The organism is Yoonia sp., from assembly GCF_042093035.1.
In the GTDB taxonomy this organism is placed as follows: Bacteria; Pseudomonadota; Alphaproteobacteria; order Rhodobacterales; family Rhodobacteraceae; genus Yoonia.
Genome location: NZ_JBELFI010000002.1, coordinates 1 through 57,201, shown reverse-complemented (window position 1 = coordinate 57,201; position 57,201 = coordinate 1). Strand labels below are relative to the sequence as shown.

The 57,201-nt window shown below is 57.0% G+C and carries 56 protein-coding genes (1 of these 56 only partly in view); 25 read left to right on the top strand and 31 right to left on the bottom strand.

The genetic code is table 11. The annotated features are described in order from the left end of the window. On the bottom strand, positions 1-644 hold the 5' portion of the coding sequence (locus ACFDSS_RS00795; RefSeq protein WP_375253844.1) for an alpha/beta fold hydrolase. 547 nt of this gene lie to the left of the window's left edge; only the first 644 of its 1,191 coding nucleotides appear in the window; it begins with the start codon at positions 642-644; its stop codon lies beyond the left edge, outside the window. Between the two features lie 155 nt (positions 645-799). Here ACFDSS_RS00795 and ACFDSS_RS00790 point away from each other — a divergent pair, with 155 nt between their 5' ends. Continuing rightward, positions 800-982 carry a hypothetical protein gene (locus ACFDSS_RS00790; protein WP_375253843.1) on the top strand — a complete coding sequence of 61 codons (183 nt, stop codon included), beginning with the start codon at positions 800-802 and terminating at the stop codon, positions 980-982. A gap of 240 nt (positions 983-1,222) precedes the next feature. Here the strand turns inward: ACFDSS_RS00790 and ACFDSS_RS00785 are convergent, their stop codons facing one another. The 6 genes from ACFDSS_RS00785 to ACFDSS_RS00760 form a co-directional block, all read right to left on the bottom strand. Then, a complete protein-coding gene (locus ACFDSS_RS00785) occupies positions 1,223-1,513 on the bottom strand; it encodes an HU family DNA-binding protein (protein WP_296430932.1) in 291 nt (96 codons plus the stop codon). A gap of 132 nt (positions 1,514-1,645) precedes the next feature. Beyond that, a complete protein-coding gene (locus ACFDSS_RS00780; RefSeq protein ID WP_375253842.1) occupies positions 1,646-3,127 on the bottom strand; it encodes an AMP nucleosidase in 1,482 nt (493 codons plus the stop codon). After that, positions 3,124-4,923, bottom strand: coding sequence for an adenine deaminase (gene ade, locus ACFDSS_RS00775; RefSeq protein WP_375253841.1), 1,800 nt, complete (start codon positions 4,921-4,923; stop codon positions 3,124-3,126). Before ade ends, ACFDSS_RS00780 begins: the two co-directional genes overlap by 4 nt. A gap of 30 nt (positions 4,924-4,953) precedes the next feature. Then, entirely contained in the window at positions 4,954-5,442 is a 489-nt protein-coding gene (locus ACFDSS_RS00770; RefSeq protein WP_375253840.1) for a TspO/MBR family protein, read from the bottom strand. A gap of 30 nt (positions 5,443-5,472) precedes the next feature. Then, positions 5,473-6,495, bottom strand: a complete 1,023-nt coding sequence (gene crtB, locus ACFDSS_RS00765) for a 15-cis-phytoene synthase (protein ID WP_375253839.1) — start codon at positions 6,493-6,495, stop codon at positions 5,473-5,475. Then, a complete protein-coding gene (locus ACFDSS_RS00760) occupies positions 6,492-8,024 on the bottom strand; it encodes a phytoene desaturase (protein ID WP_375253861.1) in 1,533 nt (510 codons plus the stop codon). The genes crtB and ACFDSS_RS00760 overlap by 4 nt, the downstream gene beginning before the upstream one ends. Positions 8,025-8,139: 115 nt before the next feature. Here ACFDSS_RS00760 and crtA point away from each other — a divergent pair, with 115 nt between their 5' ends. Genes crtA through bchO form a run of 4 tightly spaced genes read left to right on the top strand, consistent with a single transcriptional unit; the run spans position 8,140 to position 12,311 of the window. Beyond that, complete coding sequence (gene crtA, locus ACFDSS_RS00755; protein WP_375253838.1) at positions 8,140-8,844, top strand: spheroidene monooxygenase; 705 nt, start codon at positions 8,140-8,142, stop codon at positions 8,842-8,844. Next, the gene (gene bchI / locus ACFDSS_RS00750; protein ID WP_375253837.1) at positions 8,841-9,842 is read left to right on the top strand and encodes a magnesium chelatase ATPase subunit I; all 1,002 of its coding nucleotides are present in this window, start codon (positions 8,841-8,843) and stop codon (positions 9,840-9,842) included. Before crtA ends, bchI begins: the two co-directional genes overlap by 4 nt. Next, positions 9,787-11,466: a magnesium chelatase subunit D gene (locus ACFDSS_RS00745; RefSeq protein ID WP_375253836.1), complete on the top strand. Its 1,680-nt coding sequence runs from the start codon at positions 9,787-9,789 to the stop codon at positions 11,464-11,466. The genes bchI and ACFDSS_RS00745 overlap by 56 nt, the downstream gene beginning before the upstream one ends. After that, positions 11,466-12,311, top strand: a complete 846-nt coding sequence (gene bchO / locus ACFDSS_RS00740) for an alpha/beta fold hydrolase BchO (protein ID WP_375253835.1) — start codon at positions 11,466-11,468, stop codon at positions 12,309-12,311. The genes ACFDSS_RS00745 and bchO overlap by 1 nt, the downstream gene beginning before the upstream one ends. A 57-nt stretch (positions 12,312-12,368) precedes the next feature. On the opposite strand, the gene ACFDSS_RS00735 is transcribed toward bchO, so the two are convergent. The 15 genes from ACFDSS_RS00735 to bchF all read right to left on the bottom strand — a co-directional run bounded on the left by ACFDSS_RS00735 (position 12,369) and on the right by bchF (position 28,506). Further along, positions 12,369-12,839, bottom strand: coding sequence for a c-type cytochrome (locus tag ACFDSS_RS00735; protein WP_375253834.1), 471 nt, complete (start codon positions 12,837-12,839; stop codon positions 12,369-12,371). A gap of 113 nt (positions 12,840-12,952) precedes the next feature. Next, positions 12,953-14,167: a 5-aminolevulinate synthase gene (hemA, locus tag ACFDSS_RS00730; protein WP_375253833.1), complete on the bottom strand. Its 1,215-nt coding sequence runs from the start codon at positions 14,165-14,167 to the stop codon at positions 12,953-12,955. 22 nt (positions 14,168-14,189) lie between these two features. After that, on the bottom strand, positions 14,190-14,957 hold the full coding sequence (gene puhE / locus ACFDSS_RS00725; protein ID WP_375253832.1) for a putative photosynthetic complex assembly protein PuhE: 768 nt from the start codon (positions 14,955-14,957) through the stop codon (positions 14,190-14,192). An 82-nt stretch (positions 14,958-15,039) separates the two neighbouring features. Continuing rightward, positions 15,040-16,158: a magnesium-protoporphyrin IX monomethyl ester (oxidative) cyclase gene (acsF, locus tag ACFDSS_RS00720; RefSeq protein WP_375253831.1), complete on the bottom strand. Its 1,119-nt coding sequence runs from the start codon at positions 16,156-16,158 to the stop codon at positions 15,040-15,042. Then, positions 16,155-16,451, bottom strand: coding sequence for a hypothetical protein (locus tag ACFDSS_RS00715; protein ID WP_375253830.1), 297 nt, complete (start codon positions 16,449-16,451; stop codon positions 16,155-16,157). The genes acsF and ACFDSS_RS00715 overlap by 4 nt, the downstream gene beginning before the upstream one ends. 49 nt (positions 16,452-16,500) lie before the next feature. Continuing rightward, complete coding sequence (gene puhC / locus ACFDSS_RS00710) at positions 16,501-16,959, bottom strand: photosynthetic complex assembly protein PuhC (RefSeq protein WP_375253829.1); 459 nt, start codon at positions 16,957-16,959, stop codon at positions 16,501-16,503. A gap of 5 nt (positions 16,960-16,964) precedes the next feature. Next, entirely contained in the window at positions 16,965-17,603 is a 639-nt protein-coding gene (gene puhB, locus ACFDSS_RS00705) for a photosynthetic complex putative assembly protein PuhB (protein WP_375253828.1), read from the bottom strand. Between the two features lie 75 nt (positions 17,604-17,678). Continuing rightward, complete coding sequence (puhA, locus tag ACFDSS_RS00700; protein ID WP_375253827.1) at positions 17,679-18,437, bottom strand: photosynthetic reaction center subunit H; 759 nt, start codon at positions 18,435-18,437, stop codon at positions 17,679-17,681. Positions 18,438-18,456: 19 nt separating this feature from the next. Continuing rightward, positions 18,457-19,887 (bottom strand): PucC family protein, encoded by a 1,431-nt coding sequence (locus tag ACFDSS_RS00695; RefSeq protein ID WP_375253826.1) that lies wholly within the window; start codon positions 19,885-19,887, stop codon positions 18,457-18,459. Continuing rightward, positions 19,884-20,567, bottom strand: coding sequence for a magnesium protoporphyrin IX methyltransferase (bchM, locus tag ACFDSS_RS00690; RefSeq protein WP_375253825.1), 684 nt, complete (start codon positions 20,565-20,567; stop codon positions 19,884-19,886). The genes ACFDSS_RS00695 and bchM overlap by 4 nt, the downstream gene beginning before the upstream one ends. Next, positions 20,567-21,463: a ferredoxin:protochlorophyllide reductase (ATP-dependent) iron-sulfur ATP-binding protein gene (bchL, locus tag ACFDSS_RS00685; protein ID WP_375253824.1), complete on the bottom strand. Its 897-nt coding sequence runs from the start codon at positions 21,461-21,463 to the stop codon at positions 20,567-20,569. The genes bchM and bchL overlap by 1 nt, the downstream gene beginning before the upstream one ends. 109 nt (positions 21,464-21,572) lie before the next feature. Further along, a complete protein-coding gene (locus tag ACFDSS_RS00680; protein ID WP_375253860.1) occupies positions 21,573-25,118 on the bottom strand; it encodes a magnesium chelatase subunit H in 3,546 nt (1,181 codons plus the stop codon). Beyond that, positions 25,108-26,649, bottom strand: coding sequence for a ferredoxin:protochlorophyllide reductase (ATP-dependent) subunit B (gene bchB / locus ACFDSS_RS00675; protein WP_375253823.1), 1,542 nt, complete (start codon positions 26,647-26,649; stop codon positions 25,108-25,110). Before bchB ends, ACFDSS_RS00680 begins: the two co-directional genes overlap by 11 nt. A gap of 76 nt (positions 26,650-26,725) precedes the next feature. Next, the gene (locus ACFDSS_RS00670) at positions 26,726-28,009 is read right to left on the bottom strand and encodes a ferredoxin:protochlorophyllide reductase (ATP-dependent) subunit N (RefSeq protein ID WP_375253822.1); all 1,284 of its coding nucleotides are present in this window, start codon (positions 28,007-28,009) and stop codon (positions 26,726-26,728) included. Beyond that, positions 28,006-28,506 (bottom strand): 2-vinyl bacteriochlorophyllide hydratase, encoded by a 501-nt coding sequence (gene bchF / locus ACFDSS_RS00665; RefSeq protein ID WP_375253821.1) that lies wholly within the window; start codon positions 28,504-28,506, stop codon positions 28,006-28,008. Before bchF ends, ACFDSS_RS00670 begins: the two co-directional genes overlap by 4 nt. Before the next feature lie 273 nt (positions 28,507-28,779). On the opposite strand from bchF, the gene ACFDSS_RS00660 reads away from it, so the two are divergent. Further along, positions 28,780-29,568: a B12-binding domain-containing protein gene (locus ACFDSS_RS00660; protein WP_375253820.1), complete on the top strand. Its 789-nt coding sequence runs from the start codon at positions 28,780-28,782 to the stop codon at positions 29,566-29,568. 34 nt (positions 29,569-29,602) lie between these two features. Then, on the top strand, positions 29,603-31,024 hold the full coding sequence (gene ppsR / locus ACFDSS_RS00655; RefSeq protein WP_375253819.1) for a transcriptional regulator PpsR: 1,422 nt from the start codon (positions 29,603-29,605) through the stop codon (positions 31,022-31,024). Positions 31,025-31,026: 2 nt separating this feature from the next. On the opposite strand, the gene ACFDSS_RS00650 is transcribed toward ppsR, so the two are convergent. Continuing rightward, entirely contained in the window at positions 31,027-31,191 is a 165-nt protein-coding gene (locus tag ACFDSS_RS00650; protein WP_375253818.1) for a hypothetical protein, read from the bottom strand. A gap of 96 nt (positions 31,192-31,287) precedes the next feature. On the opposite strand from ACFDSS_RS00650, the gene ACFDSS_RS00645 reads away from it, so the two are divergent. Continuing rightward, positions 31,288-32,160: a LysR family transcriptional regulator gene (locus ACFDSS_RS00645; protein ID WP_375253817.1), complete on the top strand. Its 873-nt coding sequence runs from the start codon at positions 31,288-31,290 to the stop codon at positions 32,158-32,160. Here the strand turns inward: ACFDSS_RS00645 and ACFDSS_RS00640 are convergent. Further along, positions 32,157-32,708 (bottom strand): ActR/PrrA/RegA family redox response regulator transcription factor, encoded by a 552-nt coding sequence (locus ACFDSS_RS00640; protein WP_375253816.1) that lies wholly within the window; start codon positions 32,706-32,708, stop codon positions 32,157-32,159. The two genes, ACFDSS_RS00645 and ACFDSS_RS00640, sit on opposite strands and share 4 nt — an antisense overlap. 155 nt (positions 32,709-32,863) lie before the next feature. On the opposite strand from ACFDSS_RS00640, the gene regB reads away from it, so the two are divergent. The 13 genes from regB to ACFDSS_RS00575 all read left to right on the top strand — a co-directional run bounded on the left by regB (position 32,864) and on the right by ACFDSS_RS00575 (position 49,366). After that, positions 32,864-34,261 carry a sensor histidine kinase RegB gene (gene regB / locus ACFDSS_RS00635; protein ID WP_375253815.1) on the top strand — a complete coding sequence of 466 codons (1,398 nt, stop codon included), beginning with the start codon at positions 32,864-32,866 and terminating at the stop codon, positions 34,259-34,261. Between the two features lie 79 nt (positions 34,262-34,340). Beyond that, positions 34,341-35,723, top strand: a complete 1,383-nt coding sequence (locus tag ACFDSS_RS00630; RefSeq protein ID WP_375253814.1) for a PAS-domain containing protein — start codon at positions 34,341-34,343, stop codon at positions 35,721-35,723. A gap of 41 nt (positions 35,724-35,764) precedes the next feature. Beyond that, positions 35,765-36,229: a tRNA (adenosine(37)-N6)-threonylcarbamoyltransferase complex ATPase subunit type 1 TsaE gene (gene tsaE / locus ACFDSS_RS00625; protein ID WP_375253813.1), complete on the top strand. Its 465-nt coding sequence runs from the start codon at positions 35,765-35,767 to the stop codon at positions 36,227-36,229. Further along, complete coding sequence (locus ACFDSS_RS00620; protein ID WP_375253812.1) at positions 36,222-37,193, top strand: aminoglycoside phosphotransferase family protein; 972 nt, start codon at positions 36,222-36,224, stop codon at positions 37,191-37,193. The genes tsaE and ACFDSS_RS00620 overlap by 8 nt, the downstream gene beginning before the upstream one ends. Next, entirely contained in the window at positions 37,190-37,861 is a 672-nt protein-coding gene (locus ACFDSS_RS00615; RefSeq protein ID WP_375253811.1) for a nucleotidyltransferase family protein, read from the top strand. Before ACFDSS_RS00620 ends, ACFDSS_RS00615 begins: the two co-directional genes overlap by 4 nt. After that, complete coding sequence (addB, locus tag ACFDSS_RS00610) at positions 37,854-40,781, top strand: double-strand break repair protein AddB (RefSeq protein ID WP_375253810.1); 2,928 nt, start codon at positions 37,854-37,856, stop codon at positions 40,779-40,781. The genes ACFDSS_RS00615 and addB overlap by 8 nt, the downstream gene beginning before the upstream one ends. Beyond that, positions 40,778-44,122 carry a double-strand break repair helicase AddA gene (addA, locus tag ACFDSS_RS00605; RefSeq protein ID WP_375253809.1) on the top strand — a complete coding sequence of 1,115 codons (3,345 nt, stop codon included), beginning with the start codon at positions 40,778-40,780 and terminating at the stop codon, positions 44,120-44,122. The genes addB and addA overlap by 4 nt, the downstream gene beginning before the upstream one ends. Positions 44,123-44,182: 60 nt before the next feature. Continuing rightward, entirely contained in the window at positions 44,183-44,503 is a 321-nt protein-coding gene (trxA, locus tag ACFDSS_RS00600; RefSeq protein ID WP_375253808.1) for a thioredoxin, read from the top strand. 353 nt (positions 44,504-44,856) lie between these two features. Then, positions 44,857-45,417 (top strand): ATP-dependent protease subunit HslV, encoded by a 561-nt coding sequence (gene hslV / locus ACFDSS_RS00595; protein ID WP_375253807.1) that lies wholly within the window; start codon positions 44,857-44,859, stop codon positions 45,415-45,417. Between the two features lie 4 nt (positions 45,418-45,421). Then, positions 45,422-46,489, top strand: coding sequence for a hypothetical protein (locus ACFDSS_RS00590; RefSeq protein WP_375253806.1), 1,068 nt, complete (start codon positions 45,422-45,424; stop codon positions 46,487-46,489). Positions 46,490-46,497: 8 nt separating this feature from the next. Continuing rightward, positions 46,498-47,808, top strand: a complete 1,311-nt coding sequence (gene hslU / locus ACFDSS_RS00585; RefSeq protein ID WP_375253805.1) for an ATP-dependent protease ATPase subunit HslU — start codon at positions 46,498-46,500, stop codon at positions 47,806-47,808. Positions 47,809-47,811: 3 nt separating this feature from the next. Next, positions 47,812-48,087, top strand: a complete 276-nt coding sequence (locus ACFDSS_RS00580; RefSeq protein WP_375253804.1) for a hypothetical protein — start codon at positions 47,812-47,814, stop codon at positions 48,085-48,087. Between the two features lie 43 nt (positions 48,088-48,130). Beyond that, entirely contained in the window at positions 48,131-49,366 is a 1,236-nt protein-coding gene (locus ACFDSS_RS00575; protein WP_375253803.1) for an MFS transporter, read from the top strand. Here the strand turns inward: ACFDSS_RS00575 and ACFDSS_RS00570 are convergent. The 3 genes from ACFDSS_RS00570 to ACFDSS_RS00560 are packed head-to-tail and all read right to left on the bottom strand — an operon-like array spanning position 49,349 to position 51,555. Continuing rightward, positions 49,349-49,933 carry a Smr/MutS family protein gene (locus tag ACFDSS_RS00570; protein WP_375253802.1) on the bottom strand — a complete coding sequence of 195 codons (585 nt, stop codon included), beginning with the start codon at positions 49,931-49,933 and terminating at the stop codon, positions 49,349-49,351. The genes ACFDSS_RS00575 and ACFDSS_RS00570 overlap by 18 nt on opposite strands. Continuing rightward, complete coding sequence (locus ACFDSS_RS00565; protein WP_375253801.1) at positions 49,933-50,874, bottom strand: murein transglycosylase A; 942 nt, start codon at positions 50,872-50,874, stop codon at positions 49,933-49,935. The genes ACFDSS_RS00570 and ACFDSS_RS00565 overlap by 1 nt, the downstream gene beginning before the upstream one ends. An 18-nt stretch (positions 50,875-50,892) precedes the next feature. Further along, positions 50,893-51,555, bottom strand: a complete 663-nt coding sequence (locus tag ACFDSS_RS00560) for a Tim44/TimA family putative adaptor protein (protein WP_375253800.1) — start codon at positions 51,553-51,555, stop codon at positions 50,893-50,895. Between the two features lie 111 nt (positions 51,556-51,666). Between ACFDSS_RS00560 and ACFDSS_RS00555 the strand changes: the two genes are divergently transcribed. Next, positions 51,667-52,155 (top strand): FxsA family protein, encoded by a 489-nt coding sequence (locus tag ACFDSS_RS00555; RefSeq protein ID WP_375253799.1) that lies wholly within the window; start codon positions 51,667-51,669, stop codon positions 52,153-52,155. Between the two features lie 58 nt (positions 52,156-52,213). Beyond that, the gene (gene secB / locus ACFDSS_RS00550) at positions 52,214-52,732 is read left to right on the top strand and encodes a protein-export chaperone SecB (RefSeq protein WP_375253798.1); all 519 of its coding nucleotides are present in this window, start codon (positions 52,214-52,216) and stop codon (positions 52,730-52,732) included. Here the strand turns inward: secB and dnaQ are convergent. Genes dnaQ through ACFDSS_RS00530 form a run of 4 tightly spaced genes read right to left on the bottom strand, consistent with a single transcriptional unit; the run spans position 52,729 to position 55,463 of the window. Then, on the bottom strand, positions 52,729-53,460 hold the full coding sequence (gene dnaQ, locus ACFDSS_RS00545; protein ID WP_375253797.1) for a DNA polymerase III subunit epsilon: 732 nt from the start codon (positions 53,458-53,460) through the stop codon (positions 52,729-52,731). The genes secB and dnaQ overlap by 4 nt on opposite strands. Further along, positions 53,453-54,043, bottom strand: coding sequence for a dephospho-CoA kinase (gene coaE, locus ACFDSS_RS00540; RefSeq protein WP_375253796.1), 591 nt, complete (start codon positions 54,041-54,043; stop codon positions 53,453-53,455). Before coaE ends, dnaQ begins: the two co-directional genes overlap by 8 nt. Next, the gene (locus ACFDSS_RS00535; protein WP_375253795.1) at positions 54,040-54,867 is read right to left on the bottom strand and encodes a shikimate dehydrogenase; all 828 of its coding nucleotides are present in this window, start codon (positions 54,865-54,867) and stop codon (positions 54,040-54,042) included. Before ACFDSS_RS00535 ends, coaE begins: the two co-directional genes overlap by 4 nt. After that, positions 54,864-55,463 (bottom strand): Maf family protein, encoded by a 600-nt coding sequence (locus tag ACFDSS_RS00530; RefSeq protein ID WP_375253794.1) that lies wholly within the window; start codon positions 55,461-55,463, stop codon positions 54,864-54,866. Before ACFDSS_RS00530 ends, ACFDSS_RS00535 begins: the two co-directional genes overlap by 4 nt. A gap of 405 nt (positions 55,464-55,868) precedes the next feature. Between ACFDSS_RS00530 and hemJ the strand changes: the two genes are divergently transcribed. After that, complete coding sequence (hemJ, locus tag ACFDSS_RS00525; protein WP_375253793.1) at positions 55,869-56,318, top strand: protoporphyrinogen oxidase HemJ; 450 nt, start codon at positions 55,869-55,871, stop codon at positions 56,316-56,318. A 119-nt stretch (positions 56,319-56,437) separates the two neighbouring features. Continuing rightward, positions 56,438-57,201: transcription termination factor Rho (gene rho / locus ACFDSS_RS00520; RefSeq protein WP_375253792.1), on the top strand; the 764-nt coding region annotated here is incomplete at its 3' end.

Sequence of the window (57,201 nt, the reverse complement as noted above, 5' to 3'; positions counted from 1 at the left end):
ATGGGGAAACGATCCAAATTGTTCGCGTCGGCAACGGCCCCTAGATCATCGGCAAAAGCGTCCAGATCCGCGCCATCAAGCTCGCGAGAAGACAGACCAGTGCCCCTCTGGTCGTAGCGGTAAAGCGTGTTTCTGCTATCGAGGGTTTCGATCAATGGCCGCCATACGGGACTGTGCCAATCGAGTTCCAAGTGCGAAAGCCAATGGGCGACCCTAACCAGTGGCGGGCCGTCACCACTCTTAGAGAACGCGATCCTTGCGCCGTGGGAGGATCGGGTGAATTGGATGTTTTGCGTATCAGAACGCAAAGAGTCTGGTATTTTCACGGCCGCTTCGGTTTTCGTCACTTCAACATTCAGTTGAAAACCCCTGCCATGAACTGTCTTGATAATTGCCTGCGCCCGACCAGTGTCGCCAACTGCTTTTCGAGCGGCGTTGATCCGTGCGCTGATCGTCGTATCAGACACGCTCAACCCGTGCCAAACGATTTCGACAAGGTCGTCTTTGGTCGCTAAACGGCCCCTCTTTTCGACTAGGGCCAATATCAAGTCAAACACCTGCGGTTCGAGGTGAATTGACAACTCATCACGCAGAAACAGGTGCTTGTCAGGGTCGATCAAGCAGTTTGCAAATCTATATGCCATGGCACATTGAACGGCTATTGGGCGGCTATACTCAAGGACTTTAGGCCCAAGCAGGGTAGAAATACTGAAATGAGAAGGAATTCTAAAGAGCGTCTTCAAGTTATAGCGCGGTCATTCTGGTCCATTGGTTGTAGAAACAAAGAGGAGTTCTCACCGTGCAACCGTATGAAACACCAGAGATCAAGCGCCGCCCAGATGGGTCAATCGATACTGCGCACTACATGAAAATCGGACGTCAAGAACGTGCGGATCAGGCCCGCACATTGGCCAAGATGGCAGCGCCAAAGCGCAGGAAATTCTCATTGCAGTCTTGGTTCATCAGGGCATTGGAAACCTGAATTGACCTTTCTCAAAGGACGTTGATCTAAGAATCTGACCAGTGCTCCATTTTCAAATCGACCATAGCCCCGGAGAATTTGACTGAAACTCATCGTCAAGAGAATGATACCCGACCTTCGCGGCGTTGCAGCATCATGGTAAGTTGGGCTCAAACCCGCCATCCGCAGCAAAGCAAGACCCCCAAAACGCAAAAGGGCCGCCCCTTGGGACGACCCTTTCAAATCTCGTCGAATGACGCCTTAGCCGTTTACGCTGTCTTTCAGCGCTTTGGCGATTGTCATTTTGACAACCTTGTCGGCGTCCTTCTTGATCTGCTCACCCGTGGCAGGGTTGCGGACCATACGCTCCGGGCGCTCGCGGCAGTAGATTTTGCCAACACCGGGAAGCGTCACAGCGCCGCCGCCGGAAACCTCTTTGGTGATGATGCCTGTGACCGCATCCAATGCTGCGCCCGCGGCTTTCTTGTCCATGCCTGTTTCTTCGGCCAATGCAGTTACAAGCTGCGCTTTTGTTAGTGGTTTTGTTGCCATTTGACTGGTCTCCCTCAATTGCCCCAGCAGTAGGGCCTGTTACCCGCACATTTAACGGCATCTTGTGTGTTACCACAACGATTAGTGTAGCTTTTATGAAGAAAATAGGTGATTTTCGGCCATTTTGTTGCCTCAAAGGAAGGCTGTTTCCTCGAAACTCCGCAATTTTCGACTGTGAATGCGCTCCAGCGGCATTTCACGCAGGCGTTCCATCGCCCGAATTCCGATCATCAAATGCGCCGCAACCTGCGTTTTATAGAAATCTGAGGCCATACCGGGCAGCTTGAGTTCGCCATGAAGCGGCTTGTCGCTGACGCACAAAAGCGTGCCATAGGGCACCCGAAACCGGAAGCCGTTGGCCGCGATCGTGGCACTTTCCATGTCCAATGCAATCGCGCGTGACTGAGACAATCGCTGCACCGGTCCGGCTTGCTCACGCAATTCCCAGTTGCGGTTGTCAATCGTCGCAACCGTACCTGTCCGCATAATCCGCTTCAGCTCGTAGCCTTCAAGTTCCGTCACATCTGCAACGGCGGTTTCCAGTGCAATCTGGATTTCAGCCAAAGCCGGGATCGGCACCCAGACGGGCAAATCATCGTCCAGCACGTGATCTTCACGCAGATACGCATGCGCCAGCACGAAATCACCCAATCGCTGCGAGTTGCGCAGGCCAGCACAGTGCCCAACCATCAGCCAAGCGTGCGGGCGCAGCACCGCGATATGATCCGTCGCGGTTTTGGCGTTGGACGGGCCAACCCCGATATTCACCAAAGTAATCCCGCTGCCATTTGCGCGTTTAAGGTGATAAGTCGGCATCTGCGGCAATTTCGCAGGGGTCGCTATCGGGGCGACGGCCCGTGTAATTTCGACGTTGCCGGTGCTGACAAAACTGGTGTAGCCGCTGTCAGGATCGGCCAGCATATGGCGGGCGTAGGCCTCGAATTCTTCGACATAGAATTGGTAGTTCGTGAACAGCACGTGGTTCTGAAAATGATCGGCTGCGGTCGCCGTATAATGCGCCAGACGTGCCAGCGAATAATCGATGCGCTGGGCGGTAAACGGTGCCAAGGGGCGGGCGCCATCGGCATAGGTGAAAGCCTTGCCGTTGACGATATTATCATGCGTCGTACTCAGATCCGGCACATCAAAATTATCACGCAGATTAAACTCCATTGAGCCGTCCTGCGGCACCGTCAGGGTCGGGTCGTTCGCGGCTGCAAAATGCACCGGCATCGCGGTGGCAGAAGGCCCGATCACGACAGCAACACCGTGGCTTTCGATCAACAAACCAATCTGCTGCTCAAGATATGAGGCAAAAAGATCGGGCCGCGTGATCGTCGTCGCGTAGTCACCCGGTTCAGCGACATGGCCAAAGGATAGCCGCGTGTCCGTCTTGGCATAGGTCGTGGTGGTCAGGCGGATTTCCGGATAAAAGGCCCGTAGCCGTGTTTCGGGCTGCCCATCCAACAGGGCCTTTCCAAAGCCTTCGGATAAAAACGTAACGGCGCTGTGATACAGGTCTTGCAAACGCGCAACGGCAAGTGCGGGGTCGGTGAAGGCTTCGTGTTTTGGGACATCAGGCGTCCGGACTGTCGCTTCTTGCGCAACGTTCATGCGTTTTCCTCAAATAATTCGGTAATTTCAAACTTATCGACATCAACCAGCCCCAGATCAGAGATCCGTAACGATGGAATGACAACAAGGGCCAGCAGCGAATGCTGCATATAGGCATTGTTCAGGGTGCAGCCGCAGGCGGCCATCGCAGCGACCATGCCATCGGCCCTGGCCGCAACATCTGCCGCAGGGTTATCAGACATCAATCCGGCAATGGGCAGTTCAACAAGCGCCAGTTCGGCATCGTCCTTCCAAACGGTGACGCCACCGCCAACCTCACCCAGCCGGTTTGCGGCAGCCGCCATCATCGCGCGATCCGTGCCAACCACAATCATATGGTGACTGTCATGCGCCACGGTAGAGGCCATCGCCATCCGCCCCTGATACCCGAAGCCAGAAACAAACCCGTTCACGACCTTGCCGGTGCCCTTGTGACGTTCCACAAGCGCGATTTGATACACATCATCCTGCCCTTCAACCAAGCCATCAACCACCGGCAATTCGGCGGTCAGGGCTTCGGTCGGAGCTTGATTTTCGACCACACCGATCACCTTTGCACGGACGCTGTTTTTGCCTTCTGGTGCGGGGATGGCAAAGTCGGTGTCCGACAGCGCCTGCCCCATATGCACCGTATCGCGCGCATCCGCTGGCCAATCGTAGTGCGGGCATTCCACTGTGATCTTGCCGTCCTTCGCAACGGTCTGGCCGCGCGCGATAACCTCTTCGATTGGCAGCGTTCTTAGGTCAGAAGTCAAAATCACATCCGCCCGCCGCCCCGGCGCAATCGACCCGATCTCACGCTCCAGTCCAAAATGTGTGGCCGTATTGATCGTCGCCATTTGCAGCGCAATCAAAGGGTCGCATCCGCAGTCAATCGCATGGCGCACGACGCGGTTCATATGGCCGTCATTCACCAAGGTACCAGAGTGACTGTCATCGGTGCAAAGGATGAAGTTGCGCGGATCAAGGCCCTTTTCGGTTACGGCCGTAATCTGGCTTTCCACATCATACCAAGCCGACCCAAGGCGCATCATCGACCGCATCCCGTTGCGCACGCGGGCCAGTGCATCTGCCTCTGCCGTGCCTTCGTGATCGTCTGCGGCACCGCCTGCGACATAGGCTGAAAATGCGATACCCTTGTCGGGTGACGCATAATGCCCGCCCACGGTCTTGCCTGCATTCATCGTCGCGGCCATTTCCGCCAGCATTTGCGGGTCACCGTGAATGACACCGGGGAAATTCATCATTTCGCCCAAACCGATGATGCCGGGCCAACCCATCGCCTCTGCCACGTCTTCAGCGGTAATTTCAAATCCTGTCGTCTCCAGCCCCGGCGCAGACGGCGCGCAGGACGGCATTTGGGTGTAAATGTTGACTGGCTGCATCAGGGCTTCGTCATGCATCATCCGCACACCACGCAGCCCAAGCACATTCGCGATCTCATGCGGGTCGGTGAACATGGTTGTCGTGCCATGCGGAATAACCGCGGCGGCAAATTCCGCCGGGGTCAGCATGCCGCTTTCAATATGCATATGCCCGTCGCAAAGACCGGGGATCAGGTATCGACCGGCGGCGTCAATCACGCGGGTTGCGTCACCGACACAGTGAGAGGCATCAGGCCCGACATAGGCAAACCGCCCGTCAGCGACAGCGACTTGCCAACCATCCAGAATTTCGCGGGTTTGGACATTCACCAGCTTGCCGCCACGAATGACCAGATCAGCCTTGTCGCGCCCCGCAGCCACAGCGACCAAACGGGGGGCAACCTCCGCCCATGTTTTGATGTGATGTTCCATCCCCAATGGTTTCACCGATTTCGGGGACGTTCAAGAGGGATCGAGATCGCGGAGCTGCAAAGCCTTCTGATCGGGGTTCAAGCGCAGCATCGCGAGGTTCAATGCGGCGGCTACAGTGACCCAAACAAGGTAGGGCACAAAAGCGAGGCCCGCCAAAGTATCAACCTGAAAATGCGTGATCGTCGCCCCCAAAACCGCCAGCCAAAGCCCGGCCATGATCGGCAAGGAGGCTTTCATATTGCGCAAGCCAAAAAAGACCGGCGTCCAGAGTGTGTTGAAAGCGATCTGAAGCCCCCAGAATGCCATCGCATAAGCGTTCCCATCCAAGACAGCGACGCGCGCGCCTGCAAAAGCGATCAACAGGTAGATTGACGTCCAAGCCACCGGAAACAGCCAATTGGGTGGTGTCCATGACGGCTTGTTGAGGCTCTTGTACCATTCCCCTGTCGGAAACAGCCCGCCGGTCGCACCAGCGGCAAAAGTGGCGGCGAGAAACAGTAGAAACAGCCAGATATCCATCAGAGTACCCTTTCAAAGTTTCCCCGACCCTTACGCTATCGGGCGTCCACGTCCAATGCTTGCTTCACGCGCTTTTAGTTCGGCAAGGATCTCCAGAACCGAGGATGATCGCCCTTGCTTCGGGCGCTGGCGGCTCGCTGCGTCCACAAGGAATGCGACTTCTGGCAACGGTTTGGCATAGATCACCGCTGATTTGGGCATCACCAGCGACGCCGCCGTGCGTGCGCCTGCCTGCATCACCCACCCCAGCTTTTGCCTGCCGGAGGTGCGCGCCCGCATCGAAATGCTGTCACAACCTTGCCTGCGCAACTGCCTGCCAATACCCGCATATATCAAACGCGCCGCCCAAATGCCGGTGCGCGCCTGCAAGGGTAACACATCAATCCCGGCCTCTGATCGGCGATAAAGGCGATCAGCCTCTGCCAATAGACGTTTGACCATCTTGCGAACATCGTTTGTTGGCAGCGGTTCGCGCACAAAGTTCACCGGATCAATCCCAGCTTCGGCCAACCAATCGAGCGGTAAATAGATCCGGCCCATCCGCGCATCTTCACCCACATCGCGCGCGATATTCGTCAGCTGCATCGCGACACCAAGATCACAGGCACGCGCCAATGCATCCGGGTCACGCACGCGCATCAGCACACACATCATTGCCCCAACTGAACTTGCAACGCGGGCGGAATAGTCTCTCACACCGCTCAAAGTGTCATAGCGATACTCTGCCGCATCCCAAGCGAGACCTTCAAGCAGCGCTTCCGGCAAGGCGCGGGGCATGTCGAAATCTTCGATAATCGCTGCAAAGGCGCGGTCTTCGGGGGCGTTAAACGGCTTGCCTGCATAGGCGGCATCCAAGCGTTCTTGCAGGCGCAAAACGGCACCCGCCTGATAATCGCCTTCATCAACTTCATCATCTGCCAATCGGCAAAACGCATAGAGCGCCAAGGCCGGATCGCGCACCTTCGCAGGCAACAGCTTTGAAGCAGCATGAAACGACAAAGACCCATGCCGGATCGCCTCACGGCAATGCTCAAGATCATCAGGGCGGATCATTCGGCAGCGACCTTCATTTCAGGTATGGCAGGCGCGTCCGGCACCATTTTGGCCAGCACCTCTGCGCTGGAAATCACACCGGGCACACCGGCACCCGGATGCGTGCCGGCACCAACAAGATAAAGACCCTTGGCCTCTTCGCTGACATTATGCGGGCGGAACCATGCAGATTGCAAAATGCGCGGCTCAATCGAAAAACCGGAGCCGTTGGGTGACAGATAACGATCACGGAAATCGGCAGGGGTCAGTGTCATTTCTGTCGTGATGTGCGCAGCGAAACCGGGGATCGTCTTTTCGACCTCTGCAATGACCTTTGCCTTATACGCGGCGGCCTCTTTTTCCCAATCCACAGGATCGTCAAACCCCAGATGCGGCACGGGCGACAGCACGTAGAATGTATCATCACCGACAGGCGCAACGCTGGGGTCCGTTTTGGAAGGGCGGTGGATATAAAGGCTCATATCATCGGCCAGCTTGCCTTTGATGAAGATGTCTTTGAGCAGCCCCTCATAGCGGGGCGCATTTGTTATCGTGTGGTGACCGACATCCGGCCACATCTTCGCGGTGCCTTTGGTCCCGAAGTACCAAACATAAAGCCCCATCGACCAGCGGCGGGATTTCAGCTTTTTATCCGTCCAACGCTTGCGCGGTTGATTGCGCAAAAGGCGCGTGTAAGTATGCCCGGCATCGGCGTTACTAATGACGAGTTCGGCTGGAATAGTCTCTGAATTCGTCAAACGAACGCCCTTAGCGGTGCCGTCTTCAATGAGGATTTCATCAACCTCAACGCCCTGACGGATCTGGCCACCTTGCGAGCGAATAACGGAAGCCATAGCCTGCGCAATCGCCTGCACACCGCCCATCGCGTAATGTACACCGAATTCCTTTTCGAGGTGCGCAACAAGCGCATACATCGACGTCACATGGCGCGGATCACCACCGATAAACAGCGGGTGAAACGACAGGGCCATTTGTAACCGCGGGTCTTTGACGCGGGCTTTTGCCAGACCCAGAATAGACCGATCCGCGCGCAGCAACGCAAAGAGCGGCAGCACTTTGATAGTTTCCCAAAGGCGGTGCATCGGCTTGGCAACCATGCCTTCGAAACCGACCACATAGCGGGCCTCACTGTCCTTCAAAAAGCGCTTGTAGCCCTTCACATCACCGGGGCTGAGGCGGGCGACCTCTGCCAGCATCGCGTCCGTGTCCTGACGGGCGGTGAAGGTAGACCCATCCTGCCAGCGGACCTCATAAAACGGGTCCATCGGGCGCAGATCGATATCTTTGTGGAAATCGCGACCACAAGCGGCCCATAATTCTTCATAGACCTGCGGGACGGTAATAATCGTCGGCCCAAGGTCGAATCGGTGTCCATTTTGCGTGACAGACGACCCACGACCCCCCGGCAAATCGAGCTTATCAAGGACCGTCACAGCATATCCCTTCGCCCCAAGCCGCATAGCCGCCGCAAGGCCGCCAAGCCCTGCGCCTATTACGATTGCGGCGTTCGAGTCGCTCTGAAATCCCATCGTCATGGGCTTACAGTAGTAGTGTAAACACAAGTTGACAATTCATATCGTCAATACCTTCCCATATCAGGCAAATTGTGTCAGTCTTGGTTGACACTATTCAGAGGGTCGCGTTGTGACGCAAACCGTCAGCCTATCATTCTTCCGCTTTGCCGGGCCGTTGGCCCGCGCCTGGGCGTTGGTGATGATGGGCGGTGCGCGCCTGCCCTTGTCGCGGACACCGGACATCAAGTTTTGGAAACTCTGCGGTTCGGGCACTGGCGAAGGCTTCACGCCCGTACCCAACACAGCCGTCTATGCGATCCTTGCCACATGGCCGGATGCCGAAACTGCGCGGGAACAAACACAGTCAGGCATCTTCGCGACATATCAAAAGCGCGCCGCCGAAAACTGGACGGTTTTCCTGCACACGCAAACCGCACGCGGCGCATGGTCTGGGACTGCCCCGTTTGAACCATCACCGATCGAAACCAACGGTCCATTGGCGGCGCTGACACGCGCAACGATCAAACCATCCATCGTCGCAAGGTTCTGGCGACGGGTCCCGAATATATCCGAGGTGATCGGCAAAGACCCCAATGTCGCCTTCAAGATCGGTATCGGCGAAGTGCCGATGCTGCATCAGGTCACCTTTTCCATTTGGCCATCCGCAAAAGCCATGGATGGTTTCGCCCGCACCGGCCCCCACGCAGAAGCGATCCGCGCAGTGCGTGAAGAAGGCTGGTTTCGCGAAGAACTCTACGCCCGTTTCGCGGTCCATTCCGATCGCGGCACGTGGAACGGCACCTCACCCCTAGCCAAACTTGAGGCCAGCACATGACCCCATTCCCATTTTCTGCCATCGTCGGCCAGGACGAAATGAAACAAGCGATGATCCTGACAGCGATTGACCCCAGCATTGGCGGTGTTCTGGTTTTCGGGGATCGCGGGACCGGAAAATCAACAGCCGTCCGCGCATTGGCCGCCTTGCTGCCGCCAATCAAGGCGATCAAGGGCTGCCCCATCAACGCTGAAAAAGCCAAAGATGTGCCCGATTGGGCTGGATTAGGGTCGAAACGCAGCCATCAGATGCCTACACCCGTCGTTGACCTGCCACTTGGCGCGACAGAGGACCGGGTAACAGGTGCGCTCGATATCGAAAAGGCGCTGACAAAGGGTGAAAAGGCATTTCAGCCCGGATTGCTGGCGAAGGCGAACCGCGGTTACCTTTATATTGATGAGGTGAACCTGCTTGAGGATCATATCGTTGATCTGCTGCTGGACGTTGCCCAATCCGGCGAAAACGTGGTCGAGCGCGAAGGGCTTTCCATCCGCCACCCCGCCCGTTTTGTGTTGGTCGGCTCTGGCAACCCCGAAGAAGGGGAATTGCGCCCACAGCTTCTGGACCGTTTTGGCCTTTCCGTCGAAGTGGCCTCCCCGAAAGAGATCGAAACCCGTGTTGAAGTCATCAGACGCCGCGACGCTTTTGAAAATGATAACTCCGCTTTCATGCTGCGGTGGCAGGCCGAAGATGCGGCGATCAGAGAACGCATTTTAAGGGCAAGAAAGGCTCTAACAAAGCTCAAAACGCCTGAAAAGACACTCACAGACGTCGCAGAGCTTTGCCTCGCACTTGGCTCTGACGGCCTGCGCGGAGAGTTGACTTTGCTCAAATCCGCCCGCGCCTATGCCGCCTGGCGCAACGACACCGCATTGACCCGCGCGCATGTTCGCGACGTGGCACCGATGGCCTTGCGCCACCGCTTGCGCCGCGATCCATTGGATGAAGCAGGCAGCGGAACACGGGTCGCGCGGACCGTGGAAGACGTCCTTGGCTAATCAAGCATGGCATCACGCGACGCTTGCGTTGCAACTGCTGCGGATTGATCCGGGGCTGGGCGGAATGTGCATTCGCGCACGGTCCGGGCCGGCGCGCGACAGGCTGACGGCCATGATCGATCCCGATGCGCGGCGGCTGCACCCGGCGATTTCGGACAAAGCACTTTTTGGCGGGCTGGACCTGTCAGCAACGCTCGCGTCCGGGCAATTGGTACAGGAAAGCGGTGTTCTTTCGGCGCCCGGGACGTTGGTTTTGGCTATGGCAGAGCGGGCCACAACCGGCCTCGCCGCGCGACTGGCTGTTGCCTTGGACAAAAAAGCGGGCCATGCGTTGATCGCCTTGGACGAAGGGGCAGAGGTTGATGAAACGCTCAATCCCAAATTGGCGGAGCGATTGGCGTTCCATGTAGACCTTTCGGATTGCACGATAAGGGAGAGCGGCACGGCAGTGCCCGGCGCTGTGGAAGTTCCGCTAGGGGACGTCGCCATGCCCCCAAACACATTGGAGCAGATCACACGCTTCGCCGATGATCTGGGGATCGACAGTATGCGCGCGCCGCTCTTTACGCTCCGGTCGGCAAGGGCACATGCGGCTCTGTTTGGGCGCAATAGTGTCACATCTGAAGACATTGAAGTGGCCTGCGCGTTGACTTTGGCGCATCGGGCAACGCGGATGCCTGCGCCAGAAATGGAGGAGGATACGCAGCCTCCACCACCTCCTGACCAGACTGATAAGAGTGAAGGTGAAGACACGCTCAATCTGCCAGACGAGCTGCTTTTGGACGCCGTGCGTGCGCTGCTGCCCGATAACCTGCTGGATCAGCTGACGGCACAAAAAGCCCGCGCCGGCCGTGGCAACGGCACAGGTGCCGCCCGCAAGGGAAATCGCCGTGGCAGACCGCTGCCCTCACGTGCCGGGCGGATCAGCGACGGGGCGCGGATTGACATCATCGGCACATTGCGCGCTGCGGCCCCTTGGCAGACAATCCGGAAGCAGGCGTCTGGCCGGGATGGGCTGCAGATCAGACCTGCCGATATTCGGATCAAACGGTTTGAGGAAAAATCCGATCGCTTGCTGATCTTTACAGTCGATGCGTCAGGATCATCTGCGCTGACCCGGTTGGCCGAAGCGAAAGGCGCGGTCGAATTGCTCTTGGCGCAAGCCTACGCACGGCGCGATCATGTCGCGCTCGTGGCGTTTCGCGGGACGGAGGCAGAGTTGCTTTTGCCGCCAACGCGGTCGCTGGTGCAAACAAAGCGGCGGCTGGCAGGCTTGCCGGGCGGCGGCGGCACACCACTTGCGGCGGGAATGATGACAGCCTTTGACCAGGCAACCCAAGCCACGCGACGCGGTTTGACCCCAACGATAGCGATCCTGACCGACGGGCGCGCAAACATCGCGCTGGATGGCAGCGCCAACCGCAAACAGGCGGCGACGGATGCGCAACAAATCGCGCGCGTCCTGCGGACCCACGGTATCGACACCATCGTCATCGACACGGGCAACAGGCCGGAACCGGGCCTGCGCAACCTCGCGCAGACGATGGATGCGGCCTATCTTCCGCTGCCGCGCGCCGATGCCGCGCGTTTGTCCAAATCGGTCGCAACTGTGTTGGGGGACTGATGCGCTGGCCGGATGATGCCAAAAACTGGCCAATGGTCGCATATTCACGCCAAATCCTGCATCGGCCGCATCGTTGGCATGTGCAAGAGGCGGGCGACGGGCCGCTGATCTTGCTGATCCACGGGGCAGGCGGGGCCACACAAAGCTTTCGTGGGATTTTTCCAATTCTTGCGGCGACGCACCGGGTTGTTGCCGTGGATTTGCCGGGGCAAGGCTTCACCCAACTTGGCGCCCGACAGCGCTGCGGGCTTGACCAAATGGCAGAGGACCTCTTGTCGCTTTGCCGCAATCAGGGCTGGGCCCCTGATCTGATCGTGGGGCATTCCGCCGGTGTCGCAATCGCCTTGCGGATGTGGGAACTTGGGCTGCAAAGCAAACGCGGGATTGTCGGGATCAACGCCGCCGTGGGCAATTTCAAAGGCGTCGCAGGTTGGCTTTTCCCGATCATGGCAAAGGCCTTGGCCGTCACACCGTTCAGCGCCAGCATCTTTGCATCCACTACCACGCGCGCAGCAGTGCGCAACTTGGTGAAAGGCACCGGCTCGCGGCTGGAACAGGACGAGCTAGAGCATTATTATCAGCTGGCCACCGACAAGGCGCATGTCGACGCAACGCTCTGCATGATGGCGCAATGGTCGCTGGACGGCTTGCTGGCGCGGCTTGATCGCATTGACTGCCCGGTACATCTGATTACCGGTGAAAATGATAAAGCCGTCCCACCTCAGGTCAGTGCGCAAGCGGCAGCCAGGCTTCCGCAAGCCCGGCTCACGGCGCTACCGAAGCTGGGTCATCTCGCCCATGAAGAAGACCCGGCCTTGATTGCAGAACTCATCCTGAAGACATGAAAAAGGGCCGCCAAGGTTTCCCCCGACGGCCCACAAATCATCTGGCAAGTCAGCGCTTTAGCTGTCGCCTTCTTCTTCCTCTGCTTCCTCAGCGCCAAATGTCGCGAGGAAGGCATAGATATCATACGCCTGATCTTCCTGCCGGACCTGATAGGCCATCTTGCCACGCGCGCGACGGTTCTCGAGCGTCTCACGCAACCAACCTGTTGGATCCTGTACAAATCCGACGAATGCTTCCTCGGTCCAGACCGCGTCAGCCTCCCCCATCTCAACCAACGCGTCGCTGTAGCGGAAACCTTCGATAGAGCCCATCGTGCGTCCAGCAAGGCCATAAAGGTTGGGGCCGGTTTTCGCATTGCGGCCTGCCAGCACTTCACCGGATGCATCAGCAACAACGTGGCACGCCACGCACTGGCGGTTAAACTGCTCTTCACCGGCGACTGCGTCGCCAATCGTTACGGCGTGTGCGTCAGCAAAAGCAGGTGCGGAAAGCACAGCAAAGGCTGCTGCGAGTGTAAACTTGTTCATGATCGTATTCCTCTTCGATCTGGTTTCGATGACCGTTCGCCCCAGTCAGGCTTTATTGTAATGCAACGCAACGGGTGGTCCACCCCTAACGTCAAAAGTTTGCGTGATGGGCGTCAGGCAACCGCATGTGCCAAGGCACATTGCTTCCACAATACCCTTAACGCATTGATAAGATGATCGATATCGGTATCATTGTGAAGCGGTGACGGCGTAAATCGCAGCCGTTCTGTGCCTTTGGGAACGGTCGGGTAATTGATCGGTTGCACATAAATGTCCCATTCGCGCATCAAGTAGTCAGCCAACATCCGGGTTTTCACCGGATCACCGATCATGACAGGAACGATGTGGCTGTCGTTCTCCATATGCGGAATGCCTTCGCGATCCAGTGCCGCGCGAAGGCGGGCAACCTGGCGGCGTTGCTGGGCGCGCTCAATCTGGGATTCTTTAAGGTAAGCGATGGACGTCCGCGCAGCAGCGGCAACCGCTGGCGGCAATGCGGTCGTAAAGATAAAGCCCGACGCAAAGCTGCGAATGAAATCACAAAGTGCTGCGGAGCCGGTGATATAGCCACCAACCACGCCGTAAGCCTTGCCCAACGTGCCTTCGATCAAAGTAATCCGGTCGGCCAGACCTTCACGCTCACTGACACCGCCGCCGCGCGGGCCGTACATGCCAACGGCGTGAACCTCATCAAGGTAGGTCATTGCGCCGTATCTCTCTGCGACTTCGACAATTTCCTTGATCGGGGCAATGTCGCCATCCATCGAATAGACGCTTTCAAAGGCGACAATCTTCGGCACATCCGAGGGCAGAGCGCGGAGCTTCATTTCCAGATCATGCACATCGTTATGCTTCCAGATCACCTTATTGGCGCGGGAGTGGCGAATCCCTTCGATCATGGAGGCATGGTTACCCGCATCCGACAGGATCACACAATTTTCCAACCGGCTGCCCAAAGTGCTTAGCGCGGCCCAGTTCGATACATAACCTGACGTAAACAACAACGCAGCTTCCTTGCCGTGAAGATCGGCCAACTCATGCTCAAGCAGCAGATGGTCGTGGTTGGTGCCGGAAATATTGCGGGTGCCGCCAGCGCCGGTTCCGGTCCGCTCAACGGCTTCACACATCGCCGCGATGACTTTCGGATGTTGGCCCATGCCAAGGTAATCGTTCGAACACCAGACCGTCACATCCCGCACGCCTTCTTCGGCATGGTTCGCGGCCCTCGGGAACTTCCCGCACTTGCGCTCAAGCTCGGCGAAATACCGATAGTTACCTTCGTCTTTCAGCTGTGTCAGCTGCGCATTGAACAGGGCGTCAAAATCCATCGAACTTATCTCTCTTTTTCCGTCATCGTTTTGGCGCGGGCAACATCCAACGCCAGAGTTTCGCATCGGGCAATGGCACAACCATCAACCAGTGTTCCAAAAGGGCCAAAGCGGCCATCGCCGTCAAGAGGGCGTAACCCACAACCATCACATCAGCACCTGCAGTCCAGAGCCGCTCTGCGCAGACGGCCAGAAGCGCGGTCAATACCGTGATAGCAAAAGGAAATGCGAGCGTCACGGGGCCGTGCCGGAAATATGACTTCAAATGCAAAAGGCGATCAGGCACGAATTCCAGATTGATGCGGGGGACACCAAAAAACAGGTTCAGCTTCGCCAGAATGCGGGCAACAAACAGGACCAGATAAGTCGCAAGTGCAACGCGATTGTCCGCACCATTTGAGGCAACAACCAACCCCCAAAGACCCAAGGTCAAAGCAAGCTCATGATAGGCAACAGCCTGAAAGGCGCGAAAGAAACGATCGCGCAGCACGAGCCCGGGCGGGCATTCATCGCGCTGTGGTCCGGTAATCACGCCCGCCAGAAATGCCAGCTCGATCCAGCCCCAAATCGCCAGAGCCCCGGCAAAGCCAATGTAGGCGCCGACGACACTGGCATCCGTCAGTGATGCGCCGACGGCCCACATGCCGACCACCAAGAGCGGCAGTCCCATGAACACTGTCATGCCATGAGAACCCAACCGATCCGCCCGCCGGACCGCCACCAAAATCGCTCCGGTGGAAAACCACCAGACAAAAATAGCAATCAGCGATGCGATCCAGGGCGAACTCATGCAACTTCTTCCGAGTAAAAATATCCCGGAGGTGTGGAGGCAGCGCCTCCACTGATTTTCGTTATGAAAATCAACGCCCCCATCAATAGGCTGGCTCCAAACGCGGGCTGTCAGGCACAGCATTCTTATGAACAGGAATGGTCAACAGCGAAACAAAAGCAAAGCCCGCCTTCGCAGATCCGACCATGCGCTTGGCCCAACCGCCAAGGCCACCTTGCTTGCGGCCCTCGGCAATCTGCACATTGGCGTCCTGCATCCGGTTCAATGTCGGCTCCCAGCGCGGATGGTCGATATCCAGCGTCATCGGGAACACCTGCTTGGTAATCTCCGATGTCTTGCGAAAGACTTCCTGGCCGTACCATTTGGGGTCAACGCCCAGCGCCTTGTGGAATTCGGGACGCTGGTGATCGCGCACCCACATGGTCGAAAACACCGCCGTCAGGAAAAACTTGATCCACATCTTGTTGGCCCGGGTTTCGGTCAACTTCGGATCGGTCTTCAGCAGCAGGGCGAATGCCTCACCATGTGAAAACTCATCATTGCACCATTCACAGAACCACTTGAAGATCGGATGGAACCGCTTGTCGGGGTTCGCCTCCAGATGGCGATAGATCGTGATGTAACGCGCATAGCCGATCTTTTCGGACAGGTAGGTCGCGTAATAGATGAACTTGGGGCGGAAATAGGTGTACTTTTTCGCCTGCGTCAAAAAGCCGAGGTTCACCGCGATACCCGCTTCACGCAGCGCATCATTGATGAAGCCAGCATGGCGGGCTTCATCACGGGCCATCAGTTGAAACAGCTCCGTGATGTCTTTGTTGGACCCACGACGCTTCATTTCTTTATACAAAACGCAGCCGGAAAACTCTGCCGTGCAGCTGGAAATCAAAAAGTCGATGAACTCTGCCTTCAGCGCAGGCTCCATCCCGTCCCAGTCAACTTCGTCCCAGTCTTCATTCTTTTTGAAGTGGCCCTTGTTGGGGTCTGCTTTCATCTGACCGATCAGCACATCCCAATCTTCGCGCACCGGCGTGACATCAATCGCGTCCATCTCATCGAAATCAGTGGTATAGAAACGCGGGGTCAGCAGCGTGTTCGACATCGCCACCTGTGTGGCTTCTTCATTGGTCAGCGGCGGTAAGGCCTCTTGTGCGGCAATTGCCTCTTCTGCGGTGGCGGCGTTGGATGAATGCATGTTCATGACATCACCTCTTCGCTGAAGGAGAACTCACAAAGCTCCATGAATTCCAGATCACCGGTTGCACGGGTCCAAAGTTGTTCCAGCTTGGAGGCGCGGGTGATGACCGCCGTGCGCTTTTCCTCGATCATCTCACCGAAGGCGGCCATAATCTCAGGCCCTTGAACCTGCACCGTATCGCCGGGGTGAATGACGGCACCATTGTCCAGCCGCACATGCGCGGACAATTCTTCAAACCGGTGCGAGATCGTCACCGTGCAAGGTGCGGTCTCTTTCTCTCTCAATAGTAGTCCCATGTGAGTTCCCTTTCACATTGCAGCGCAGGGGGCGAGCCTGCGCGCGGTTTCAGTCCAGCAGCTTGGCAAAAGCGGCGACGTTGTCTTTTCCATAGCCGATCAGTTCAATCCGCAAATCGGTGGTCTCATCAATGATTGCCACATTGCCGTTTTCGCGGCGAAGAACTGTGATCGGTGCGTTTTCTTTCAGGTCATGAACCGCCCTTTCACGCTCTATCGCAAGGCCAATTACCCCGATAAACCCACTCAATTCATCGGCAGAGGACGCGATCAGCGTGCCGTCTGTTGTCTTGACATCGAAAACGCCGCTGCGGCTCCCCTCCAGCACGATGTCGCGCGATTGCACGACCGGCGCCTCAACCAGAACACCGCGGTTGGGCACGTTGAACCATTGCGCATAAGCAACCAGGGCGAGGCTGGCCACCATCAGTCCAAACATCGCCTGCACCAGAAAGCGCGGGACCATTTCCTTATCGCGGTGACGCATTTGTTGTTCAAGTTGGGACATGATGCTTACTCCGCTGCGACGGCGTTGCCGTCTTGTTGGCTAATACGTTCAACGCGTGGTTCGGAAATGCGGGTCTCGGCGGCTTCGGCAAAGATACGCGCGACGTTTTCGGCATCCGGAATACAGCGCAGTGCGGGCTGGGTCCGCGCAATGCGCCAGGGCCGGACATGGGGCCAGGACATCAGGTAGGACACGCGCGTGTTGCCGATCAGCTCAAACGCCAAAGTCCCGTGGCCGGACGGTTTGAGGTCCAGTTTCGCGGTGCCGATCCACGTATAGGGCAGGTTCAACGTCATGGTCAGCGCCGCCCCGATCCGCATGGCAACACGCTTGTTGGTCAGCGTGTAAACGGTTGAACGGGCCTGCACATAAGCAATCCCATAAAGTACCGCGCAAGCAAAAATGCCAGATAAGACAAAGGGCACGCTATGCATGATGGCGATACTGAAGGGCACATCGGCAGAAGAGACGCCAACACGCCAGAAAGTCAGCAGCACAAAATATCCCATCACCCAACGGAGGCTCAACGCTTCACGCGCCAATCGTCTGTGGTCAGGGGCACCCTGCCACAGGATATACTCATCATCTGGCAACTGCTCTGGCAGCCCCCTGATCGGCTCAAAATTGAAATCGTCATGGCTCATGGCATGTTCCCTCTGCGTCTCATGGTGGCCCCGTTGGCGAACCGGGATCACTGTTTCGTTTCATCTTGTTCAAGATCAGGACGCGTACATCGTTCCGCCGGCGTAATACGCCATGATCTTGTCTTCCTCGAGCAAGGTCACCTGCTCCATGCTTTTGGTGGCTGGCACGCCGTCCCAATTGCTGGCCATCAGCGACCGGACGACAACGCGGTCGGTTCCGATCTTCGCCATGTTCATCGGGATCAGGCGTGTTTTTCCGGTACCTTCGGGGTTCAGATCAACCGTCAGGAAGCGGACCATCTGCTCTGGCACATCGACCCACATATCGGTGATGCGGCCAACCACTTCACCGTCCCGGCCAACAACCGGCAGACCACGCGGGTCGCGACCCGCAGAAACCTTGAAGTCTGCCAGACCCGCCATCGGCTTGATCTTGACATGGCCGTGGGCGTCAAGCTCCGGCGCATCACGGCGCGGCGCCCAAGCCGCAGGACCGACCCCGTCAACCATCGGATCACCTGTCGGTATCCAAGGCGACCCTGTGGACACCGAAGATTGCGCCAGGGCCAGATCGGTGCGCATCTTGCTGTCCTCGTATTCACGCGAAGGCACTGTCAGCTCACCGCGCCCATCGCGCAGCTTGAATGTCTTTTCCTTTGGCAACGGAAACAGGCTTTCGTTGGCCGGTACGCCATCATTGTCGTCACGCAAAGGATAGCCTTCGCGCATGTTTTCAGTCTGGAGGTAGTAAACCAGCCCTGCAAAGAAGATCCAGAAGAGCCATATTGCTGCGCTCGCCAGATCGAAGTTTCCAAAAAATTCTACACCAACCATTGTGTTGTCCTTTCGGTGGTTAGGTCGGGAAATCTGCCAATCCCAGCTTGGCAGACCCCCGCGGGTTTATCGGCCGCAACCGCACAAGCGGCCCCAGCACAATCAGAGTGAGGAAAAGAAGGCCAATTTCGGTGTGATAAACGACCGAATAGCCAGTGGCAGGCGTGGCGAGCGCCTCTCCCAGGGTGCCGTTCCCAGCGGCATGGTTCACGAGGTCACGCATGGTACCCCCGATAAAGATGGACAGCCCGGCACCGGTGGCTTGTGCAGCCCCCCATGCGCCAAGGGCCAAACCACGACCGGCATTGCCAAGCGTGGGCATTGTCATGGCGGCCGTCAGGGTTGAAACCCCGAACAAACCACCCCCGAAGCCGATCAAGGCGGCCCCGAGATAAAAAAGTGCAGGCGACCCGATGGGCGCCGAGAATATGACTGCGGTGAAAGCAAGAATACCCGCCAATATCCCGCGCGCGCACATGCGGTAAGGGTCCATGCCGCTTGCCAGCCAGCGCGCGGCGAATGCAAATGCAATCAGCGCGCCACCGGCCCACATCGCAGTTAGCAGGGTTGTGGCCGAAACAGACAGACCGAGGATTTCACCGCCATAAGGCTCCAACAGGACATCCTGCATGTTGAACGCCATGGTCCCAAGAAACACCACCGCCAACAAACGGCCCGCATCACCACCAGCGGCAAGGTCAGTCCAAGCGTCGCGGAATGTCGGCGATGCCTCTTCCCGCTGGGCTTTGGTCATCGGTTTGACCTTTTCCTGCTTCCACAGGGCAATCAGGTTCAAAAGCAAAGTCACAACAGCTGTGCCCTGCACAACCTGCACCAAGCGCAGTGCAGAATAGTCACGCAACAAAGCACCGATAATGATCGCGGCAAAGGCCATGCCAACAAGGTTCATGACATAAAGAAGGGCCACAACTTTGGGCCGGGTATCTTCCGTCGCACGATCTGCTGCTAGCGCAAGCCCCGCCGTCTGCGTCATATGCATCCCGAAACCGGTCATCAAAAACGCAAGGGCGGCACCCACGTAGCCCGCAATGGGCAGGTCCAGCGTGCGATCACCGGACAGCACCAAAAGGGCCATCGGCATGATGGCAAGACCGCCAAACTGCCACATGGTGCCAAGCCACAGATACGGAATACGCTTCCAGCCAATCGCCGATTTGTAATTGTCGGATTTATACCCAACCAGCGCGCGCAAAGGGGCCACCAGTACCGGCAAGGCAATCATCGCCGCCACCAGCATCGCACTGATGTTCAGCTCAACAATCATCACGCGGTTCAGCGTGCCGAGCAGCATCACAGCGGCCATACCAACCGAGACTTGAAACAACGACAGGCGCAGCAATTGGCCAAGCGGCAGATCATCGCTGACCGCATCGCCAAATGGCAGCAAGTTCACTGAGATCTGTTTCAGGGATGCAGCTTTAAAGATCACACGGCCCCTCCTTCGAATGCCACCGCATTCGAGATGTAGAAACCGGATTTGATCCGCGCTATGTCGGTCAACGCGCCTGCACCCTTCAGCGCCTCATCAATCGCAGCAACTGTCTGCGGGATCATGACAGGGCTGCGATCTGCGCGCGGGAACATCTTGCCCACACGCCACATCGCCATCAGCGCAGGCGTGCGCGGCGCAATCGTGAAGACGAACTTGCCGTTCAAACGCGGTGCGGCCTTCTGCAACAACGCCGCAATGTCATCGGCGCTGTAGTAAATCATCGAATCCATCGCAAGGATATGATCGAACCGGCCCGTCGTCTCATCCAGCATATCGCCCGCGATCCAACTAATCGTACCGGGCAAATTGGCAGGCATCCGCTTTTGCGCAATCGCCACCAATGCAGGTGAGATATCAACGGCAACAACATCCGCGCCGCGCTGGGCAAGCTCCACCGCCATGGCACCGGTACCACAGCCCGCATCCAAAATCCGCGCGCCGCGCAGGTCTTCGGGTAGTTGCGCAAGCATCAGCGCGCGCATCTTGTCACGCCCCGCACGCACGGTCGCGCGCACACCGGAAACGGGCGCATCTGATGTCAGACGCTCCCAAACCTTGGTGGCGCTTTGGTCGAAATAATGTTCGACCCGATCGCGTGTGGCGGCGTAGTCAGCCATCAATCAAACCCAAGCAATTCAAAGATTTCACGATCCGGCAAAGGCGCGGGCGCCAACGGCTCTGTGCCGTTCCAAAGCGTCTCTGCCAGACGGATGTATTCCTTGCGGACCTGCACGATTTCTTCGTCGTCAGGCATTTCAAACAAGGTCTTCTTCTTGAGACGGCTCCGGCGGATCGCATCCAGATCAGGCATATGGGCAATGCGGTTGAAACCAACAGTGTTGCAATAACGATCAACCTCATCGGTGTCCTTGCTGCGGTTGGCAACACAGCCTGCAAGACGGACTTTGTAATTCGCAGACTTGGCTTGAACGGCTGCAATGATCCGGTTCATCGCATAGATGCTGTCAAAGTCATTGGCGGTCACGATCAAGGCACGGTCAGCATGCTGAAGCGGGGCGGCAAAACCACCGCAAACCACGTCACCAAGCACGTCAAAGATCACGACATCGGTATCTTCAAGCAGATGATGCTGTTTCAGCAGTTTCACCGTCTGACCGACAACATAACCGCCACAGCCGGTCCCCGCAGGGGGGCCACCGGCCTCAACACATTTCACGCCGTTGAACCCATCAAAGATGAAGTCTTCGGGGCGCAATTCTTCAGAATGAAAATCAACCTCCTTGAGGATGTCAATCACCGTCGGAACAAGCGTGCCTGTCAGGGTAAAAGTACTGTCATGCTTGGGATCACAGCCAATCTGCAGGACACGTTTGCCCAACATCGAAAAGGCCGCCGACAGGTTCGACGATGTCGTCGATTTGCCGATGCCGCCCTTGCCATAAACGGAAAACACCTTCGCGCCTTCAATCTTGGCATCCTCTGGCTGATGGACTTGTACAGACCCTTCACCATCCTGACCACGCAGGTTCGGAATTTCATCTCTGGGGCTCATGAGAGCCTCCTTTCCATCAACTTCTTTTGTTCAAAAATACCTCGGGGGTCGTGGGGGCTGGCCCCCCGCTTACAAGACCTGACCCAGGCGCTATTTCGTGTCGCAAACATCATTCCGCTGCCACCCCTTCCATCCGGTCTTCAAGCGCGTCGGCGGCATCTTGAAGAGCTGCAAGGGTTGCGTCATCAGGAGCCCAATAAGCGCGGTCAGAGGCTTCCAGCAGACGGTTCGCCATCCGCATGGAGGCCTGCGGGTTCAGCGCGGCAAGGCGCTCGCGCATCGCATCATCCAAAACAAAGGTTTCGGACAGACGCTGATAGACCCAAGGCTCTACTTCACCAGTGGTCGCCGACCAACCCATGGTGTTGGTGACATGGGCTTCAATCTGGCGGACACCCTCATGCCCATGATGAAGCAGCGCTTCATAGAACTTCGGGTTCAGACTGCGGCTGCGGGTCTCGAGTGCGACCTGATCCTGCAATGTGCGCACCTTGGCCGCGCCACGGGTCTGATCGCCAATATAAACCGGCGCGCTCACGCCGCCTTTTGCACGTTTCACAGCCCGCGAAATACCGCCAAGCGTATCGAAGTAGTGGTCAACGGTCGTGACGCCCAACTCAACAGATTCGAGGTTCTGATATGCGAGATCGACATCTTTCAACGCCTTCTGCAACAACTCAGGGTTCTGCGAAGCCTTGCCATTCACGCCATAAGCAAACGACTTGCGCGCTTCATACGCGTCAGCCAGTTCATCTTCACCACCAAAGGCAGAGCTATCAACCAACTGGTTCACATTGGCGCCGTAAGCACCCTCGGCATTGCTAAAGACACGCAAGGCAGCTGTTTCAAGATCGCAGCCCATTTCATTAGCGTAGGCCAAAGCGTGGGCACGAACGAAATTCTGGTCCAGCGGCTCATCTGCCGTGGCACATTTCAACGCGGCTTCCGCCAGCATACGGGTCTGCAACGGCAGCAAATCACGGAAAATCCCCGACAGGGTCATGACAACATCAACGCGCGGACGGCCAAGCTTTTCAAGCGGGATCAGATCCGCGCCCGCCAGACGGCCAAAATTATCGAAACGTGGCTTTGCGCCCATCAAGGACAACGCCTGCCCAATCGGGCCGCCATCGGACTTGATATTGTCAGACCCCCAAAGCACCAAAGCAACCGTGCGGGGAAGGCTGGCATGGGTCTCAAGCAGTAAATCCGCCTGCTTTGCGCCTTCGGACATGGCAAAGGCCGTCGGCATACGGAATGGATCAAAAGCATGGATATTCCGGCCCGTTGGCACAATCTGCGGTGAGCGGATCAGATCACCACCCGGAACAGGCGCGATATAATGCCCCGAAAGTGCGCGCATGAGCGCGGGCAATTCATGGTCAACTTTCAACAGCTCTGCCGCATGGTCAGCCGCTTCGCCTTGGGGCATCAAACGGATCATATCCGCACGGGCGGCATTCGACAAAGGCTTGCCAACAACATGCAGACCTTCGGTTATCAAAGAGCCTTCGGTCTCCAACAGCTTCAACCACAGCTTGTCGATATCGCGCGCATTCAGATCGACAGCATTCGCCTGATCGCGGATCAACTGTTCAAGATCTGCGCGCTGGTCATCCTGCGCGGGCATTTCACGCCAGCGGGTCAAGCTATCCTTCAACTCCGCCAATCCCTTATAAAGGCCAGCGGTCGTCAGCGGCGGCGTCAAATGCGTGATCGTGACAGCGTTTGAGCGGCGCTTGGCCAAGGTCGCCTCGGAGGGGTTATTGGCGGCATAAAGATAAACATTCGGCATCTCGCCGATCAAACGATCCGGCCAGTCGCGCGCGCCCAAACCAGCCTGCTTGCCGGGCATGAATTCGAGCGCGCCATGCATCCCGAAATGCAAGACGACGTCAGCAGAAAACGTATTGCGCAGCCACAAGTAGAACGTTGCAAAAGCATGCGTTGGCGCAAAGCCCTTTTCAAAGAGCAATCGCATCGGATCGCCCTCATAGCCAAAGGCAGGCTGAACGCCGACAAAGACATTGCCAAAATGCTTGCCAAGCACATAAACACCACGGCCATCTGATTGTATTTTACCGGGGGCCGGGCCCCAGACAGCCTCAATCTCAGCAAGCGGAGGCGTGGTGCGCACAATCGTATCGGCATCAACATGGGCTGCAACATTGGCCTGCTGGCCATATTGCGTGGCATTGCCCAAAAGGATTTCAGCGCGCAAATCATCGACGGTTTCAGGAACATCGACGGTATAGCCATCAGCCTTCATCTGCGTGAGCGTATTAAAAAGGCTCTCGAATACACTCAGATAAGCCGCCGTACCCACGGCACCGGCATTCGGCGGGAACCCAAAAAGGACCACGCCAATCTTCTTTTCGGCATTCTGCTTGCGCCGCAATTGCGCAAGACGCAGGGTTTTTTCAGCAAGGCTTTCGATCCGCTCATGGCACGGCGCCATCGCTTTGCAGTCAGAAACGCTGCGGCACTGGGCCGGACATCCGTCGCAGCCGTCAAGGCCGTGACGACCACCAAAGACCGTTGGGTTCGTCGCACCATCGATCTCCGGCAAGGCAACCAGCATTGTCGTTTCAATCGGGCCAAGACCCTGCCCGCTTTGCGCCCACTGACCAAGGGTCTGAAACTCTAGCGGCTGGGCGGCAATATAAGGCACATCCAAGGCTGAAAGGACCTTCACCGCGGCGTCGCTATCATTGTAGGCGGGACCACCAATCAACGAAAAGCCCGTGAGCGACACCATCGCATCAACACGGCCCTGGAAATACGCCTCAATCGCGGGGCGGCCATCAAGACCACCGGCAAAGGCAGGAATGACGCGCATTCCCTTTTGCTCAAACGCGCGGATGACGGCATCATAGTGCGCACAATCAGAGGCGAGGATATAGGACCGCAACATCAACAAGCCGACTGTGGCCGTCGGCCGCATAACATTCGGCAATTCGGCAAGGTCAGTGACGATATGATGATCTGGCAAATCAGGGTGATAAAGCCCGACATCAGGATATTCGATCGGCAGATCAGCAGCCGCGCCATGCCAATCCGCACGATCCGCATAGCGGCCGATCAGAAAACGGATCATCTGCTCTACGTTGTCGTCAGAGCCACCAAGCCAGTATTGCATCGACAAGAACCAGGCACGCAAATCCTGCGCCTTGCCGGGGATCAACTTCAAGATCTTGGGCAAACGGCGCAGCGTCTTCATCTGCTTGGCGCCGCTATCCGCGCTCGCCTTGGATGAGCCGCGCAACTTCTTGAGCAACGCCATCGCGCCGCTGGCTGGCTTGGACATGTCCAAATCACCCATGCGGGTCAGTTTCACGACCTCGGCATCAGCAATCACGCCAAGCATGGCATCACAATGGTCGCGGCGGGCCTGCATCGCGGGCAAGATCGCCTTCACGTGTTCCTCAAGGAACAGCAGGTTGGCAATCACGATATCGCCGGCGGCAACAGCATCTTGCGCACGCCGCAATGCCTCCGGGCTTTCAGACCACTCTGCCGCGGCAAAAACCTGGACATCCAGCCCCGGAAAATCAGGGGCAAGACGCGAAGACACCCGCAAGGCAGGGCCTGCCGCATGCGCATCCAGCGTGACAATGACCACGCGGTAGGGTTTTTGGATCACCTCATCGCGCATAATGGGCCTTTGCTTCATAGAGCGTATCAAGACTGATCTCATGCAGGCCCTTTTCGGCGGCAAAAGTCTCTGTATTGCGACGGGCTTTGCCACGCACAAAGAACGGGATTTTCTTCAACTCACGTTCGGCATCCGATAACCAAATCACGTTATCTGGCAGCATCTCAGGCTTCTTTTGGCCTGAAATATCCCCGCCGGAGGCATCCTCACTCGGCAACGGGCTATGCCCACCGTGATGGCTCGGCCCGGCAGCATCATGGAATTCAAAATCATCGCGGAACATCGTCAAAAGATGCTCTTCCAGACCCATCACAAGCGGATGGATCAACGTGTCGAAGATAACGTTTGCGCCTTCAAACCCAACCTGCGGGGAATAACGGGCAGGGAAGTCCTGCACGTGGACGGGCGCGGAAATCACAGCACAGGGGATACCCAAACGCTTGCCGATATGACGCTCCATCTGCGTGCCAAGGATCATTTCAGGGCTCAGACGCTCAATCGCGGCCTCAACTTCCAGATAATCATCTGTGATCAGCGCCTCGACGCCGTATTCTTTCGCCAAAGCACGGATCGGACGGGCCATTTCACGGTTGTAACAACCGATGCCAACCACTTCGAAACCCATCTCATCACGGGCAATGCGGGCATGGGCCGCGACATGGGTGCCATCACCAAAGATGAAGACGCGCTTGCCGGTCAGATAGGTACTGTCGACCGACCGCGACCACCAAGGCATGCGCAACCGGCTTTCGTCGATCTGCGCGGACAGGCCGGTGATCGCAGCAACCTCTGCAATGAAGTCGCGCGTCGCGCCAACCCCAATCGGCACGACCTTGGTGAACGGCTGGCCGTGGTTCTTTTCTAAAAACCGCGCGGCCGCTTCGCCTGTTTCAGGCGACAACAACACGTTGAAATGCGCCGCTGGGAGGCGTGCAATATCCGTTGGTGTTGCATTCAAAGGGGCCACGACATTCACGTCGATGCCCATGTCAGACAAAAGACCCGTCAACTCTTCAACATCATCACGGGCGCGAAAGCCCAGTGCTGTTGGCCCAAGAATGTTGCAGGTCACACGTGCGCTGCGTTCATGCGGCTGCGCGAGGTGTTTGACGATCTGATAAAACGTCTCATCGGCGCCGAAGTTTTCCTTGCGGGAATAGCTTGGCAATTCCAATGGAATGACCGGAATACGCAGCCCCATCGTCTCAGCCAAACCAGCCGGATCATCTTGAATAAGCTCTGCGGTGCAAGAGGCACCCACAATGATCGCCTCAGGATCAAAGCGATCAACGGCATCCTGACAGGATGATTTGAACAACGTTGCGGTATCTGCACCCAGATCACGCGCCTGGAATGTCGTATAGCTGACCGGTGGACGATGGTTGCGGCGTTCGATCATCGTAAACAGCAAGTCCGCGTAGGTATCGCCCTGCGGCGCATGCAAAACGTAATGCAGGCCTTTCATCGCGGTCGCCACGCGCATCGCACCGACATGCGGTGGGCCTTCATATGTCCAGACGGTCAGCTTCATGTGCAGACCTCCACGTCACGATTTTCGGGGCGCTGCCCCGGACCCCGGAGTTTTCCGGCCAAGATGAAGGGCGTATTCATTCCGCTGCCTCCATCTGGAGGAGCGACTTGCGGCGCACCGGGCGCGAGAAGAGACCCGCGAGATCACCGGCCTGTTCGTAGAAATGCACCGGTGTGAACACCAGTTCGATGGCCCATTTTGTTGTCAGCCCTTCGGCCTCAAGCGGATTGGCAAGGCCAAGGCCGCAAACTGTCAGGTCCGGACGGGCCGCACGCGCGCGGTCAAGCTGCTTGTCCACGTCCTGCCCTTCAGAGATTTGCGGGCCTGCGGGCAATAGATCCAGATCAGGGCCATGCAGCGCGTCATGAATATAGGGGCTGCCGACCTCAACCGCCGTCATGCCGCATTCGCGGGTCAGGAACCGCGCAAGCGGGATTTCAAGCTGGCTGTCAGGGAAGAAGAAGACGGATTTACCACGCAATGCTTCGGCAGCTTGGGCAATCGCCTTGCGGGCACGCGCACGTGGGGCGGCAGTGACGGCTTCAAACGTTTCCTCGCTCACGCCGAACTCATTGGCGATCGTGCGTAACCAAGCCGTTGTGCCTTCGTCGCCGAACGGGAAGGGTGCCGCAAGATGGCGGGCACCGCGACGCTCAAGCGCGGCATGTGTGTCGCCAAGGAAAGGCTGGGTCAGCGCAAAGACCGTGTTTTCGCCAATGGCCGTCGTGTCATCAATCCGCCGCGCCGGGAGCAGGCGGATCGGGCCAATGCCCATATCCGTCAAAAGCGAGACCATCTGATCCTCGACAACGTCAGGCAACGCGCCGACCAGCAGCAATTCCCGCTCTGTCGTGTCCTTCAGGACCGGCACCATCGACGCGAGGCAAGCGTCTTCGCCTTCGGTGAACGTCGTTTCAATGCCGGAACCGGAATAATTCAGAACCCGCACATGCGGTGCGTGAACCTGGCTCAATCGTTCAGCCGCGCGTGCCAGATCGATCTTAATGACCTCAGAGGGACAAGAACCAACAAGGAAAAGCTGCCGAATGTCGGGACGCCGCGCCAGCAGGCGGGCGACTTCGCGGTCCAGCTCTGTGTGGGCATCTGCCATGCCGGCCAGATCCTGCTCCTCAAGAATCGCCGTGCCGAATCGTGGTTCAGCGAAAATCATCACGCCCGCCGCCGATTGCAACAGATGCGCGCAGGTCCGAGAGCCGACAACAAGAAAGAATGCATCCTGCATCTTGCGGTGCAGCCAGATGATGCCAGTGAGCCCGCAAAATACTTCGCGCTGGCCGCGCTCCTTGAGCACGGGCGCCGTGCGGCAGCCACCTTGGGTCGGGGTCAACGGAATGTTCATTTCCGCCCCTCCGCGTCCAATCGCGCAAGGCGCAATTTCCAGACAAACTGGGTGGCGTTAATCACGTAGGCTGCATAGGCGGAGAGCGCCAAGTACATCAGCTGCACCGCGCCTAGCGCAGCCGTGAACAAGGCGAAAATATAGAGCAAATGCAACGCGATAACCGCAAAGCTGAAAACGTCTTCCCAGAAGAAGGCAGGCGCAAACAGGTACTGCCCGAAGACCACTTTTTCCCAGATTGCGCCGGTAACCATAATCAACAACAGAGCCGCAGTTTTTACCACGATTGAGAGGGTAGCGATTTCAAAACCAACACCGGTCGCGAGATAGCGCAGAACGAGCCAGAGCGAGATCAGGAAAACAACAAACTGAACCGGCGCCAGAAGGCCCTGCACGAGGGTCCATTTGGTCGCATCTCTGCGGGCTCTTTCTGCGTCGGAATACAAACGGCGCCCAACCGGGCGGACATCATCCGTATTCGTACTGACGGTGGTCATGTAAGGCTTCCCTGACAGCTTCTTGTGTAAAGTTTAAGTGTCATTCGTGGCATGTGTCAACTTTAACTTACACTTTATTGAGGCGCGCCAGGCATCGGTTTTCCGATCGCTTCAATCTACAATATGCTTTTATTTTAACATGGTTGGGTGTGTTAACCCATTTGTGAATTCAGCTTATGTCAATTTACTTTGACATACCCTTGCCCTCATAGAAATTTACGCATATTGCTGCTATAAGAGCCGAAACGACTAATTCAGCCCATGGGATGGCAGATGGCCGATCATCGGAATGCAGACGTCAGGAACGATCCAGCCGCCGGAATGTCCGGTGCGGCCCATGAATCGGCGGCATCTTCGATGCGCGAGGCCGCGCCTTCGCTTGACCCTGCCTGTGTAACAGCCTTGGAAGCTGCGGTCCTCAGCCCGCAACACGACGCGCCAATAGCCGCAATTCAGGATCTGATTGCGTCCGGCATCAAGCCCACCGTAATCGCGGATCATTATATTCCGGCTGTTGCGCGCATTTTGGGCGACCAATGGTGCATTGACCAGTTGAGTTTCGCTGACGTGACGATCGGTTCTGCCCGTTTGCAGGCAATGCTGCGGTCCCTGGGGCCAAATTGGTCCGGCGAAAACGCATCGAAGCCTGGCCCTGCCTCTATCTTGCTGATTGTGCCCGAGGATGTTCATCACACGCTCGGCGCGCTGGTTTTGGGTGGGCAGTTGCGCCGGAAAGGGGTCTCGGTCAAATTGGTATTAAGTGCCAAGAACCAGGACATTGCCAATTGGATCAAGCTTAGCACTTACGATGCGGTGTTCATTTCGTCATCGCGTGGCGAAAGCCTTGAATCGCTGCGCCGGATCGTAGATGTTGTAAGGAATGCTGCTTCGACGGCGCCGCCCATTGTGGTTGGCGGGTCCATTCTGGACGTTGAGACAAAAGAAACTGTAACGGCGCTTACGGGAGCGGACCATGCCACTCGAATTCCACAAGAGGCTCTAGAGCTATGCGGCCTCCTCATTTCCACGCAAGACGACGCACACCTCAAGTTCACGGTCTGAACATGACGTTGGCCTCGCATCAGGCGCTGCGACCTTGACGTCCCGGGGTACAAAATACTGGAATAGCGGCGCGATACCGCTGATCGCACCCGAAATTCTTGGTGATATTATCGCACAGGTCGCGGATGTCGGCGTTGTCATCGATGAGGATGGCACTGTCCTGTCTGTATTGGTGAACCCGAACAATCCCGGATTTCAGGGCATGGTCAGTTGGGAAAACAACGACTTGCGTCGTTTCCTTGCCGAAGAAAGCATCCCGAAATTTGACAACCGGCTAGGTGAATTCCTGGACGAGAACGGTGCTGTCCGGCCCGTTGAAATAAACCACCTTGATCCCGACAAGCGCTGGGGCTCGCCTGTGCGCTACAGTTTCCACCGGATTGGACCCGATGGCGCGATTCTCTTGCTTGGGCGTGACTTGCAGCCGATTGCCGAGATGCAGCAGCAGCTTGTTGAGGCCCAGATCGCGCTGGAACGCGACTATGAAGTGCAGCGCGAATATGACACGCGCTTCCGCGTCTTGATGGAAAGCACAAGCGAGGCGATCTTGTTCGTTTCCGTTCAATCTGGCGAAGTCACAGATGCAAATGCTGCGACATTTGCGCTTCTGGATCGATCCGCAGAGGAAGTCATCCGCCACCCGCTGATTGACTGCTTTGAAAGCCGCGGGCGCGGTGATCTGATCGAAAACCTCGCCAGCCAGGCAATGTCGCAACTGACCAAGGAAATCACCGCCGATATTCGCGGAAGCGGTACATCGGTGAAGATCCTTCCGACGCTTTTCCGCGCTGCCGGAGATCGGATTTTGCTGTGTCGCCTGATCCCCGCTGATGCTGTCAATGTGCCCAGCGACGATCTGAGCAAGAACATTCAGGGTCTTTATAATGACGGGCCAGAGGCGATCGCTTTTGTCTCCGACGCGGGCGATGTGCTGTCTGCGAATGACGCCTTTCTTGATATGATCGATGTAGCCCATGACATCAATGTCCGGGGCCGCAGCTTTGCAGATTACCTGCAACGTGGCAGCGTGGACTTCAAAGTCATGGCCGAAAACGCAAGTCGTGCGGGAAAGATGCGCAACTACGCAACCAAGCTGGCCGGTGAATACGGCAGCCCCCGCCCTGTTGATATTTCGGTGACGCGCTTGCTTGCTGGCAAGAAGACCGTCTTTGCCTTCGTTATTCGTGACGCCGCCCGCGTTGACGCCTCGCAACCCAAAGCGAACCAGTCGCGTGACGAAAGTATGCGCTCTGTTGTGGAATTGGTTGGCAGCGCCTCGCTCAAGGATATCGTTTCGGAAACAACGAATGTTGTTGAGAAGATGTGCATTGAGACCGCGGTTGAACTGACGATGAACAACCGCGTCGCTGCCGCTGAAATGCTGGGTCTGTCGCGGCAGTCGCTCTATGTGAAACTGCGCAAATTCGATCTGCTCAGCCGCGACACCGACGACTAACGTCACCACATCCCGACATTGCGCATGGCCCGGTGACGCCGTTCGGCTGTCTCGCGCTCAATCTCAATATTACTGCGGCGCCCTGATGCCTGCTTGAAATGATCGGGCGCGTCCCAGCGTGATTTTTGCCGGCCCATTAGAAGCGCATCCGCGATAACTGTAAGCATGATCTGTCCTTTCATTTTCGACATGCTTAATACATATTGACTAGAAAGGGATCGCGCGACTCAGTATGATTTCTGATATGTTAGTTGAGGTATCATATGAATTGGCGCGAAATACCGTCCCTCGCAGCGCTGCGCGCCTTTGAGACGGTCGCCCGCACCGGCTCACATTCGGCGGCGGCGCGCGATCTGAATGTCACCCACGCAGCGATTGCCCAGCATGTCCGCACACTGGAAACCGAACTCAAGACATCGCTTTTAGTGCGACAAGGGCGCGGTATGGCTTTGACTGACGTAGGCAAACGGCTTGCTGCCGCGTTGGGCGATGGCTTTGATCTCATCCTTAACGGCATACGTGAGGTGACGGCAGAAGCGGAGGCGCGCCCCATCGCCCTTTCGGTCACACCAAACTTTGCCGAAAGCTGGCTGATGCCGCGCTTCACCGATTTCTGGACAAAACACCCCAAAATCGCCCTATCAATCCAACCCAATATGCAGGTGGTCGATCTGCGTCGCGATCAGGTTGATCTTGCCGTGCGCTACGGGCTTGGCGACTGGCCCGGGCTGGAAGCAACGCCGCTGATTGCCGCCGACTATACGGTTGTTGGCGCCCCGTCCTTGATCGGTGACCGCAATGTCGAAGGCTTCTCCGATCTCGAAGGGCTGCCCTGGATATTTGAGACCGCGCATAAAGAGGCGCGGCGTTGGGTCATTGCCTCTGGCCTTGATGCTGAAAACACTGTGATGCACGAAGTGGCGACTTTCGGAATGGTCATGGGGGCCGTGCGCAACGGGCAACGCCTGACCGTCGCAGCAAGTACGATGGTCGAAGCCGAGATTGCGCAGGGGAAGCTCGTCGCGCTCATGCGCCACCGGCCCGCTAATCTTGGCTATTATATCGTCCATCCCAAAGGCGTGCTTTCGCCGCGGGCGAAAGTGCTGAAAGCCTGGTTAAAGGCACAGGCGCGCTAGCGCGGGCTGCGTTTGGCCAGAATACGTTGCAATGTGCGTCTGTGCATCGACAGGCGCCGCGCGGTTTCCGATACGTTGCGGTCGCAAAGCTCATAAACCCGCTGGATATGCTCCCAGCGGACGCGGTCAGCGCTCATTGGGTTTTCAGGCGGTGGTGGCAAACCATCACTGCGCGCCAGCAACGCATTCGTCACATCACGCGCATCAGCAGGCTTCGCGAGATAATCCGTGGCACCGGTTTTCACTGCCGCGACGGCGGTGGCGATCGCACCATAACCAGTCAGCACAACGATGCGGCTTTCGGGTCGGCGCGCGCGCAAGGTTTCAACCACATTGAGGCCATTGCCGTCTTCAAGACGAAGGTCAACAACCGCATAGGCAGGTGGCCGGGCCGTTGCAATTGCCTGCCCAGCAACGACGGATTCTGCGGTTTCCACCGCGAAGCCGCGTTTCTCCATTGCTTTCGCGAGACGACGCAAGAACGCTTCGTCGTCATCAACCACGAGAAGGCTCGTGTCCTCACCAAGTTCGAGAGCTTCGGTACTCATGCAACTGATCCGTTTTCTGTTCGCATCTGAGAAGCTAGGACGATTGGATGATGCGTCAACAGACGGCCAGAATTGACAACGCGGGCGCAGCGGGCGCATTGAAACTGCGCAACTTCGCTATATCGTCCCAATGGCGCAACAGGTAGGTTCACGCTATGCCAGCAACTGATTTCCAGCTCTTCAGAGATGAGCAACGTAGCAACTGGGTCAGGCTGCGCACGCTGGTGGCTTTGCGTTGGTTTGCGATCATCGGTCAGGTTGCGGCAATCTTTGTTGCTGTCCGCTTTTTTGGTTTGCAGCTTGAGGTCGGGCTGGCAGCGCTTGCGATCATGGCCGCGGTGGTTGCGAACCTCATATCCATCTATCTCTACCCCGAAAACAAACGGCTTTCCGAGACTGAGGCGACGCTCTGGCTGGTGTTCGATCTTTCGCAGCTGGCGCTTTTGCTGTTCTTGACGGGCGGTCTCAACAACCCTTTCGCGATGCTTTTACTTGCGCCTGTAACGATTGCGGCGACCGTCTTGCACCTTTGGAATACAATATTTCTTGGTCTCACTGCGATTTCGCTGACCACCGTCATCAGCCGCTTCTACGTCCCATTGATCGATGTCAATGGGGCCATTCTGGAACTTCCTGCGCTGTTTCAATTCGGCTTTTGGCTGGCTGTGCTGATTGGACTGGTTTTTTTGTCACTTTATGCGCGCCAGATCACCTCCGAGATGAACGCAATGGCCGAAGCGCTTCTGGCGACCCAGCTCGCGCTGGCGCGTGAACAGAAGCTGACCGATCTTGGCGGTGTTGTTGCGGCTGCGGCCCATGAATTGGGCACCCCGCTGGCCACTATCAAACTCGTCAGTAGTGAGCTGATGGAAGAGCTCGAGGATCAGCCGGAGCTGCTTGAGGATGCGATGCTGATCGGCGCGCAGGCCGACCGCTGTCGGGATATATTGCAATCAATGGGGCGGGCTGGAAAAGATGACTTGCTGCTGCGTCAAGCCCCGATGGAGACAATCGTGCGCGAGGCCGCAGACCCCCATTTGCATCGTGGCAAATCCGTTCAGTTTGACATCGCCCCCGCCGAAGGTGCCCCCTTGACGCAACCCATCGTCACGCGGCGCCCCGAGATTATTCACGGCCTGCGGAACCTGATCCAGAATGCAGTCGATTTCGCCAAGTCAGAAGTCACGGCGGACCTTAGCTGGACAACTGATGCTGTGACTGTGCGGATTTCAGATGACGGGCAGGGGTTTCCGCAGTCAGTGATCGGCCGCATTGGTGAACCTTACGTCAGACGGCGCAGGCAGAGCGAAGACGGCGCGCGGCGGCCCGGATATGAAGGCATGGGTCTGGGTCTGTTTATCGCAAAGACCCTGCTTGAACGGTCCGGGGCGCAGATAGATTTCGGCAATCGCAGGCGGCATGGTCATGCCAGTTGGACCGGCCAGGCAACGGGGGGCGCGATTGTGACAGTCATTTGGCCGCTCGATGTGTTGCAGGGACAACCGGATTTGGCCAGTGCGCCATTGGGCGAAAATCAACGGTTCGATGCGTAAGGGATTTCTCATTCAATATTAATAACGAATTAACCTTAGTCTGCGATGTCTGGGCCAGCCAATGTTTTGAGCGAGGCTGATGATGTTCGTGACACCGCAGGATTTAATAGCCATATCGCTTGCCGCAGTGCTTGGTGCGCTTGTTATCATCTTCCTGCTGGGCAGGCATCGCAGCCACCAGCGGATGCATGATGCGTCAAGTTCCAAGACAATTTTGCTTTACCATAACGGGGTTCTGACGGATGCAACCCCGGACGCCGCGGACATTCTTGGCCCCAATATCCAACGGTTGGATGCTGTTATGGAGGCGTTGTCACCCATCTTCCCCGATCTGAAACTCGGGACGGACAACAAGCGCAGACATTTCATTGGGGGTGCGACGCAGACCCGCCACCTCGATATCAGGCGCAACAATGACATTGTGAAGCTGCAGCTTTGGGGCGGTCGGGGCGAATGGCCAATACCGCAACAACAGGAAAACACCCAGGATTCCGCGCTGATGGCGGCAATTTCCGCCCATTCGCCGCAATTGGTGTGGCAAGAAGACAGTGATGGTAGATTGCTTTGGTCGAACGCCGCATTTGTTGGTTTCGCGCAAGGGCAGAAGGGCCCGCTTTTTCGGGACTTTGACCGGCAACTGAACGGGGAGGCGAACCTGCAGCAGCGGGTGGCAACCCAACACGACAAGCACCAATGGTTCGACGTCACGACGATCGCCCGTGAGGGGAATTTGCTACATTTCGCTCATGAGGCGACGGCACTGGTGCGCGCCGATCAGGAGCGGCGTGATTTCGTACAGACTTTGGGAAAAACCTTTGCCGACCTCTCAATCGGGCTCGCCATTTTTGACAAGTCGCGGCAATTGGCCATGTTCAATCCAGCGCTTCTGGACATGACGAAACTTCCCGTCACATTCCTCAGCGCGCGCCCCAGCATCGATACCGTTCTCGACCGGTTACGCGAATTGCGGATGATGCCGGAGCCTAAGGATTACGCGTCATGGCGGGAGCAATTTACCGCCTTTGAAGCCGCCGCAAAGGACGGGACATATACAGAGAATTGGGCGCTGCCCGATGGGCAAACCTACCGTGTGACAGGGCGGCCGCATCCAAACGGCGCCTTTGCAATCCTGTTTGAAGACATCAGCGCAGAAATGTCCCTGACCCGTCGCTTCCGCTCTGACGTGGAAACGAGCCAGGCAGTTCTGGACACATTGCCGGATGCCATCGCGGTTTTTACCGCCAGTGGGACACTGGTGATCTCAAACGCGGCCTATGAGCGTTTGTGGATGAATGAGGCAGACCACCTGATGAATATCCGGGACATCAAGTCAGAGATCTCCATTTGGCAAGATCATTGCATTGCATCGCCGATGTGGACGGAAATGCGTGACTTCCTGATGCGCCCCGTCATCCAGAAACTGACCCAGGTTGATCCGGCAATCTTGGCGACCAAAGTCTGAATACAGCTTGCAGCAGGTGCGCAACATCATAGTGTAGCGATATGCACCCTGTTCTGTATGAAATCGCGCTTCCAGACGAAACAGCAACGGCCCGGTTTGCGGCTAAAATTGCGCCGATCCTGTCCTCTGGTGACACGCTGCTGCTGGAGGGTGACATCGGCGCCGGAAAATCGGCATTCGCACGCGCATTGATACGGGCGCGTTTGGGTCGGCAAGAAGATGTGCCATCCCCCACTTTCACGCTTGTCCAAACATATGAGTCCCCGGACGGGGACATCTGGCATTGCGACCTTTACCGGCTCAGCCATCCAGACGAAGCATTTGAACTGGGTCTGGAAGATGCCTTTGAGACCGCTATTTGTCTGATCGAATGGCCTGATCGTTTGGGCAATGCGGCACCCGGCAACGCGCTGCGGCTTTCCTTTCGTGCTGGGGACATGGCACATGATCTTGTGATTGCGGGGCCCGAGACATGGGCGAGACGGTTGGTGGCCCTGAATGACTGACCGCGCGATCTTGCTGAAGGAATTCGTGGCGCAAACCATCTGGCGCGACTGGCAATGGGTACCTGTGACCGATGACGCCTCAAACCGGCGCTATTGGCGGCTTTGCAAAGAAGGCCGCACAGTCATTGTGATGGATGACAACCCTGCGCACGGCGGCAACACCAATGCCTTCGCCGAAATCGCGCAACTGCTACTCTCGGCGCGGCTTCAGGCGCCGCATATTCTTGCCCATGACGGCAATCTGGGCTTCATGATTATTTCTGACTTGGGATCAGCCGACATTGCCGCTTGGCTGCAACGCAATCCGATGGATGAGGCGCGCCTCTACCAAGTCGCAACCGATGTCTTGGTCCGGCTGCATCACATCGCAGCGCCCTCAAACCTTAAGACAATGACTGCCAAACTGGGGGGTGAAATGATCCGCCTGACGGGAGAATTCTACTGCCAAAATCCGATCAACGATTTGGTCCTGGAAATGCAGGTTTCACTTTCCAAACATGCCGCACAAGCAACGACTTTGGCATTGCGGGATTTCCATGCCGAAAACCTGATCTGGCGTGATCGTCACGAAGCGCTTGACTGCATAGGTCTGCTTGATTTTCAGGACGCGTTTGTGGCGCCGGCGGGTTACGATCTCGCCTCGCTGCTCACGGATGCCCGCCGTGACGTCAGCTCCGAAACAGCAAGGCAGATGACGACGTATTTCATGCAGGCCATCGGCGCGAACCCGGATTTTACCGCTCAGCTCGCCTGTCTTGGTGTTCAGAGAAACCTGCGTATTCTTGGGGTTTTCGCCCAGCTTTCGCTTCGCTATGGAAAGCAAAAATACCTCGGTTTGATGCCGCGCGTGTGGGGGCATATCGAAAACGGCATGTCCCACCCCGCACTTGGCAACCTTCGCCAAGCGGTTTTGGACAGCATACCCGCACCGACACCTGCATTGCTGGAAAGGTTGCGGCCATGACGATGCCGGTCATGCTTTTCGCTGCCGGAAAAGGCACGCGGATGAAGGACCTGACAAAAGATCGGCCAAAACCGATGATATCGGTCGCTGGAAAGCCGCTGATGGATCACGCGCTCGACATTGTGGATACGGCCGATGTTGGCCCCAAAGTTATCAACCTCCATTATCTGCCTGAGATCATCAAGGCGCATTTGGCCGGCAGAACTATCACATTTTCTGATGAAACCGATGCGCTGCTTGAAACAGGCGGCGGTCTGCGAAAGGCGCTTCCAATGCTCGGATGCGGCCCGATCGTGACCATCAACACAGATGCCGTCTGGCAGGGGCCGAACCCGATCACGATCCTGCAAAATGCATGGGAACCACAGATGGAGACTCTCCTGCTGCTTGCAAGCAAAGACAACGTGCGGGGCCATCCCGGCGCTGGCGATTTCAAGATTGATGATACCGGCAGGCTAAATCGCGCTCCTGAGATGATCTACACAGGCGCACAGATCATCCGGCCCGGCGTGCTTTCGGAAATCAAGGAATCCGCGTTTTCCATGAATATTGCATGGGACATTATCGCCCGTCGTGGCGGGCTTTATGGGGTGGGATATGACGGGCAATGGTGCGACGTGGGCCAGCCCAGCAGCATTCCCCTTGCAGAGGCCATGCTCAATGTTTGAGCCCGGCACATCACCCCGTATTTTTTCCAACGGCCTGGGTGTGGATTTCGCACAGAACTTCGTGAACGGGCTCACGACGCGCTGTGCAGATCTGACCCCGGAGGCGTGGGCGCGCATCGAAATCTACGTCAACACGACCCGTATGCAACGCCGGATCAAAGAGGTATTTGACGCAGGTCCACCAAGATTGTTGCCGCGCATTCGCCTTGTCACTGACCTCGCCGATGACCCTGTGTCTTTGGCCCTGCCGCCTGCGGTGTCACCGCTTGAGCGCCGGTTGGAGTTGTCGGTCTTTGTCAGCAAGCTATTGGAAACGCAACCTGATCTGGCACCACGCGCGGCCCTTTATGATTTGTCGGACAGCCTTGCCAATCTGATGGACGAGATGCAGGGCGAAGGCGTCAGCCCTGATATTATTGCGCAGCTTGATGTCGTGGATGAATCGGGGCATTGGGAGCGCGCGTTGCAGTTCCTGACCATCATCAACAGGTATTTTGCCAGCGATCAGGAAAGGCCTGACAAGGAAGCGCGGCAGCGCATGGTGATTTCCGCATTGGCTGCGCGTTGGGCGGAAAACCCGCCTGACCACCCCATTGTCGTCGCAGGTTCAACCGGGTCGCGTGGTGCCACCGCGTTGTTCATGCAAGCCGTCGCACGATTGCCGCAAGGCGCGATCATCCTGCCGGGGTTCGACACAGATTTACCTGGCCCCGTCTGGGACGCCATGGACGACACCATGACCGCAGAGGACCACCCGCAGTTCAGGTTCCGCAAACTGATGGATTTGATCGGCTTCAAGCACGACGACATCATACCATGGACGGACGCGCGCCCTGCGAATGCCGAACGCAATGCACTGGTGTCTTTATCGCTGCGCCCGGCGCCCGTCACCAACCAATGGTTAGCCGAAGGCCCGGCCCTTGGTGATCTGACCGCCGCGACCGAGGGGCTCACCCTTGTTGAGGCGAAATCCCCTCGCGCAGAAGCCGAAACGATTGCACTGCGCCTGCGTCAAGCCGCAGAAGAAGGTGTCACAGCGGCGCTGATTTCGCCCGACAGGATGCTGACCCGTCAGGTGACTGCCGCGCTTGATCGTTGGGGCATCAAGCCAGACGATAGCGCAGGCACGCCTTTGGCGCTGTCTCCGCCGGGGCGTTTCCTGCGACATATCGCCGATCTTTTTGGGCAGCCGCTCAATGGTGAAGCGCTGCTAGCTTTATTGAAACATCCGCTGTGCCATTCCGAACATCCTGAACGCGGCGACCATTTGCGGCACACGCGTGATCTTGAATTGCATTTGCGCCGTTTCGGGCCGCCATTTCCGACAGCGGATGATTTGCATGATTGGGCAAAGAAAGCCGATGATCGCGCCGTTTGGATGAACTGGTTAGCCGGACTTGTCACAGGGCATGACATGGCCGGTGTCAAGCCGCTCCCGGTTTATCTTGCGCACCATTTGCAACTGGCCGAAGCCCTTGCAGCCGGTCCAAACGCGCCCGGATCGGGCGGGCTGTGGCATGAGGCCGCCGGGCGCGAGGCCGCGCGCATTTGCGATAGCTTGCGTCAAGCGGCCCCTGCTGGCGGCAACATGACAGCGCGCGATTACGCGGCGCTTTTCGGGGCCGTTGTCAGCGAAGGCACGGTGCGCGATCGCGATGCAGGCCACCCGGGTATCCTGATTTGGGGCACGCTGGAGGCGCGGGTGCAGGGTGTTGACCTCACTATTCTTGGCGGGATGAATGATGGTGTGTGGCCAGAAGCGCCGCGACCGGATCCATGGCTTAACCGTGTGATGCGGGCAAAAGCGGGACTTTTGTTACCGGAACGCCGGATTGGACTGTCGGCGCATGACTACCAACAGGCGATTGCCGGAAAAGAGGTTTGGATCACGCGGGCCAAACGCTCTGCCGATGCTGAAACAGTGCCGTCGCGTTGGGTCAACCGATTGACGAACCTGCTAGATGGCCTTCCAGAAGGCAACGGACCCGTCGCGTTGAAGGCGATGCGCGCGCGCGGTGATGGATGGGCGGCGATGGCGGCAAGACTCTCTGCCCCTGCAAGGCGGACTGCCCCCGCGCCGCGCCCGTCACCACGCCCACCGCCTGCAGCGCGCCCCAATCAGCTTTCGGTCACGCAAATCAAAACACTGATCCGCGACCCTTTCGCGATCTACGCGCGCAAGACGTTGAAGCTCGAACCTTTGGACCCTCTTGTTCCGACCGCCGATGCCCCGCTGCGCGGCACGATCGTGCATGACATCCTTGAGACATTCATCAAAGACGGGCATGGGCCCGATGATCGCGCGGCATTAATGAAGATCGCGCATGACGCCTTTTATGCGCATTGCCCCTGGCCCACGATCCGGGCCCAGTGGATGGCGCGGATGGACAGGGTGGCGGACCAGTTTCTGGCGGATGAAGCGGAACGCCAGGCAGAGGCGGTGCAATATATTGTCGAAGCGCGTGGCCAGATCGCCGTTGGCGCGTCTGGCGTCACTCTGACATGCAAGGCCGACCGGATTGATCTGACCGCAGACAACCAAGCCTTGATCTATGACTACAAAACCGGCGCCGTACCTTCCAAAAAGCAGCAAGAGGTATTTGACAAGCAGTTGCTTCTGGAAGCCGCGATGGTGGAACGGGGGGCATTCGGGAAGGTCGGCGCAAAGCAGGTCGCCGGAGCGTCATTTGTCGGTGTGAATGCGGCGATGAAGACTGTCCCGGCACCGCTCAAAGATCACCCGACTGACCGCGTTTGGGCAGAGTTAGAGACGCTTTTTGCCCGCTGGCAACAACAGAACCGCGGCTATACAGCGCGTCTTGCGCTATTCCTGAAATCCGACCACAGCCCATACGATCATCTGTCACGATACGGCGAATGGGATACCAATGAGGCCCCCAAACCGGTGGTCTTGAAATGATCCGCAACGACGCCACCCAGCGACAGGTCGACGCCGCCGACCCGCGCACCTCTACTTGGTTGTCGGCGAATGCCGGGTCGGGCAAGACCCGCGTGCTGACAGACCGCGTAGCGCGTTTGTTGCTGGAAGAGGTTTCACCGCAGAACATCCTTTGTCTCACCTACACCAAAGCCGCCGCAGCGGAGATGCAGAACCGACTGTTCCAGCGGCTCGGCGCGTGGGCGATGATGAAAGACGGCGCGCTGCGCGAAGAATTGCAGGGGCTTGGCGTTGACCGCAGGATCGACGGCGCGCAATTGGCCGTTGCGCGCACCTTGTTTGCGCGAGCAATTGAAACACCGGGCGGCTTGAAAATCCAGACAATCCACTCGTTCTGCGCGGGTGTCCTACGCCGCTTCCCGCTCGAAGCGCAGGTCAGCCCCCAATTCCGCGAGATGGAAGACCGCGACGCTGAAATCCTCAGGGCCGATGTCGTTGATGAAATGCTTCTTGGTGACAACGCCGGGGTGGTGCATGGCTTGCTGTCGCATTTCACTGGTGATGATCTTGGGAAGTTCACCGCCGAGATCGCCGGAAAACAGGACAGCTTTGCCAAGGAGCTATCGCAGGCCGCAATCAAATCCACGCTGAACCTGGGGCATGATGCAAAGCGCGAAGATGCGCTGGCGATGGCTTTCAACAACAGTGAGGCCGCGATTGTCGACGCGCTGACACGCGCATTCAATGGCCAATCCCCAACATATAAAAACTTTGCAGCGGCGCTCGCGGCACTTAACCTCAAAAACCCTGATTGGGCGGCGTTAGAGACGCTTTTCGGGCTATTTCTTTATGCTGGAACCAGTAATTCAAAATCCGTGAACTACCCGCAGAGCGCACATAAGAAAGCGGTAGAGGCGATGGCCCCGATCGCGGATGACGTGCATGACTGGATGGACCGCACGGCCGCAGCCCGAACCCATCTTTGGGCAATGGATGCCTATGACCGGACCTGCGCGCTTTATGATTTCGCACAGATTTTCGTGCCCGCCTATGAAGAACGCAAGCTTGCCATGGGCGCCTTGGACTTTGACGATCTGATCCGAAAGGCAAAGGGCCTGTTGGTCGATCCGATGGTCGCGCAGTGGGTTCTGTTCCGTTTGGATGGCGGCATTGACCACATCCTTGTAGACGAAGCGCAAGACACCAGCCCGACGCAATGGGAAGTCATCAAGCAACTCACACAGGAATTTGCATCCGGCGCGGGCGCACAGCCGGACCGCGAGCGGACAGTTTTCGTTGTTGGCGACAAGAAGCAGTCGATCTATTCATTTCAAGGCGCTGATCCTGACGCTTTCGACCATATGCGCGAACACTTCAACAATGACCACAAGGCGGCAAACAAACCGTTCAATGTGACCTCGCTTGACCATTCGTTTCGGTCGGCGCAGGCAATCCTGTCGGTCGTTGACGCGACGTTCACGGGCGACCGCGCGGCGGGGATGGACGACGCGCTCAGCCACATCGCTTTCAAGGAAAACATGCCCGGCCGTGTCGATCTTTGGCCCGTCGTCGAAAAATCCGGCGCTGAAGAGCCGCGCGAGTGGTTCAAGCCGGTGGATGAACCAAGCGCCACCGACCACACCGTCAAAATGGCGGATCAGGTCGCGGCGCAGATCAAGCACATCATTGCCAATGAAACGCTGCCTGTCGAAATGGACGGGTCCGGCACGATGGGGCGCCGCGCCATCACGGAGGGCGATTTTCTGATCCTCGTGCAACGCCGATCGGAGCTATTCGCAGAGATCATCCGCGCCTGCAAAGCCGCCAAACTTGATGTCGCGGGCGCTGACCGCCTGCGTGTCGGGGCAGAACTGGCGGTGAAGGACCTCGCCGCTGTTCTGCGGTTTCTGGCCTTGCCAGAGGATGATTTCTCGCTCGCTGCCGCACTGCGGTCACCCTTGTTTGACTGGTCAGAGCAAGACCTTTTCACCCTCGCTCACCATCGTGGGAAGGCATACCTGTGGGAAGCGCTGCGCAACGCGGACTATCCTGATACGCGCGGTATCCTTGAGGATTTGCGCGCCAACGCCGATTTTCTGCGGCCCTACGATCTGATTGAACGGATCCTTACCCGTCACAATGGCCGCCGCCTGCTGCTTGCTCGTTTGGGCCCGGAGGCGGAGGACGGGATCGACGCGCTTTTGTCTCAGGCGCTCGCTTATGAAAGCACCGGCGTGCCAAGTCTGACAGGATTTCTGACGTGGATGGAAACCGACGACCTTGAGGTGAAACGCCAGATGGACAGTCAGGGCGACCGCATTCGGGTGATGACCGTGCATGGCGCCAAAGGATTGGAGGCGCCGATTGTCATCCTGCCCGATACCGCAAAGCGCGATATTCGGGTGAGACAGGAATTGCTGCCCGCCGATGGTCACGTTATCTGGAAAACGCCCGCGAAAGCCTCTGCACCTGCCGTCACGGCGTTGCGCGATGCTGTGATGGCAAAACAAGCCCGCGAAAGGTTGCGGCTGCTTTACGTGGCGATGACGCGTGCGGAAAAATGGCTCATTGTTGGCGCTGCGGGTGACGTGGGTGAGGGTGATGCCAGTTGGTACAATATTGTCGCAGACGGGATGGCCCGGCGCGGTGATGTTGATGTTGATGCGGTTTCGGGCGAATTGAACATCAGGCGTGTTGCGGAATTTGACTGGGGCGCAGGCCCCCGCGTTGCGCAGGCCGAGACGAAAAAAACAGACACGAACACACCTGAATTTGGCTCTGTTGCCGTTCCCGAAAGGACAAAGACGCGCGCGCCTTCCGACCTTGGTGGCGCCAAGACAATGCCCGGCGAAAATGACGATGGCGATACTGATGCCGCACTTCTGCGCGGGACACTGATCCATCGGTTGCTGGAACATCTTCCATTGGCCGACAAAGCGGATCGCCAGGCGCTTGGGATGCAGCTTGTCGGGCATCAAGACGCAGGATTGGTCACGGATGTGATGCAGCTCATTGAACAGAGGGCGCTTGCATGGATTTGGGATGCTGCCGCATTGGCAGAGGTCGATGTTACGGCTGATGTTCCCGGTCTCGGGCGCATCCATGGCGCGATTGACCGGCTGTTGATCGCAGACCAGAAGATCATTGCGATTGATTACAAGTCCAACCGGATCGTCCCCGGCACGCCGTCAGACACGCCGCTTGGCCTGCTACGTCAGATGGCGGCGTATTATTATGCACTTGCTGCAATTTACCCCAATCACGAGATCGAGGTCGCAATTCTCTGGACACACGCGGCGTCTCTGATGGTCATTCCCGAAGATATGCTTCACCAAGCATTAATCGACATTGCGACACCTTGACCAATCCCTTCCGGGTTCATAGTTTCACCTTCCAGTGATTTTTCGCCAAGGAGTAACCTGATGGCAACCGTAGCAGTAACAGACGCAACTTTTGATGCCGAAGTCCGCCAGTCCGATATCCCGGTCGTGGTCGACTTCTGGGCAGAATGGTGTGGTCCATGCAAACAGATCGGCCCCGCGCTGGAAGAGCTGTCGGCTGAGATGGAAGGCAAGGTCAAAATCGTCAAAGTGAATGTTGACGAAAACCCGAATTCGCCGGCTCAGATGGGCGTGCGCGGTATTCCGGCGCTATTCGTCTTCAAGGGCGGTGAAGTGGTATCCAACAAAGCGGGTGCCGCACCAAAAGCAGCCATTCAGGGTTGGATCGAAGACTCGATCTAAACACATTTCAAGGTTTTGAGATCGGGCGCCCGTTGTGGCGCCCTTTTTCGTTTAGACGGGCCAGCCGTGCCCACGCAGGAACCGCTGTATGTGGCCTGCAAAGTCCGGTTTATGGTCCCGCACTTTTGCAAATGACTGTTCAGCGCCGATCTCATCCACATTCAAACCTATATGATGAAATTATGGTTGCCGCTCTTTGCACGGGCGCGCAGCCTGGGGTGCAGATAGAAGGTGACAGTGTCGCGCGCGCTTCTATCGCGGAACCTATCGCTGGGATCAGGGCGAACCAGCGGTGCGGGGTTGTTTGCCTGCATAAGCGCGGCCATATAGACGGGGACGACAAGGAGCAGACGATGGCAGACACAGATTTCCCCGGTTGGCACGGCACGACAATCATCGGGGTCCGCAAGGGCGGGCAGGTTGTCATCGCGGGTGACGGGCAGGTCAGCCTTGGCCAGACCGTCATCAAGGGCACCGCACGCAAGGTCCGCCGCTTGTCACCGGGCGGGCAGGACGTGATCTGCGGGTTTGCGGGATCAACCGCTGACGCCTTCACCCTGCTTGAACGGCTTGAGAAGAAGCTCGAAGCGACGCCGGGGCAGCTCGCCCGCGCGTCTGTTGAATTAGCAAAAGACTGGCGCACTGACAAATACCTGCAAAAGCTGGAGGCGATGCTGATTGTCAGCGACGGGACAGAGTTGCTGGTTATCACCGGCGCCGGTGATGTGCTGGAGCCTGAACACGACATCGCCGCTATCGGATCGGGCGGCAACTTTGCCCTCGCGGCTGGCCGCGCGATGATGTCCACGGACAAAGACGCCGAAACGATTGCCCGCGATGCGATGGCGATTGCGGCTGATATCTGCGTTTACACCAACGGCAAGCTGACCGTTGAAACGATCATGGGCAGTTGATCCAATGATCGAACAAGAAGACCTTCGCGCTGCCGTCGGCAGCGGATTGATTAGTGAACGGCAAGCCGCCGGACTGATAAACCTCTCGCATAGCCGCAAAGGTGCGCGCGAAAACCTTTCGCCGGGCGACGAGCCGTTTGAGCTTTTCAAAGGCTTCAACGAGGTGTTCATCGTCATTGGCCTGCTCATCCTGGCCTTTGGGTGGTGGAGCGTCGTGACGCTGATCTTGATCGACGAAGCGCCAAACTTGCAGCGATATGCGATGCTGGTTGCAGGCGCGGGCGCAGTCGTGATTTGGCTGTTGTCGGAATACTTCGTCCGTGTGCGGCGCATGATCGGGCCCGCGATGGCGCTGTTGATAATGTTCGCCTCGAATTCGGCATTCGGTTTCATCGCCATCATGTCAGAGCCGTTTATGGTCGCGCAAAACGACTATTCCAGCGTGCCGTTTCCGCTGTTCCTCGCGACGCTGACTATTCTGATCTACTGGTGGCGTTTCCGCGTGCCATTTGCGATGGCGATGATTGCGGTCGGCCTGTTCGTCGTGGCCATTGTCTATGTCGCCAGCCGCGAAGGGCGCGTGGCTGACTTCAGTGAATTCTTCCTGTTGTCCGCCGGGGGCCCTTTCGCCTGGATTACGCTTATCTTGGGCCTTCTGGTCTTTGCCGTCGCAATGGCCTTCGACATGAGCGACCCGCACCGCGTGACTTCGCGATCTGCAAACGGCTTCTGGCTGCATGTGGTTGCTGCACCCGCATTGGTAAACACGATGGCCTTGTCGTTGCTGGACCAAGAGGGCGCAGGCGCGAACCTGATCTTGCTTGGTGTGCTTGCCATGTTCGCCGTTGTCGCGATTGTCATTGACCGCCGGTCGTTCCTGATTGCCGCGATTGGGTACATCGTCGCCCTCGCCGCTGCCGTCTTTGACGGTGACGGGGCGGCTGTGACGGTTCTGGCCCTCGGCGTTGTCCTTCTTCTGCTTGGTGCCTTCTGGGAAAAAATCCGCGCGCGCATCCTGCGATTGATGCCCGGCTTTATCCCGTTGCACCGCCTTCCTCCTTCTCAAGTATAGGGACTGATATGACAGACCTGACCCCCCGCGAAATCGTCTCGCAGCTCGACCGGTTCATTATCGGCCAAAAGGACGCAAAGCGCGCTGTTGCCGTCGCCCTGCGCAACCGTTGGCGGCGCAAGCAATTGGGCGATGACCTGCGCGATGAGGTCTATCCGAAGAACATCCTGATGATCGGACCGACCGGCGTCGGCAAGACGGAAATCTCGCGTCGGTTGGCCAAGCTCGCCCGCGCGCCTTTCCTGAAGGTAGAAGCCACGAAGTTCACCGAAGTTGGCTATGTCGGCCGCGATGTTGAACAGATTATCCGCGATCTGGTGGATACCGCCATCATCGACACCCGCGATGACCTGCGCGAGGACGTCAAAGCGAAGGCCCGCGCTGCTGCCGAAGAACGTGTGATAACCGCAGTTGCAGGTACCGATGCGCGCGAAAGCACCCGCGATCTTTTCCGCCGCAAGCTGAAATCTGGCGAATTGGACGACACGGTGATTGAATTGGAGCTGGCAGATAATTCCAATCCCATGGGCGGTTTTGAAATCCCCGGACAACCCGGTGCTGGCATGGGCGGTATGATGAATATCGGCGAATTGTTCGGCAAAGCCATGGGCGGCCGCACTGTCAAAAAGCAGATGACAGTTGCCGACAGCTATGAGGCTTTGGTTGCAGATGAGGCCGACAAGCTGCTCGATGACGAAAGTGTGACGAAGGCTGCGCTTGAAGCGGTTGAGCAAAATGGCATCGTGTTTCTGGACGAGATCGATAAGGTTTGCGCCCGCGCGGATGCCCGTGGCGCCGATGTGTCACGCGAAGGTGTGCAGCGTGATCTGCTGCCATTGATCGAAGGCACGACTGTTTCAACCAAGCACGGGCCGATCAAGACAGACCATATTCTGTTCATTGCCTCTGGTGCGTTCCACGTGGCGAAACCGTCCGATTTGCTGCCGGAATTGCAGGGCCGTCTGCCGATCCGTGTCGAGTTGCGCGCCCTGACAGAGGAAGATTTCGTGCGCATCCTGACAGAGACCGATAACGCGCTGACACTGCAATACTCCGCCTTGATGAAAACCGAAGAGGTCGTAGTGACCTTCACCGAAGATGGCATCAAAGCGCTGGCCAAGATCGCGGCAGAAGTGAACGAAGCGGTCGAAAACATCGGCGCGCGCAGGCTTTATACGGTGATTGAACGGGTGTTCGAGGACTTGTCTTTCAACGCGCCGGACCGCGCAGGTGATGCGATCGCGGTTAATGCCGATTTCGTTGAAAAACATCTGGGAGAGCTGTCACGCTCAACAGATGTCAGCCGCTACGTTCTGTAAACAGTGCTGCGGGTAAGGACATATCCCGTTATTCTGGTCTTGCTGATCGCTGGCTTGCTAACGGTCGTGTTCGCCTATGCCACACTGAACCTGTTTCAGATGTCGATGGCCAACATTTCCTTCCTGCGCGAATACCGCTGGACCGCAGTGCAAGAAGGCGCGCTTTGGCAGTTGGCAGAAATCTTCGTTTCCGCTGCCATCGCACTGCTGAGCTACATCGGCTTCAAAATCTGCGAGACCGAATTGGTACGCCGCTATCATAATTGGCAGGACCGGTGATTTAACGCTTCCACCTCAGGACACCACGGCCCATCAAAGGCGCATGACTGCGCAAATCGGATACATCAAGTTCATCCGCGAAAACCTGCCCTTCCTCGGAACGGGCGTGTTGCTGTCGTTTCTATCCAGCTTCGGGCAGACGTTCTTTATCTCCATCTTCGGTGGCGAAATCCGCGCGGCTTACGGGCTCAGCAACGGCGACTGGGGTCTGATCTATATGATCGGCACCGGGGCCTCCGCCGTCGTGATGGTTTTCGCCGGAGGGTTGGCAGACCACTTCCGCGTGCGCACTTTGGGCATTGCAGTCGTATTGATGTTGGCATCGGCCTCTCTTTTCATGGCATTCAATCCCGTTGCGGCCCTTTTGCCATTTGTCATCTTCGCGCTGCGGTTTACGGGCCAGGGCATGACGACCCATGTCGCGACAGTCGCGATGTCACGCTGGTTTGTTGCGACGCGCGGCAGGGCGCTGGCTGTCGCCGCCTTTGGTTTCATGATCGGTGAGGCAACGCTACCGCTGACGATGGTTTGGTTAAAGACCTTGGTCGACTGGCGCACGCTTTGGATCTACTTCGCCGGGTTCTGCGTTCTGGCAAGCTTTGTCTTGTATCGGCTATTGCGGCTGGAACGTACCCCACAAGCCATGGCCGAAACAGAACCCGCGACCGGCATGGGTGGCCGGCACTGGACACGGGCGGATGCATTACGCCATCCGCTGTTTTGGGCAATGGTACCCGCGGTCATGTCATTTTCAGGATTTGGAACCGCGTTTTGGTTTCACCAGGTCCATTTCGCCGAAATCAAAGGCTGGACGCATCTGGCGTTGGTTTCGGTTTTTCCGCTGGGCACCCTGGCGCTTTCATTGTCAACGATCGGCTATGGATGGGCCATTGACCGCATTGGCGCGACACGACTTCTGCCGGTCTATCTGATCCCGCTGGTCATCGCCTTTATCCTGAATTGGTATGCGCCAAGTCTGGTCTGGACCGCAATCGCGGTTATCTTGATGGGGATTGCGGGCGGAGGGCAATCGACGCTTCTCAACGCCTGTTGGGCAGAGTTTTATGGCACAAAGCACATTGGTGCGATCAAGTCAGCGGCAGCCGCGCTGATGGTATTGGGTTCTGCGATCGGGCCGGGGCTGAGCGGTTGGTTGATTGACATCGGCATAGGGTTTGAGATCCAGCAACTTGGGTATGCCGCTGTTTTTGCATTCGCTGCGCTGCTCCTCATCATCCCGACGCGCAAAGCGTGGTTATCCTTATCTGCTGCGTCTTAGATAAACGTAATAAGCGCCGTGTCCGCCATGTTTCAGATGCGCTGGCGTGACTTGCAAAATAGCTTGCGAAAGCGGGGGCAAGGCCATCCACTGCGGGACTTGATGGCGCAAAACTCCAAAGCGGGTCGGGATTGGACCGCCATCGTCACGGTCTTTTCCCTTGCCTGTTATGACCAGGACCAGACGCCTGCCAACGGCCTGAGACCCTAAGATAAAAGCGATCAGCTCAGGGTGCGCTTCAGCCAAAGTCATGCCATGCAAATCAAGGCGCGCCTCCGGCTTGAGTTTGCCGCGCTTCATTTTGCCAAACGACTTGGTGTCCATATTCACAGGCGCGGCCGCGAGGCGATCAACAAGCGGGCGCATCACATCATGCGGGCGCGCGGCAGGGGTCTTTTGACCAACCCTGAAGGATGGCAGCGGTTCTGATGGGATGTCAGCAGGCGCTTTTTTTGGCGAAAGCGCGCGGTCAGGTGCCTGCTTTGTTGGGTGCAACGGCGTTGCCCGTTCCGCCACGCGGTCCCATAAGGCGCGTTCTTCGGATGAAAGATGACGTGGTTTGCGCATCACTTCAGCCCCGCCGCCATTCCGCGCGGGATCAGTACGATCATGCGCCCACCGTCGTTGACTTGGCCTGCCAGCTTTCCGGCCCCTTCGCCGCTGCCAAAGAATATATCCGCCCGCTGCGCGCCCTTGATTGCTGATCCGATATCTTGCGCAACCATCAAGCGATGCATTGGCGTGATCCCATTGGTTTCGATCCAAACGGGAGCGCCCAGCGGTGTGATCGCAGGATCAACCGCGATTGAACGGCCTGCGGTCACCGAATGTCCCATCGCACCCAATGGGCCTTGGTCGGCTGGTATCTCAGTAATCTCCTTGAAGAAAACGTAGCTTTTGTTTTCCCATAAAAGCGCGCGTCCGGCGGTTTCATTCTCAGAAATCCAAGCGCGGATCGCTTCGGGTGAAACATCGTCGGGCAGAAACTCTCCACGCGCGATAAGAGTTTTACCAACAGAGGTATAGGGGTGGCCATTCTTGGCGCTGAATCCAACGCGCATCATGTTCCCGTCTGGCAATCGTAAGCGGCCTGACCCCTGAACTTGCAGAAAAAACAGATCAACAGGGTCTGCCATCCACGCAAGCTCCAACCCTTGATCGGCGAGTGTTGCGTCTTGATCGATTTCGCGGCGGGTGTGGTAGGGCTCCTCGGGGTCAAGATCCGCTGGCGTGCCATAGATAGGGTGGCAATAGGTGCTATCCGGCGTCCGACGCGCAGCGAATTCCGGCTCATAATATCCGGTAAAAACCATGTCGGCCCCATCTTCAATCAGAACCGGACAAAAGTCCTGCTCAAAGAACCCGCGTGCAACGGGCGCAATCGCCGCCCTTTCGCGCAGGGCTTGGGGCGCGGTGGTGCCATAAACATCAAGGGCGGCCCGATGATCGTCATCGGCCCACCCCTTCAGGTCTTCAAAAGACAGCTTGGTATATTTCAGATCGGCCATGCGCCAAACACCGGGCGATTACTCGCCCGTGGCAACCAAGCGCCAGTTTGGATCGCTTGAATCCATGACCCGTGCAAACGTCCATGTGTCTTTCTGGCGTTTGATCTCTTTCTCGCTTCCTTCGATGGCCTCACCTTCGGCGTTGCGGACGACCGACGTCAGCTCAGCCTTGAAGCGGACGGACACTTCCCCCTCTTTTGTGTTTTCGTCAAAAGCGGCAGCGGCAAGCGTCATATCGCTGATACCAATAAACTTGGCATCAACAGTCAAACCCTGCCGCTGGCGATCATCAACGACAGAGGCGAAAGCTTCATACACATCTTCGGAAATAAAGGGGACGATGCTGTCGAGTTCGCTGTTTTCAAATGCCATCAGGATCATCTCATAAGCGCCACGGGCGCCGCCAAGGAATTCCGAGACGTTGAAAGTAGGGTCAACCCGCTTCATCGTGGCGAGCGCTTTGGCGGAAACCGACCCTTCCTCAACATGATCTGTGATGTCCAGATCGGGACCACCTTCAATCACATCAAAATCACGCTTTGCCGCGCGACCTTCATTTTCGCGGCGCGTCACCGCAGGTTTTTCAAATCCTTCACGGGTGCCAAGCACACCGCGAAGCCGCAAAATCAAAAAGACAGCGATGCCAGCAAGCACCAATAGCTGAATAATCGGAGAGTTCATTGGGACCTCGTTTCGGAGAAGGCATGGAAACACACCCTTACGTTCCCTATGTAGGGCGGGGGTCGGGCCAAGTCCACCTTAGCCCCGCACATGTTATGAAAGGCTGACACGATGTGGCTCTTGCTGGCGTTTATCGCCGTTCCCATGATCGAAATCGCGCTGTTTATTCAGGTTGGCGGGCTGATTGGCATCTGGTGGACGCTTCTGATCGTTCTTGGGACGGCGATTGCGGGCTCCTATCTGGTGCGAAATCAGGGTTTGCGCGAAATTGCGAACCTGCAACGGTCATTTTCCGAGCTTGATGACCCGACAGAGCCTTTGGCGAATGGTGCGATGATCCTGTTTGCAGGCGCGCTATTGCTGACACCGGGGTTTTTCACGGACGTCATGGGATTATCGTTGCTTGTGCCGGGGGTGCGGCGTGCTGCGTTCATCTGGGCCAAGTCGAAGGTCAAAGTGCAGCGCTTCTCAATGGGGCAGCAAGAACCAGCGCCCGGACAACCACCAAGCGGTGATCGTGTGATCGACGGCGATTTCAAAGACGTCACGCCCGCACAGAAAAAGCAGCCCAGGACACCCTCAGAGTGGACGCGGGATTGAGCCTCGTGAATTTGGCTGATAGGAACGCGCGAACCCTATTTAACCGGAGTTAATTCCAATGGCCGATACGCCAGAAAACGGTGAAGCCGCCGCAACACCGCAAGACGCCCAAGCGGCACCTCAGATCAACAGCCGCGTTTTGGCGCAGTACATTCGCGATATGTCCTTCGAGAATATCCTCGCGCAGAAGGGTGTCACCGGCGACGCGCAGCCTGAAATTCAGGTGCAGGTCAATCTGGACGCGCGCAAGCGCAAGCCGGAAAACCAGTATGAGGTTATCACCAAGCTCAACGTGACCAGCCAGACCAAGGAAAAGTCCGAACCATTGTTCGTGCTTGAGATCGAATATGCAGGTGTTTTCGAAGTCACAGGCGTCCCTGAGGAGCAGATGCACCCATATCTGCTGATCGAATGCCCGCGCATCACATTCCCTTACCTGCGCCGCATCGTCAGTGACGTTACCCGCGACGGTGGTTTCCCGCAGCTGAACCTGGAGCAGATCGACTTCCTTTCGCTTTATCGATCAGAGCTAGCCCGCCGTGCGGAAGCTGAAAAAGCGAACGAAACAGTAAATTAAGCCTGCTTCTTCCAGATTGCGCCGTCGCCCAGCTTTTCAACAAAAGCATCATGGGCGGCGGCCTCTTCTTTTGTGAGACGTGAACCGAGCGCGGTTGGGCGCGCGGTTGGCCGCCATTCTTCGCCAGACCCGTCCAATTTGCGGCTGCGTGTATCCGCGGCCAGTGCAAAATCAGGCTGACGACCGCCGATCAGCTCCAGATAGACCTCTGCGAGAATTTCACTGTCCAACAATGCGCCGTGCAGCGTCCGAGAGCTGTTGTCGATCGCGAAACGGCGGCAAAGCGCATCCAGTGAAGCAGGTGAGCCGGGGAATTTGAGTCGCGCAATAGCAAGCGTATCAATTGCCTGATCCAAGGGGAGCAGTGGGCGATTGAGCCAGCCAAGTTCTGCATTCAGGAATTTCATATCGAAGGCGGCATTGTGGATGACGAGCTTTGCCTCGCCGACGAAATCAATGAAATCCTGCGCAATGTCTTTGAAAAGAGGCTTGTCGCGCAACGTTTCCTGACCTGGCTTGGGTTGCTGTGGTGGTTCAAGAAGATCCGCACCAATCCCATGGACGCCAAAGGCCTCTGCTGGCATGGATCGTTGTGGATTGATGTATTGGTGATAAGTCCGGCCTGTGGGCACATGGCCCATGAGTTCGATCGCACCAATCTCAACGATGCGGTCACCCTCGGTTGGCTCAAAGCCGGTGGTTTCTGTATCCAGAACAATTTCACGCATCATCCGCCCCTACGATTTCGGAGATCAGATTTTGCACCGCTTCGCGCGTGGCGTCCAGCGTCAGTGTTTCGATGACATGATCCGCACGCGCGCGTTTTTCGGCGTCCGGCAGTTGGCGATCCAGAATCTGCGCGAATATCTCTTCCGTCATAACTCCGCGCGCGATGACCCGTTGTTTTTGCACATCAGCAGGGGCCGTCACAACCAGCACGGAATCGAGCCAGTCTTGCGCACCGGTTTCATACAAAAGCGGCATATCGAGAACGACCAATGGACCCTTGTTGTTTTCAAGGAAATTCATGCGGTGTTCTGCAACGAGTGGGTGAACAATCGCCTCAAGCCTCTTTATCAGCGCTGGGTCGGCAGAAAGCATGTCCTTGAGTGCGCTGCGGTCAACAGCACCATTGACGACCGCTTGCGGCAAATGGGCTTCAAACGCTGGCACCGCTTTTCCGCCCTGTGCATAAAGCGCGTGAACCGCCGCATCTGCATCCCAAACCGGGATATTGGCATCACGAAACATCTGGGCTGTCGTCGATTTGCCCATGCCAATTGAACCGGTCAGGCCCAAAAGATGTGTCATGAAAGCACGGCCTTTCTGGTGGCTTCGTCCACTTCGGGGCGCTGGCCGAACCAGCGTTCAAATCCGGGAACGCCCTGATGCAAGAGCATTCCAAGACCATCGACCGTGCGGCAGCCTTGTTGCTCAGCCGCAAGCAGGAACGGGGTCTTGAGGGGGTTATAGACGATATCCGTCACAACCGCATCTTTGCGTAATCCATTGAGCGGGACTTTGAATTCCTGGGCGCCAACCATACCCAGTGACGTGGTGTTGATGACGGTTCGGGCTTCTTCGAGCATTTGGTCGGCCTGCACCCAGTCAATCACCGAAATCCGCGCGCCGAAATCCGCGCGCAAGGCTTCTGCCTTCGCGCGTGTGCGGTTGGAGATAATGATTTCCGGCACGCCAGCATCTGCGAGGGCCACGATAATGGCGCGCGCAGCACCACCTGCACCAAAGATCGCCGCAGGGCCTGATTTGGGATCCCATTCAGGAGCGCCCTGGCGCAGGTTTGCCATGAAACCATAGCCATCCGTGTTATCCGCAAAAATGCGGCCATCATTCTTGAATATCAATGTATTCGCCGCACCGATCAGCGTGGCGCGATCCGTGATATTGTCGGCAAACTGCATCACGCTTGTTTTATGCGGCAGCGTGACATTCGCCCCAATGAACCCTTGTTTGGGCAGGTCGCGCAACGTTTCCTCAAGTTTGTCCTCGGTCACTTTGATCGCCGTATATGTGCCCTCAATGCCATAGCGGTTCAGCCAGTAGCTGTGCAATTTGGGTGAAAGGGAATGGCTGATCGGATTACCGATCACGCCGGCGCGTGGTATTTGGGTCATGTCGGCAATGTTCCGCGAAGCGTGAGGTATGACAAGAGTTCCAGCAGGGGCAAGCCAAGGACGTTGAAATAATCTCCGTCAATGCGTGAAAAAAGGCGCACTCCTTCTTCTTCCAGTTTGTAGGCGCCTAGAGCGTGACGGATGCTGTCCCAATTGCGGTCGACGTAGCCCGTCAGGTATTCATCCGATGCCTCACGCATTTGCAGCCGCACAACACCGACATGCCGCCACTGCGGTTTGCCATCGCCGTAAATCACGGCAGCGGACAAAAGTTGGTGGTTATGACCGCGCAGGGTTTGAAGTTGTCGCAATGCTTCCCGGGGGGATATTGGTTTTGAGAATATGGTTTGGTTCATTGCAAGGACCTGGTCGCACCCAATGACAAGCGCTTCTGGGTGTTTTGCGGCAATCCGCTGAGCTTTCAATTCGGCCAGCGTGTCGGCAATATCGCGTGGCGATGCCTGTTCGGATTGCAAAGAAGCTTTTACGGCCTCCTCATCGACGCGGGGCTTCACGACGGTGAAGTCAAGGCCAGCATTTTCAAGAAGCTGGGCCCGGACTTCTGAGCCTGATGCGAGGATAAGCGGTGCGGTCATGTGGACAACTTTCGGGATAATCGCTGTGTGTTACGGCGCATAGGTATATGGATAAAGAGCGGGTTGCGCTTTACTGAGGACAACTGCCGCAGCTTGGGCAAAAAGACCACACGTTATGCTTTGTGAATAGGGATAACTTTCACCTGTGGAGGACTCAGTCATCTGGTTGCAAATCAAGAGTGTCAATACCTGTGCAGTAAATATGATGTCAATCTAACATATTGATAGAAATAGCATTTATGTCTTTCAACCGCTGGTCTTCTTACATTGGCGCATTTCTTTGCGATTGGATAAGATTGGGTATAAAACAACAACCCACAGAAAACAGGGACACAAACTACAACAACATCTTTTCTTTCTTCTTATATTTATTCAGTAAGACAGGGCGAAGAAGAGAGTGGAACAATGACCGGCTTGCTAGATAGTTTGTATCCATGGATTAAGGCCATTCATATCATGGCTGTGATCGCCTGGATGGCGGGTTTGTTCTATTTGCCGCGTTTGTTTGTTTATCATGCAGAGCGGGCGACGGTGGGATCCGAGTTGGATCAAACTTTTCAAATCATGGAAGAGAGATTGCTTCGTGTCATTATGAACCCGGCGATGATTGTCGCCTGGATCGCTGGTTTGCTGATGATCGGTCTGGGTGCCTTTGATTGGGGCGCTGGTTGGTCTTGGGTGAAACTGTTGTCGGTTTTTGTGATGACGGGGGCACATGGATGGATGAGCGCCCGCCGCAAGGAATTTGTTGCGGGAGCCAACATGCGGTCAGGGCGGACCTATCGGGTGTTTAACGAGGTGCCGACTGTGCTGATGGTGTTCATCGTGGTTGCCGTTGTTGTCAGGCCGTTCTAAGCGATCAATTGACTCTTGAACCGGGGTTGATTAGGTCTCAGGACGCATCCCGTCCGGGACTGTGGTTTTCCATTTCTAAAAGAAAAGATGCCTGCACCATGTGGGCCAGAGGTATATTGATGTCACAACACCGTCTGAACCTGGCTGATCTGAAAGCACAGAGCCCGAAGGACCTATTGTCGCTGGCCGAAGAGCTGGAGATCGAGAATGCCTCCACCATGCGGAAAGGCGATATGATGTTCGCCATTCTCAAAGAGCGGGCAGATGAAGAATGGGTCATCGGTGGTGATGGCGTGTTGGAAGTCTTGCAGGATGGTTTCGGTTTCTTGCGGTCGCCTGAGGCGAATTACCTGCCGGGTCCTGATGATATCTATGTGTCGCCTGACATGATCCGCCAGCATTCGCTGCGCACCGGTGACACTGTTGACGGTGTCATGAAGGAGCCGAATGACAGTGAGCGCTATTTTGCGCTGACATCTGTTGAGACAATTAATTTCGAAGAACCAGAGAAGGCCAAGCACAAAGTCGCTTTTGATAACCTGACACCGCTTTATCCTGATGAGCGGCTGAATATGGAAATCGCGGATCCGACGGTTAAGGATCGGTCTGCCCGGATTATTGATCTGGTCTCTCCGATTGGTAAGGGACAGCGGTCTTTGATCGTGGCACCACCGCGGACGGGTAAAACTGTTCTGCTGCAAAATATCGCGAACTCGATCGAGAAGAACCACCCGGAATGCTATCTGATTGTTTTGCTGATTGACGAACGCCCTGAAGAAGTGACGGACATGCAGCGCTCTGTTCGGGGGGAAGTTGTGTCGTCGACGTTTGATGAGCCTGCGTCACGCCACGTTGCGGTGTCGGAAATGGTGATTGAGAAAGC

Bases quoted from the DNA above. Each gene is read 5' to 3' on its own strand.
- ACFDSS_RS00785 (WP_296430932.1), bottom strand. From the start codon at position 1,513: ATGGCAACAAAACCACTAACAAAAGCGCAGCTTGTAACTGCATTGGCC.
- ACFDSS_RS00780 (WP_375253842.1), bottom strand. From the start codon at position 3,127: ATGAACGTTGCGCAAGAAGCGACAGTCCGGACGCCTGATGTCCCAAAA.
- ade (WP_375253841.1), bottom strand. From the start codon at position 4,923: ATGGAACATCACATCAAAACATGGGCGGAGGTTGCCCCCCGTTTGGTC.
- ACFDSS_RS00770 (WP_375253840.1), bottom strand. From the start codon at position 5,442: ATGGATATCTGGCTGTTTCTACTGTTTCTCGCCGCCACTTTTGCCGCT.
- crtB (WP_375253839.1), bottom strand. From the start codon at position 6,495: ATGATCCGCCCTGATGATCTTGAGCATTGCCGTGAGGCGATCCGGCAT.
- ACFDSS_RS00760 (WP_375253861.1), bottom strand. From the start codon at position 8,024: ATGGGATTTCAGAGCGACTCGAACGCCGCAATCGTAATAGGCGCAGGG.
- bchI (WP_375253837.1), top strand. From the start codon at position 8,841: ATGACCCCATTCCCATTTTCTGCCATCGTCGGCCAGGACGAAATGAAA.
- ACFDSS_RS00745 (WP_375253836.1), top strand. From the start codon at position 9,787: ATGAAGCAGGCAGCGGAACACGGGTCGCGCGGACCGTGGAAGACGTCC.
- bchO (WP_375253835.1), top strand. From the start codon at position 11,466: ATGCGCTGGCCGGATGATGCCAAAAACTGGCCAATGGTCGCATATTCA.
- ACFDSS_RS00735 (WP_375253834.1), bottom strand. From the start codon at position 12,839: ATGAACAAGTTTACACTCGCAGCAGCCTTTGCTGTGCTTTCCGCACCT.
- hemA (WP_375253833.1), bottom strand. From the start codon at position 14,167: ATGGATTTTGACGCCCTGTTCAATGCGCAGCTGACACAGCTGAAAGAC.
- puhE (WP_375253832.1), bottom strand. From the start codon at position 14,957: ATGAGTTCGCCCTGGATCGCATCGCTGATTGCTATTTTTGTCTGGTGG.
- acsF (WP_375253831.1), bottom strand. From the start codon at position 16,158: ATGAACATGCATTCATCCAACGCCGCCACCGCAGAAGAGGCAATTGCC.
- ACFDSS_RS00715 (WP_375253830.1), bottom strand. From the start codon at position 16,451: ATGGGACTACTATTGAGAGAGAAAGAGACCGCACCTTGCACGGTGACG.
- puhC (WP_375253829.1), bottom strand. From the start codon at position 16,959: ATGTCCCAACTTGAACAACAAATGCGTCACCGCGATAAGGAAATGGTC.
- puhB (WP_375253828.1), bottom strand. From the start codon at position 17,603: ATGAGCCATGACGATTTCAATTTTGAGCCGATCAGGGGGCTGCCAGAG.
- puhA (WP_375253827.1), bottom strand. From the start codon at position 18,437: ATGGTTGGTGTAGAATTTTTTGGAAACTTCGATCTGGCGAGCGCAGCA.
- bchM (WP_375253825.1), bottom strand. From the start codon at position 20,567: ATGGCTGACTACGCCGCCACACGCGATCGGGTCGAACATTATTTCGAC.
- bchL (WP_375253824.1), bottom strand. From the start codon at position 21,463: ATGAGCCCCAGAGATGAAATTCCGAACCTGCGTGGTCAGGATGGTGAA.
- ACFDSS_RS00680 (WP_375253860.1), bottom strand. From the start codon at position 25,118: ATGCGCGATGAGGTGATCCAAAAACCCTACCGCGTGGTCATTGTCACG.
- bchB (WP_375253823.1), bottom strand. From the start codon at position 26,649: ATGAAGCTGACCGTCTGGACATATGAAGGCCCACCGCATGTCGGTGCG.
- ACFDSS_RS00670 (WP_375253822.1), bottom strand. From the start codon at position 28,009: ATGAACATTCCGTTGACCCCGACCCAAGGTGGCTGCCGCACGGCGCCC.
- bchF (WP_375253821.1), bottom strand. From the start codon at position 28,506: ATGACCACCGTCAGTACGAATACGGATGATGTCCGCCCGGTTGGGCGC.
- ACFDSS_RS00660 (WP_375253820.1), top strand. From the start codon at position 28,780: ATGGCCGATCATCGGAATGCAGACGTCAGGAACGATCCAGCCGCCGGA.
- ACFDSS_RS00650 (WP_375253818.1), bottom strand. From the start codon at position 31,191: ATGCTTACAGTTATCGCGGATGCGCTTCTAATGGGCCGGCAAAAATCA.
- ACFDSS_RS00645 (WP_375253817.1), top strand. From the start codon at position 31,288: ATGAATTGGCGCGAAATACCGTCCCTCGCAGCGCTGCGCGCCTTTGAG.
- ACFDSS_RS00640 (WP_375253816.1), bottom strand. From the start codon at position 32,708: ATGAGTACCGAAGCTCTCGAACTTGGTGAGGACACGAGCCTTCTCGTG.
- regB (WP_375253815.1), top strand. From the start codon at position 32,864: ATGCCAGCAACTGATTTCCAGCTCTTCAGAGATGAGCAACGTAGCAAC.
- ACFDSS_RS00630 (WP_375253814.1), top strand. From the start codon at position 34,341: ATGATGTTCGTGACACCGCAGGATTTAATAGCCATATCGCTTGCCGCA.
- tsaE (WP_375253813.1), top strand. From the start codon at position 35,765: ATGCACCCTGTTCTGTATGAAATCGCGCTTCCAGACGAAACAGCAACG.
- ACFDSS_RS00620 (WP_375253812.1), top strand. From the start codon at position 36,222: ATGACTGACCGCGCGATCTTGCTGAAGGAATTCGTGGCGCAAACCATC.
- ACFDSS_RS00615 (WP_375253811.1), top strand. From the start codon at position 37,190: ATGACGATGCCGGTCATGCTTTTCGCTGCCGGAAAAGGCACGCGGATG.
- addB (WP_375253810.1), top strand. From the start codon at position 37,854: ATGTTTGAGCCCGGCACATCACCCCGTATTTTTTCCAACGGCCTGGGT.
- addA (WP_375253809.1), top strand. From the start codon at position 40,778: ATGATCCGCAACGACGCCACCCAGCGACAGGTCGACGCCGCCGACCCG.
- trxA (WP_375253808.1), top strand. From the start codon at position 44,183: ATGGCAACCGTAGCAGTAACAGACGCAACTTTTGATGCCGAAGTCCGC.
- hslV (WP_375253807.1), top strand. From the start codon at position 44,857: ATGGCAGACACAGATTTCCCCGGTTGGCACGGCACGACAATCATCGGG.
- ACFDSS_RS00590 (WP_375253806.1), top strand. From the start codon at position 45,422: ATGATCGAACAAGAAGACCTTCGCGCTGCCGTCGGCAGCGGATTGATT.
- hslU (WP_375253805.1), top strand. From the start codon at position 46,498: ATGACAGACCTGACCCCCCGCGAAATCGTCTCGCAGCTCGACCGGTTC.
- ACFDSS_RS00575 (WP_375253803.1), top strand. From the start codon at position 48,131: ATGACTGCGCAAATCGGATACATCAAGTTCATCCGCGAAAACCTGCCC.
- ACFDSS_RS00570 (WP_375253802.1), bottom strand. From the start codon at position 49,933: ATGCGCAAACCACGTCATCTTTCATCCGAAGAACGCGCCTTATGGGAC.
- ACFDSS_RS00565 (WP_375253801.1), bottom strand. From the start codon at position 50,874: ATGGCCGATCTGAAATATACCAAGCTGTCTTTTGAAGACCTGAAGGGG.
- ACFDSS_RS00560 (WP_375253800.1), bottom strand. From the start codon at position 51,555: ATGAACTCTCCGATTATTCAGCTATTGGTGCTTGCTGGCATCGCTGTC.
- ACFDSS_RS00555 (WP_375253799.1), top strand. From the start codon at position 51,667: ATGTGGCTCTTGCTGGCGTTTATCGCCGTTCCCATGATCGAAATCGCG.
- secB (WP_375253798.1), top strand. From the start codon at position 52,214: ATGGCCGATACGCCAGAAAACGGTGAAGCCGCCGCAACACCGCAAGAC.
- dnaQ (WP_375253797.1), bottom strand. From the start codon at position 53,460: ATGCGTGAAATTGTTCTGGATACAGAAACCACCGGCTTTGAGCCAACC.
- coaE (WP_375253796.1), bottom strand. From the start codon at position 54,043: ATGACACATCTTTTGGGCCTGACCGGTTCAATTGGCATGGGCAAATCG.
- ACFDSS_RS00535 (WP_375253795.1), bottom strand. From the start codon at position 54,867: ATGACCCAAATACCACGCGCCGGCGTGATCGGTAATCCGATCAGCCAT.
- ACFDSS_RS00530 (WP_375253794.1), bottom strand. From the start codon at position 55,463: ATGACCGCACCGCTTATCCTCGCATCAGGCTCAGAAGTCCGGGCCCAG.
- hemJ (WP_375253793.1), top strand. From the start codon at position 55,869: ATGACCGGCTTGCTAGATAGTTTGTATCCATGGATTAAGGCCATTCAT.